Raw genomic sequence first — 56,125 nt, 5'->3', positions numbered from 1 at the left:
GCGAATCCGACAATTCGTCGGAAGCTGGTTCCGACCCCGCACTTTCGCATGGAGGTCGACCAGATACCTGGTCTGAATGCGGCGCTCTCGACCGCTTTTTGCTTGCTCGATCATGGCTGCGATAATACACATTCGACCGGCGGATACCAGCATCCACCCTTAGCGTAAATAGACACCGTCCTCGCCGATCTTGCCGGGTCCATCAAGGACATAGATCCCGGCGGAATTCGCCTTGACGCGAAAGCTCAGCCGACCTTCGGCGGCGATCTCATGCCCGGTCACGGCATCGCGATAAACCCCTGGCCGCACGCCCTCGACGCTGACCTCCTGGTCCTGCCCGATCGCCAGGCCCGCCACGGCATAGCTGCCGCTCTCGGGATGCGATCGCACGAAGGACATGCCACTCCCCCACTCGCTCACCTGCTCCAGCGGGGCCTTTTGCAGCGCGGGGATGGCGCGGCGGATCAGGTTCAGCCGTTGAATGTGACGGTAGAGCGGGTGCGACTGGGTCTGCGCGATGCGCTCGGGCTCGAGGTGATCGCCGAAGTAGGCGCGCCCCGTTTGACTCAGGGTGTCGCGCTCGCCCTCGACGTCCTGTGGGGCACCCTTCATGAACGCGATCTCCTCGCCATAGTAGAGGCAAGGGATGCCACGCAACGTCCACAGTAGATTGTAGGCCGCGGCCGCCATCCACTGCTCACCCTGAAAACGATATTTGAAGTCGTTGTCCGGCCCGACATCGTGGTTCTGCAGAAAGGTGACCAGCTGCGTCACGTCGCCATAGATCCAATCCATGCTGAGGATCTGCGCCGTGCCCGCGTAGGTCCCGCGACTGAGGGTGTCGCGAAAGGTCGAGAAGAGCCCGAAGTCGAGCTGGGGAAAGCCCGAGTCACCGCCGGCGAGCGGATCGCGCGGGTCGTGTCCCAGGCGCGTGTACCACCAGGGACGGATCTCTGAGGGGCCGTTGTCGCCGCCGCCGAGGTCGCCCCAGCCGTAGCCCTTCACGAGATTCTCCCCGAAGACGAAGAGCCCGGGCTTATGGGCCTTCCAGGCATTGACATATTCGAGCAGGTTGTCTCGCTCGATGTGCTTGACGGTATCGATGCGTAGCGCATCCACGCCCATGTCCAGATAGCGGTTGATGGCGCCGATGATGTAATCCTTGACGTTCTGGCGCTCGGTCGCGAGGTCGATGCAGTCGCCCGCCAGGTGCTTCTGCTGCAGCGGATAGGCGCTCTCCCAATCGCCGCCGCAGATGAAGCCGTCCTGGTGATACCACTCGGGATCCAAGTCTGCCGGATCGATGCCGAAGAAACGCCCGGGGTCGTAGCCCGGCCTGGGCACCGTCTCGCCGGTCTTGGGATCGATCAGCGGCTCGCGGCCATCGGGATCGCGCGCGTGGCGCTCGCGGTACCAGTCCGGGGCGACCGGATTGTCGATGTCATCGCGCCCCGGCCAGGCGTAGTTGCCGAGAGTCCCCTGATAGGGTCCGTGGTCGACCCGCCCCTGCTCGGAGCCGTGCGGCACATAGTATTTCGTGGGCAGATGGTCGATATGGACCTTGCCGCGGATGCCGTACTGGCAGGAGTGATTGACGACGACATCCTGGATGATCTTGATGCCCTTGGCGTGGGCGGCGTCGATGAGATCCAGGTAGGTCGCGCCCGGAGACTCCAGCCGCGGGTCGATGCGGGTCCAGTCGTAGGGGTGGTAGCCGTGGTAATCCAGGCCGGAGCGATTCTCCACCGGCGGGGTGATCCAGATCGCGGTGAAGCCGAGGTCGCGAATGTAGTCCAGCTGCTGGATCAGCCCCTTGAAATCCCCGCGCCAATGCGGATCCACGGGCTTTCCCTGGGCGTCGAACTGGATGCGATCGCGGCAGAAGAAGTTGTTGGAGGGATCGCCGTCGTAGAAGCGGGCCGTCAGGACGAAATAGATGGTCTCCTCGCGGAAATCCCGGCGCTCTTCGATCGGGCGCGGCGCCGTGTCCAACGCCACAGGCGCGGCGGCGACCTGCTCCGGCGCACTCCGGGGCGCCGCCTGCGGCTGGGTATCGTGCCAGATGCCTGCTGCGGTCAGCCAGCCGTCCGAGGCGCGGAAGAGGTCCTGCGTCTGACGCCCCTGCCCATCGTGGACCACCAGGCGCACGACCTGGACGCCGCGCAGCCGGATACGAAACCAGTCGTCTTCCACTGGCTCCATCGGGAGCCCTGGCCAGTCCGTCGCGAGGCCTTTGGGATGGCCGTCCCAGAAATGGATGGATATCGTCTCGGCCCAATGGTCCGGGCGCTGGAAGTGGATCACCAGCTCCGTCACTACCCTGCTCCTCGTCGCCAATTGGCCGGAAACATCCGTCCGGCCGCCGGAAAGGATCGCGGCGTCAGCGATGCCAGCTCGTCAGCGCCTGATCGAGGGCGCCCCGCACACTGGAGATTAGACGCTCGATCGGCTTCTTGTGGGCGCGGTACTTGAGCTTCAGGAGCTCCATGTCCTGGCTCGCGCTCAGCAGGAAGTCGTCGCTGGTCTGGATCTCGTCGACCAGTCCCAGCTCGACCGCCCGCTGGCCGTGCCAGTATTCGCCCGTGGCGACAAGCTCCAGATCCAGGCTCGGCCGGTTCTCGGCGACGAAGGACTTGAAGAGCCGATGCGTCTCCTCGAGCTGCTCGCGCAGCTTCTCCCGCCCCTCGTCCGTGTTCTCGCCAAAGACCGTCAGGGTCCGCTTGTACTCCCCGGCGGTGTGCAGCTCGAAGTCGACGCCGTAGCGATCGAGCAGCCGGTGGAAGTTCGGCAGCTCCGCCAAGACCCCGATGGAGCCGACCACGGCGAAGGGAGCGGCGATGATCCTGTTGGCAACGCAGGCCATGAGATAGCCCCCGCTCGCCGCGACCTTGTCGACCGCCACCGTCAAGGGAATGCCCTTGGCGCGAATGCGCGCCAGCTGCGACGCGGCGAGACCATGCTCGCTGACCATGCCGCCGGCATTGTCCAGCCGCACCAGCACCTGATCGCCCTCGCGCGCCTCCATGAGCAGCGCCGTGACCAAGACCCGCAGGGCGCCCACCTCGCTCGCGCGAATGTCCCCATTGAACTCGATGACGAAGAGGCGCTTGGTCGCATCCTCGCTTGCCTTTTCGCGCTCCTTCTCGCGCTTGCGCTCCGCCTTGACGAGCGCCTTGAGCTCCTTCTTGGGCAGGGAGAATTCCTTGATGGCGAAGGTGAGGCTGCGATAGCGATCCTTGAGGTCCGTGATCTCGAGATGCTCCCGCTGCTCGCCGGTCTGCCGTGAGCGGAAGACGAGCAGGATCAGCACGGCCACACCGGCCAGCACCGTCAGCGCCTTGGCCAGGAAGAGTCCGTAGTCGAAGAGCGATTCCAACAGCAAAGTCATCATGAATTTAGGTTTCCTTGAGCCGAGCTTGGTCGGGACTTGGAGCCGCAGAGCGGCGCAAGACATCTGGAGCTGCCCCGGCGACACACCGAAATCCTTTGCGCGCCCTCTGGTCTTTGCGACTCAACCCGTCCCTGCTCGGATCGAGCAAGGAACCTTCGGGCAACCGTCAAACCGCGATCGGCGCACGAATGGCCGGATGTGGGTCGTACCCCTGGATCTCGATGTCCTCGTATCGATAGTCGAGCAGGCTCGCCGGTCGACGCACTAGCCGCAGGCTCGGCAAGGGGCGCGGCGCGCGCGCGAGCTGCGCATAGACGATGTCGTCCGTCAGATGGTTGCGATAGAGATGGAGGTCTCCGAAGGTATGGACGAAATCGCCAACCTCGAGCCCGCATTGATCCGCGATCAGGTGCGTGAGCAGGGCGTAGCTCGCGATGTTGAAGGGCACCCCGAGAAAGAGATCTGCACTGCGCTGGTAGAGCTGGCAGGACAGCCGGCCCTCGGCCACGTAGAACTGAAAGAGGCAATGACAGGGCGCGAGCGACATGCGCCCTGCCCGCACATTGTCCTGCGGCCTCATGGTCTCGTCCGGCAGGTCCGCGGGATTCCAGGCAGAGACGACCAGGCGCCGGGAGTCCGGCCGGGCGCGAATGGTCTCGACGACCTCCGTTATCTGATCGATGACGCGCCCGTCCGGACAGGCCCAGCTGCGCCATTGCGCCCCATAGATGGGGCCGAGGTCGCCCTCCTCGGTCGCCCACTCGTCCCAGATGCTGACGCCCTGCGCCTTGAGATCGCGATTGTCGGTCGAGCCCGACAAGAACCAAAGCAGCTCGTGGATGACACTCTTGGTGTGGATCCGCTTGGTGGTGAGCAGCGGAAAACCTTGGCTGAGGTCGAACCGAATCTGCCGTCCGAAGACGGAGCGCGTGCCAACGCCCGTGCGATCGCCCTTGTCGACACCCTTCTCGATGACTTCGCGCAGCAGATCCAGATAGCTCCGCATGCGTCAGACCGTCGCCGGACCCAGCAGGAGCGAGCGGCCATCCATCACATCCGGCACCGGAATCCCCATGAGATTCAAGACCGTGGGCGCGATGTCCTTGATGCCGCCCCCCACGGACAGACGCCAGGGCACCTCGTCGACGATGAGGCAGGGCACCGGGTAGACGCTGTGCTGGGTGTGCGGCTCGCCAGTGACGGGATCGACCATCTCGTCGCAGTTGCCGTGGTCGGCGGTCAGGATGACCGAGTAGCCGGCCTCCACCGCCGCGTCGATCACGCGCCCGGCCTCGCGGTCCAGGGTCTCGACGGCCGAGATAACGGCCTCGCGCACCGCCGTGTGGCCGACCATGTCCCCATTGGCAAAGTTCACCACGATGAAGGGATAGACCTGCTGCTCGATCGCCTCCAGCACGGCGTCAGCGACCTCGGGCGCACTCATCTCGGGCTGCAGGTCATAGGTGGCGACCTTCGGCGAAGGGATCAGCTTGCGGTCTTCGCCCGGAAAGGGATCGTCCCGGCCGCCATTGAAGAAGAAGGTCACATGGGCGTACTTCTCCGTCTCGGCGCAATGGAACTGCGGCAGGCCGTCGTCGCTCAGGATCTGTCCCAGGGTGATCTTGGGCATGTCGTGGTCGAAGGCGAAGGGCAGACCGAACCACTGGTCGTACTCCATCATGCAGGTCACCTTCACCCCGGTGATCCCGCGCCGGTCGAAGGCGTCGAAGTCCGGCTTGAAGAAGGCCGAGACCATCTGACGCGGCCGATCCTTGCGAAAGTTGAAGTGGATGACCTGATCCCCGTCCTGGATGAGGTCGGCGCCCTCGATGATGGTCGGGCGAATGAACTCGTCGTCCTCGCCCTCGGCATAGGCCATCTCGATGGCGGCTCTGGCACTCTCGGCGCGGCGCCCCTCGCCGTCCACCAGGGCCCGCCAGGCAAGCTCCGTGCGCTCCCAGCGGTTGTCGCGGTCCATGGCGTAGTAACGCCCCGAGACGGTCGCGATCCGACCGCCCGCGACCTCGAGCGCGCTCTCCACGCTCTTCAGATAGTTGGTCGCCGATCGCGGCGCCGTGTCGCGCCCATCCGTGAGCATGTGGACCATGGGCCGCGCGCCCTGGTACTTGCAGAGCTTGATGAGCGCATTCAGATGCCGGACGTGGCTGTGCACGCCACCGTCCGAAACCAGTCCCATGAGGTGGATCGGCCGCCCCGCGGAGGCGGCGGCATTGGCTGCGGCCACCAGGGCGCGATTCTCGAAAAAGCTGTGGTTGGAGATCGCCTCATCGATCAGGACCAAGTCCTGACGCACCACACAGCCCGAGCCGATGGTCATGTGTCCCACTTCGGAGTTGCCCATCTGGCCGTCCGGCAATCCGACGGACAGCCCGGAGGCTTGAATCGCCGTATGGGGGTACTTGGAGAAGTAGCGATCGAAGTTGGGCGTACTGGCGATCGCAACCGCGTTGTTGGCCTTGGACGGGTTCAAACCGAAGCCGTCGAGGATGACAAGCATCACCGGCCGGCGGGGGACTTTCTTCATTGGGTCGCTCATCGCTCAATTCCTCGGAAGGCTGCTATTCTAGCCGGACCGCGAGGGGCGCCGCGAATCTCGCACGCCTTCCCAACCTAGCCCGGGACTCTCGCAGACCGCCCAGGCCTCCGAATGGCGGGAAACCTGTAGACGACAGGTTTATCATTGAGGGCCGCTGAAACCCGAAACAACAGAGAGAGCCTGGCCGCTAGGCTCGCGGAGGACGACATGCATAACGACCGTATCATTGCTTTCGTCATGGCCGGTGGCCAGGGATCCAGACTCCAACCGCTCACGACGGGCCGCTCCAAACCGTCGGTCCCCTTCGGCGCACGCTATCGGATCGTCGATTTCGTCCTGAGCAACTTCGTCAACTCGCAGATCCAGACCATCTATCTGCTGGTGCAGTACAAGTCGCAGTCGCTCATCGAGCACGTCCGCAAGGCCTGGACCATCTCGCCCCTGCTGCAGAGCCAGTTCGTCACCGTGGTGCCGCCGCAGATGATGTCCGGCCAGCACTGGTTCCAAGGCACCGCGGACGCGGTCAACCAGAACATCAATCTCATCGAGGAGCACAGGCCCAGCCTGGTCGCGGTCTTCGGCGCGGATCACATCTACCGGATGGACATCCGCCAGATGGTCGACTTCCACAAGGAGCGCGATGCGGACGTCACCATCGCCGCCCTGCCGGTACCGCTCAAGGATGCCTCGGGATTCGGCATCATCGCCGCGGACGAAGACGGCCGTATCCGAGGATTCGAGGAAAAGCCGGCGAACCCCTCCCCCATGCCGACAGATCCGGAAAAGGCGTTCGCCTCCATGGGGAACTACATCTTCTCGACCGACGTCTTGGTGAAAGCGCTCATGGAAGCCAAGGAGGCCGGAGAGACCGACTTCGGTCAGCATGTCCTGCCCAGGCTGCTGCGCACCCACCGCCTCTTCGCCTACGACTTCTCGACCAACCAGATCCCCGGCATCCAGCCCTATGAGGACGATGTCTATTGGCGCGACGTCGGCACCATCGACGCCTACTTCGAGGCCCATCACGACGTGCTTGGGGCCGAGCCGCCCTTCGACATGTTCAATCCGGAGTGGCCGATCTACTCGAGCAGCTATCAAGGTCCGGTTGCTCGCATCCTGGGTGGGCAGCTGGAGAACACACTGCTCGGCGCCGCGACCATGATCCATTCCGGGACGCAGATCAAGAACTCCATCATCCGTCGCGAGACCGTGATCGAGGAGGACGTGGTGCTCGAGGACTGCGTCATCATGGACTATGTGCGGATCGGTCGCGGGGCGCGCCTCAAGCGGGTCATCGTCGACCGCCACAATCACATCGAGCCCGGAGAGGTCATCGGGTTCGACCGGGAAAAGGACGCACAGCGCTTCCAAGTCAGCGAAGGCGGGGTCACGGTGGTGCCTCAGGGCCGCCTGAGCTACTTCGCCCGCGACGTGCGCGACTCTGGGCGCGGCGGCTATTCGGAATAATCCTGGGCGCGCCGCCCCTGGGAAGGTCGGCCTCCAGGCCCGCTGGGCCCGGCCAAGCCGACCTCGCCGGAAGCTCACCTGTCGGACACCGACCGCCCATGATGCGTGTCGCCCTAGAGGGCGACACTCCCAGGCTGCTCGCGAGCGACGACGCAGCCCCCCTCTACCCGACTACTTACCCAGCCTGACGCGCGGGTCGACCGCGACGTAGAGCAGATCCGTCGCCGTATTGACCGCCAGATAGGTCAGGCTGATGAGCAGCACGGCCGCCTGGACCACCGGGTAGTCACGCGTCTGGATGGCCTCGATCAGGAGACTCCCCAGCCCCGGCCAGGCGAAGACGGTCTCCGTCACCACCGCCCCGCCCAGCAGGGCGCCGAACTGGATCCCGATCAGCGTCAGCACCGGCAGCCAGGCATTTCTCAAGGCATGCCGCCAGAGCACGGCCGCCGGAGACAGCCCCTTGGCGCGCGCCGTGCGCACATAGTCCTCGCCCAGCACCTCCAGCACGCTGCTGCGGACCATGCGGGCCAGAATGGCCGCGAGGCCGGTGCCTAGGGTCACAGCCGGCAGAACCAGGCTCGCCAGGCCTTCGCGTCCGCTCACCGGGGTCCAGCCGAGCCAGAGGGAAAAGACCAGGATCAGCATGGGGCCAAGCCAAAAATTGGGAATGGCGGCCCCGAGCATCGAAAAGCCCATAGCGCCGCGGTCGATCCCACCGCCGCGGTGCTGCGCCGCGAGCACACCCATCGGAAGGGCCAAGACGATTCCCAGCGTCAGCGCGGCGACGGCCAGCTGCAGGGTCGGCCCGATGCGCTCCGCCAGCACCGCCACCACCGGCCGCTGGCTATGCAAGGATGTCCCGAGATCCAGTTGCACGAGACGCCCCAGGTAGTCCAGGTACTGGACAGCGAGCGGCCGATCGAGCCCGAGCGCCGCGCGCAAGGCGGCCTGGTCGGCGGGCCGTGCGCCCTCCCCCAGCATCACGGCGACCGGATCCCCGGGGACCAGGTGGATCAGCAGAAAGACCAGGGTGCAGACACCCCAGACGACGATGAGGGACGAGCCGACCCTGGCGAGCAAGCGCTCAAACACGGCGGCGGCCCGATGCCGAGGTCGCCCCTGGGCCTCCCGGATTCAGGGCCCGCTTCTGAGCAAGGCTCAATCCAGGATCTCCACCGGCGTCCCCCTCGGCGTCCGCTCGAAGAGATCGACCAGCTCGCGGCTGTGCATGCGGATACAGCCGTGCGAGCGCGGCACTCCCATGGGCTCGCTGTCCGGGCAGCCGTGGATATAGATGTAGCGCCTCAGGGTATCGAAACGGCCGCCGCGATTGCGCCCGGGCTCGCAGCCCGTCAGCCAGAGAATGCGCGTCAGGATCCAATCACGCCCTGGATAGGCGGCGCCGAGCCTGGCGTCATAGACCTCACCGGTCGGGCGTCGCCCGCGAAAGACCGCGCCCATCGGACACCCATCACCGATGCGGAGCCTCACCAGATGCAGGCCGCGCGGCGTGCAGCCGCTGCCATTGGCTTCACCCACCCCGTTCAGCCCGGTCGACACCGGATAGCGCGCAAGCACTCGGGAGCCCTGGAACAAGGTCAGCACCTGATCGGGCACATCGATGCGGATTCTTCTCTCCATTGCTCTCTCTTCAGCTCGTCAAGAGCGGCCAGCTGCCAGCGGGCGCCTTGCCGGGCTAGGCGTCGATCATCGATTGGCCCGGTATCCCGCAGGGTGGACAAGCGCAGCGCAGTCCACCGACGCTGGCACGGGATCCGGTGGACTGCGCTCTCGAGACTGTGAAGAAATTCTGCGTAGGTTGGGCTGAGGTACGAAGCCCAACATGGCGACTAGCCTAACGCTTTGATTGTTGGCCCCCCTGCGTCGGCCCAACCTACACCAATCTGCGATCTTCGCGGTGCGCTTGGATTACTCTCACAGTCTCTCTCGCTCGTCCACCGGTCCAACTGACGATCAAGGCCCCACGCTAGTCTGGGAGCTGACCCCGCCGTTCACCCCAATTTTGATGAATCGAACCGCCAAGGCGCAAAGGACACCGAGAAAGACAGAGGCTTGATGGAAGTCCAGCTGTCGCCCGCGGGTTGAGCGACATCACCTTTTCAACGCACTGAAATCCTTCGCGCCCTTCGCCCCCTTCGCGCCCTTGGCGCCTTTGCGGTTCGACTTCCTCTCTGCTCAATGTCGCTCCAAAGTCAGCCGCACGGACTCCAAGCCGTCGTAGTTGCCGTCCGCCGCAAGCTGGTAGCCTCGCAGCTCCGGGCGCCGCGCCAGTACCTGCGACTCGTACCACAGTGGCAGATAGGGCAGCTCATGATGCAGGAGACCCTGCAGCTCGCGATAGAGCCCTGATTGCTCCTGCAAGTCCCGCGCACTACCCGCCGCCTCGATCAAGGCGTCCGCGCGCGCGCTCTTGTAGCGCCCTCGATTCGCTCCCGCGGGCGGGATTGAGGCGCTGTGGAAGGCGTACCTGAAGATATCCGGGGTATTGATCCCGACCCAGGTGAGTCCGTAGAGCTGGAACCGTCCAGCCTTGACGTCCCCGAAGAAGGTCCCCCAATCATAGCTGCGAATGGTGAGCGCAATCCCGATGCGCGCCAGCTGCGCCTGCATGGCGGTCGCGAGCCGGATGCGAAAGGGATCGTTCGAGGTCTTCATGCTGAGCACGAGCGGGCGCTCGGGCCCATAGCCTAGCTCGGACAAGAGGGCACGTGCGCGATCGGGGTCGAAGGCATAGGGCAGGAGCATGGGGCTCCCGGCCCAGTGATCTGGCGGCAAGATCGCCTCCGCCGGTCTGGCGCGGTCGCGGAAGAGGTAGTGGATGAGGGCCTTGCGGTCGATCGCATGCGCCAGCGCCAGCCGAGCCCGTCGATCGCCGGTGACAGGATCCTCCAGATTGAAGCCCAGATAGGAGAAGTTGCGACCAGGTCGCGTCTCGACGTCGATCTGCGGCTGCGCGGCAAGATAATCGACCAGCTCGGGCGAGAGGTCGTTCTGCAGCAGCTGGATCTCCCCACGCAGGAGCTTCATCACCCGTACGCTGGGATCCTTGACGCTGAGCAGCTCCATCACCTGGCCGTCCGCCCGACGCTCCAGCACCAGCCGCCCCGGCTCCGGCCAATCCAGCAACCGAAAGGGGCCGCTGCCAACCGGGGCATCCGTCAGCTTGCGCCCGGATCCCACCAGGTCTGCCGGTAGGATCCCCTCTGCGAGGTAGGCGGGAAACAAGGGGTCTGGCACGGCGAGATGAAAATCGATGGTGTCTGAATCGAGCGCCTCGACAGACGCGATCGCGGCGAGCTGGGCGCGATGCGGGGAGGCATTCGCCGCATCCAGCACGTAGGCATAGGTCGCCACCACGTCGTCCGCGTCGAGTCGCGTCCCGTCGGTGAAGTCGCGACCCTCGGCCCCCAGCCGAAATCGATAGTGGCTGGGGGAGAGACGCTGCCAGGTCGCCAAGCCAGGTACCGGCAGCCGCTGGTCGTCGAATTCGACCAGGCGCCGATAGAGCAGCCGATTGATCCGCTCCGAGGTCGCGTCCGTGGCGAAACGGGGATCGAGGTTGCGTGCCGGCCCGGAGAGGCCGATCCGAATCACGCCGTCGTCCGGCACTCCGCGATCGCACCCCAGCAGCAGCGCGCTCAGGAGCAGCCCCGCAAGCGCCGCTGCCGTCCAGCTACCAGCCTGAGTAAGGATGCTTCGCAAGCGCGGCATTGAAATAGCGCGGGTCGTCCGAGACCTCCTCGCCGGCCCAATCCGGGCGCTGGAAGTCCGCATCCTCGGCATCCAGCTCGATCTCGGCCATCACCAGCCCCTGGTTCTCACCCGCGAAGACGTCCAGGTCCCAGAGGTGGCTCCCGACGCGGACATGGTAGCGGACTTTCTCGATGACCGAGGAGATCGCCATCTCGCGGAGCATGGCCTCCGCATCTTCCACCGGAATGCGGTATTCGTACTCCGAGCGGCTGATCCCGCTGGTCGCCCCCTTGATGGTGAGATAGGCCAGATCGCCCTTGATGCGGGCACGCACCGTCGCCCGCGGACCATCGGCCAGGTAGCCTTGCAGGATGCGCGTCTCTTCCTCGACGTCGGCTCGCCAGCCGTCGCCGCGGACCAGGAACTTGCGCTCGATCTCGACAGGCATGCGGACCTCCTTGGGTCAATTCAGCCCAGACAGGCGGCGCCCCCAGCTAGGACCGGCGCTCGAACAGGGCCATGGACTCGACGTGCGCCGTGTGCGGGAACATGTCCATCACGCCCGCGGCGCGCAGCTCATAGCCCAGGGCATTCACCAGACGGTCGGCATCGCGCGCCAGGGTTGCGGGATAGCAGGAGACATAGAGGATGCGGTCGATGCCGAGCCGCGGCAGCCAGTCCAGCACCTGCAGCGCGCCACTGCGCGGCGGATCCAAGAGGACCTTGGAGAAGCTCTGGCGCATCCAGGGCTGATGGTCGAGCTCGCCATAGAGGTCGGCGGTGTGAAAGCTGGCGTTGCCGATTCCATTGCGCTCCGCATTGGCCAGCGCCCGCGCCACCAGGCCGGCATCGCCCTCGACGCCCACCACCTCGGCCGCCTGACGTGCGAGCGGCAGGGTGAAGTTTCCGAGTCCGCAGAAGAGATCCAGCACGCGATCCCCCTGCTCGACCTGGAGCAGCCCCAGCGCCTGGTCGACCATGCGGCGATTCAGCTCGAGGTTCACCTGGGTGAAATCAGTCGGCAGAAAGTCCAGCTCGACGTCGTGATTCGGCAGACTGAAGCTGAGCGCCGTCTCCTGGCCCGGCAGGGGGCGCACGGTATCGATGCCGCCCTCCTGCAGATAGATGCGAAAGCCCTTGCGCTCGCCCAGCTCGAGGAGCAGGGCCTCGTCCTCGGGTGTGGGCGTCTGCATGACGCGAAAGACCAGGACGCAGGCCGCGTCGCCCATGGCGACCTCGATCTGCGGCAGCTGATCGCGGATGGACATCTGATCGATGGTGTCACCAATGACCTGGAGCCGGTCGCCAACCATGGGGTGCAGCACCTCGCAGCGCGTCAGGTCCGCGAGAAAGGAATTGCCCCGCTCGCGAAAGCCGACCAGAGTCCGTCCCTTCTTGGCGACGCGGCGCACGCCAAGCCGCGCCTTGCGGCGATAGCCCCAATGCTCCGCCGTGAGCGGCGCCAGCCAGCGCTCCGGCTCGACCTTCCCCATGCGGGTGAAGACGTCTTGCAGACTCTCCTGCTTGATGCGGATCTGCGCCTGGGCGTCCAGGTGCTGGAGGCTGCAGCCGCCGCAGACGCCGAAATGCGGGCACTTCGGGTCGACGCGGTCTGGCGAGGCGCTCAGGACCTCCTCGACGACCGCCTCATCGAAACGGCGCTGGACGCGGCGGTAGCGGAAGCGCACCCGCTCGCCCGCGAGCGCGCCGTCGACGAACACCGTCTTACCGTCGACATGGGTCAGACCGCGTCCTTCGTGGGTCAGGGATTCGATCTCGGCCTCGACGGGCGCTTGCGGAATGGGCTTCTTGGATCTTCTCGACACGATTGGCTAATGGCAGTTGGCAGTTGGCAGTTGGCAGTTGGCAGTCATTGGACGCTGACGCCAGCGGCTGGCGGCTGGTCGATTCCAGCCGACAGGGTAGCCGAGACCTGTCGCTCAGGCAGGAAAAACACCGGTCGACAGGTAGCGGTCGCCCCGGTCGCAGATGATGGCGACGATGACGGCCTCTTGCACCTCGGCGGAAAGGCGCAGCGCGGCTGCCACGGCGCCGCCGGAGGATACCCCGCCGAAGATGCCCTCGCGCGCCGCAAGCTCGCGCGCCGTCTGCTCGGCGACGGCCTGGGTGATGTCGATGATACGGTCGACGCCCGCCGGATCGTAGATGCGCGGCAGATAGGCCTCCGGCCAGCGCCGGATCCCGGGGATGCTGGATCCCTCCTCGGGCTGCACGCCGACGATCTGAATCTCCGGATTCCGCTCCTTGAGGTAGCGGCCGGTGCCCATGATGGTGCCGGTCGTGCCCATGGCGCTGACGAAGTGGGTGATCCGCCCCTGGGTGTCCTCCCAGATCTCGGGTCCCGTGGTCTCGTAGTGGGCCGCGGGATTGTCCGGGTTGGAGAACTGATCCAGCCGAATCCCCTCCCCCCTTTGCTCCATCTCGCTCGCCAGGTCGATCGCGGCCTCCATGCCGCCGGCCTTGGGCGTCAACAGGATCTCCGCGCCGAAGCTCTTCATGACGCCGCGGCGCTCCTCGCTCATGTGCTCCGGCATGATCAGACGCATGCGGTAGCCGCGCATGGCCGCCGCCATCGCCAAGGCAATGCCGGTATTCCCGCTAGTGGCCTCGATGAGCAGGTCGCCGGGCTTGATGCTGCCGCGCTCCTCGGCGCGCCGGATCATGTTGAGGGCGGGCCTGTCCTTGACCGAGCCGGCGGGGTTGTTCCCCTCGAGCTTAGCGAGCACTAAATTGCTGGTCTCGCCCGGCAGGCGCCGCAAGCGCACGAGCGGCGTCCGGCCCACGCAGTCTTCGATGGTTGGATGTGGCATTGACTCCTCCGGGGCCGCGCTCAGGACCACGCGACGGCCTGGCAGCAAAGGCACGCAGCTTAAAGCGTCGGGGCCGAGGACGGCAACGGATACGCGGCTAGACCCGGGGCCGGCGATGCCGGTAGAGTTTCGCTTGCACAGCGTCTCGTCCGCATCGAATCTCGCTTGTACGCAAGCGATATCGGACGGCTTCCGCGTCCTAGGCAACAGCATGGAGAGCGCGAAGATGAGCACGAACGAAACAGCGCCCGCTGCCGTCCCCACGGCAATCTACGACGAAGCCGCAGCGCTGGAGAGCGCCGGCGGCGATCGCGCACTGGCCGCCGAGCTCATGTCGGCCTTGCTCGATGGACTCCCCGAGGAGCTGGACGCCCTCAAGGCATGCCTGGCCGAGCACGATTGGCCTGGGCTTGCCGAATACGCGCACCAGCTGCGCAGCGCCACGGGCTACTGTGGTGTCCCGGCGCTGGACGCGGCGATCTCGGCACTCGAGCGCGCCGCCCGCATCGAGGATGCCCAGCGTTGCGACGACGCCTTCGAAGAGGTCCTGCGCAAATCGCAGCTGCTGCTGGCCCGCGACAAGGCATCGGACGAGGCGATGGACCGGGCCGGCCCTTCCCCGCCCACCTTCTAGCTGCCCGAGTCCCTTAGTCGCCCGAGTCCGTGGCCGCTTGGCGCGCATCCACGAGTCCGTTACGCGCAAGAACGCGATAGACCTTCTTACTGATGCGAATGAGCCGCGACAGATCATCGAGGCCAGGCGTCTCGCCTTCACCCAATCGCAGCTCCCAGGCATCCAGCTCGGACTCGAGGTAGTCCAGCAGCTTCCTTGAGCAGCCGTTGCAGTCGCCAGAGCAGATCTGCGCCTCGGCGGACGCGAAGGGCATGCGCGCGCGGATCTCCGCGATGAGACCACGCATCGCCGTCACGCTATCCGGTTTTCGCGACCGAGGGCGCTGATCGGCCAGTCCCTGAAATGACATCATTCCTCCGCGCAGCCTGTGCCGCAGGCGCAACGCCGAGCCGCGCAAGCTGGTTTCAGGCTTCCCGCAAGCCAGCCGGCACGCGCCTGGCGCTCCGGCAGCCCCGCGAGCACGCACACCAAGCTCGGCTTCGCGGCCAGAGCGCTTCTGATTGCCGCCCTCCCATGATCGCCGCTCTCCCATTCCTGCCCCTCATCGGCATGACTGGGCTCGAAACGACACCATTGCGCGCCGGGCGCGATGCCGTCAAGCAGAGGCCGCAAGCCTCCTGGCTCTTACCCGCTAGAGTCGACGCACTCACCCTAGGGCCAGCGCATGCGTCCATCGGGCGCTCGACCTCGCCCATGCCCGCCAGGCCCAGTGGCGATCTTTCGGGTTGTTGACGCGCTTAACAGTCGGGATGCCCCTGATTGCCTTAGGCTGTGAGGGCATGTTGGCCCATTGCCAACCCTTTCGAACCGGCGCCGATGAGAGACAGCCGTCAAGGCAGGGAGCTGAAGGCTCTCCTCAGGATCCATACCAGCGCAAACGCGAGGTAGAGTATGAAATCGATATGCAGTGAGAAATCGATCAAGCGCGCGGCAGCCATGGTCCTCGCCGCCTGTCTGTCATTTCCTGCCATGGGCACCCTGGCCAGTAGTGGCAGTGACCCCATGGGTGCCGGCTTTCCCGGCTACATGGAGCTCGACCCACCCATCGTGGTCAACCTCGAGCGCACGCGTGGCTCCAAGTATCTGCGTGTCGACATCCAGCTCTACATCGAGAGCAACGAGGAGGCGGATCTCGTCACGCACCACATGCCGCGCATTCGCGACCGCCTCATCAGCCTGCTGGCCGGACGCGATGGCAGCACGCTCATGACCACGGACGCGCGCGAGACCCTGCGCAGCGAGCTGCTGACCGACCTGCGCGAGGCCATGACCACCCAAGCCGGACAGCCCGCCATCAGCGGACTCTATTTCACCGGGTTCATCGTGCAGTAGCGCGTCGGGAGGCACGCGCCTCGCCGGGGCTCGCCCTCTGCAAAGAGATCCGAGTCAGATCCACGCGCGAGGGTGCGAGGCCAGTCGAATCAGGGGCTCACCAGAGGTAGTGAGCCTCGATCATGCCCTTGTCGGCGTCATAGCGCACGGAGTGGCAGAACGCCTCCAGCCCGCCCGCGAGACCATTCGCGGGGCCTGAGCAGGAGCGGCCGGACCGCCAGGCATCGGCTGATAGGCGGCCGCTCGCCTGGATGACGAAACGCCCGCCATGGGGCAGCGGGTCGAATTGGATCAGGACCTTGAGCGAGCCGCCATGGCGAGCGGAAACGGCTGGATTTCCAGATCGGCGCATGGATCCGCCGTGCTGCTCGCAGAGCTGGCTCAGAATCTCCTCCAGCACCTCGGCTTGCCGGTCCAATCCGTCGAGCAGGCCGAGCGGAGCGAGTGCGGTCTTGAGGGGGAAGAGGCCCTCCGCCTGGTCGGACCCGAGCTCGACCGACCAGCGCCAGCCGCCGCGCCACGCCCGACCGACCTCCAGCGCGGCGGAATCGAGCGGAGACGGACCGATAGCCAGCTCGAGCAGCGCCGCGTCGTCCACGAGCGCGGCGCTGCCGCAGTGACGCTCCCAAGCCGCGCGCAAGTCGCCGAAGACAGGCCCTCCGTGCGGCCATACCTGGAGGTGCTGACTCAGCCGCCCATCGCCGAAGGCCACGCCATCGGCGTCGACGGCCTCGATCACGCCATCCGAGAGCAAGAGCAGACCGTCGTCGTCCTGAACGCTCAAGACACGGGGCGCATCGCTCGGCATCAGCTGCGGCAGGACACCCAGCGGCGATGCATGCGAGGCCAGCTCGGTCAGCCCGCCGCGGGAGCGCAGCCAGCCGCTCGGCATCCCGCCGTTCCACCAGGTCAAGCGCCGCCCGTTTCCACAGATGCTTACCATGGAGGCGGCCATGAAGCGATCGGACGGCAGAATGGCGTAGAGCTTGCAGTTGACCTCTTCGAGGACCTGAAGATCCTCCACGCCCTTGAGCGTCATGGCATGGAAGGCCTCGGCCACCGGCAGCGCACCGATGGCGGCACCCAGCCCGTGCCCCGTGATATCCGCCATGAGAATGCGCAAACCACCGTCCGGCAGGCCCTGCGTCAGCACGAGGTCGCCGTTGAAGGTCGCCGCCGAGCATTGCATGAGCGCAATGGCCTGGGTCTCGACATTACGGCTGTTGATGGCTCGGCTGAAGACACGCTCCGCCAGGCGCTGCTCGGACTGCTCGCGCTCCAGTAGCTCGGCGAGCGGCTCGCTGCTCGCCGCCATGGTCCGCTGCAGATCCCTGAAACGCTCCGTGATCATCACGCGCGCCTGTAGCAGCTTGAAGCTCAAGGGCTTGGTGAGGAAATCGTCGCCCCCCGCCCGAATGCAGTCCATCATGGACGCCTCGTCGGCCAGGGAGGTGAGAAAGATGATGGGCACGAAGTCGCCCTCGGACATGGATCTGATGCGCCGGCCGGCCTCCATCCCATCGATGCCCGGTATGACGACGTCCAGGACCACCAGGTCGGGCCGCAGGGCCGCGAATTGCGCGAGCGCCTCCAGGCCATTGCCGGCCGTCCCGACCGCGAATCCCATGCGCTCGAGCATGCGCTGCAACAGCAGGAGATTGCCGGGGTCGCCGTCGACCGCCAGCGCCTTGCCGCGCCAGCCCGCCACCTGTACCGAGGGTGGGTCGGGCCGAGCCTCCTCGGCTGAGCAGCAGTGGGCGATTGAGGACTGCATCTGATGAGCTCGAAACCCAGGGTCGAGGAGCGCTGTTCGGAGCGTCCATCGGGCCTGGACGCGGGCGCAGCGAAACGGTCGGGATCCTTGCTAGGCTACCACCGATAGGTCGCCTCGACCTGTGAGCCATTTCCCTGAAACTCCAAGGTGTCGCACAGCTCCCGAGCCAACGGGATGCCCCGCCCCCAAGGGCGGGCGGGGTCGCTCCAGAGCGCGCGGACCGACTCCTCGCTGAAGCCCTCGCCCGAATCCCAGATGCGCAGCCAGACGCAGCCGCCCTCGCCGCTCGGCTCGAATCGGATCTCGACAGACACCCGAGCGCCCCGCAGGTCGTCAAGCCGCCGCGCACGCTCGCGGTAGAAGGTCGCGAAGCCCTCGCTCGTCGCCTTCAGCGATGAATCCAGCTTCAGCACGCCATGCTCCAAGGCATTGGAGTAGAGCTCGGTGAAGATGGTCTCGAGCGTGACCATTTCCTTGCGCAGACCCTCGGCAAGGCCCAACGGATCCAGCAGCGTCTCGAGCGTTGGCTGGCTCTTGAGCCGCTCGTCCTCGAGCACGATGGCGACGTCCCAGCCCACGCGCGGACGCTGACCGGATAGGCGCACACGCCGCGCAAAGATGCTCGGCTCGATCGGCAGATCGACGATCGCAATGTCGTCCGCCTGCTCGGTGCCCGCGAGATGCGCGTCCAAGGCCTCCCGCAGGGTCGGCAGAAGAGGCATCCCGGGCGCCCAAGACGCCAGCGACTGGCGAAGGCCGGCGTGCACGAACATCTCGTCCTGGGTGTCATGCGCCTCCAGCAGCCCGTCCGTCATCAGCAGCAGACGATCGCCGCGACGCACGTGGACGCGGCGCGCGACCTCGTCACAGGGCAGATCGGGCAGGATTCCCAGCGGCAGGGCATGGGCCGTCAGCTCCCGCAGCCCGTTCGCGGTCCGCAGCCAGCCGCTCGGCATGCCGCCGTTCCACCAGCGCAGCTCGGTGCAGCTCGCCGGCACAGTGACCAGGATCGCGGCCATGAAGCGGTCGGTCGGGAGCAGCTGGAAGAGCTTGCGATTGAGCTCGGTCAGCAGGGAGATATCGCTCACGCCCTTGACGGTCATGGCGTGAAAGGCATCGGCGATCGGCAATGCGGCCACGGCTGCAGCCAGACCATGTCCGGTGAAGTCGCCGACCAGGAGCCGTAGACCGCCGTCCGGGAGATGCTGCGTCAGGACGATGTCGCCGCTGAAGATGGCCGCCGAGCGCTGCAGAAGGTCGAGCCGATCCATGACGACATTGCGCTCCTCGACCGCGCGGCTGAGCACGCGCTCCGCGAGCGCCTGCTCGACCCGCTCGTTCTCGAGCATGGCGGCGATGGTCCGCTTGCGCTCGCTCACGCGGTGCTGGAGCTCGCACACGCGCTCCATGACCATGATGCGGGCCTTGATCAGGCCCGGCTCAAGCGGCTTGAGCAGGAAATCGTCCGCGCCGGACTCGACGCTGCTGAGCAGCAAGGCCTCGTCCCGCTTGTGCGCCAGCAGCATGATGGGGAGGAAGCGCCCAGCGGCGAGCCGCTTGATCTCGCGCGTCGCCGCCAGCCCGTCCATGCCCGGCAGGTCGGCGGCGATGAAGAGGATGTCGGGCCTGCGCCGGTCGAAGTCGGCGATGGCCGCTTCGGCGGTGGCCACCTGCGCGGAGAGACAGCCCTGCTCGCGCAGCACTGCCGCGATCAATTCGGCCTGCGCGGGATCCGGCTCGACCACCAGGGCGGATCTCGGCCTGTGCCCGAGGGATTCGCCGCGACATCCCGCAGCGTCAGGCGCTAGCGGCTCGGGTGGCATCGGCGATGCCTGCATCGGGCCGCCTATCCCACCGTGAAGAGCTTGTCGAAATTGGCGATCTTGAGGACGCGGGCGACATCTTCGTTCGCACCCGTGATGCGCACGCGCTTCGGATCCGCCCCCACGAACTCACGAAGCAAGAGCAGCATGCCGAGTGCGGAGCTGTCGAGATAGGAGGCATCGCTCAGATCGACGACGAACTTGGTCGACTTGCCGCTAGCGTCCTTGTAGGCCTCCCGGAAGGCCTTGTGCTGCGAAAAGTCGAAACGGCCGTCGACCGAGATGATGACCTGCGACTTCTCGGCATCCGAGCGCGCTGTGACACCCATGGCTTACTCCTCGTGCGGTTGATGGATGAATCCGAAAGAGTGGCCAGCCGCCGGCGGCCGGCTTCCGGCCTTTGACTTGAGGCGCTTTTCGCCTCGGCAAGAAGCCTCACCCCTGAGCCTTGGCGCCCCTCAGCAGCGCCTGTGCGATCTTCCGCAGCGGCAGCACCTCGCTCGCCCCGCCGCGTTTGACGGCCTCGCCCGGCATCCCCCAGACAATGCTCGTCGCCTCGTCCTGGGCGATGGTGTGGACGCCGATCTCGCGAAGCTCCAGCAAGCCCGCGGCCCCGTCGGCGCACATGCAGGTCAGCAGCGCGGCGGCCGCATTGATGCCCGCCGCCTTCGCAACCGAGCGAAAGAGCACGTCTAGGCTCGGCCGATGGCGATTGACCTGCTCGGCCTGACTGAGTCTGCAAACAGATCTGGCGCCGACGCGCGCGAGCTGCTCCGCGCCCCGCCTCGCCGGCGCGCGCCGCTTCGATGGGGGCATTGAGGGCGAGCAGATTGGTCTGACGCGCGATGCGCTTGGCACCGTCGAGACGCGGCAAGATGCCGTTCATCTGGTTGGAGAGGTCGTCGATCCGGTGGTGGAGACATAGTATTCGCACGGCAGAATCTTGACCGCTTCCATTTCGAAATGTCGGTCGTAGTAGAGGTTCGGTGCCAGGACTTCTTCGAATGTATGGTCCACCGCGGTCTCGATCTCACTTCGCGGCAACGGGGGCGTAGACGGTCTTGCCCCGCAGGCTGAACAGATCGGCCGCATGGATCAGACTCTCAGAATGACCGACGAACAGCAGCCCCTCCTCATGCAAGAGCGGATGGAAACGCGCGAGCAGCTTGTATTGCGTGGGCTTGCCGAAATAGATGAGCACATTGCGGCAGAAGATGGCATCGAAGCGGCCACGCATCGGCCACTGGCCATCGAGCAGGTTCAGGGGGTGGAAGCTCACCAGCGCCCTGAGCTCCGGGCGCACCCGCACCATGCCGGCCTTGTCACCCTTGCCGCGCTGAAAGAAACGCTTGCGCGTCTCCGCCGACAGCGTCTCGGCGCGCTCGATGGGATAGATCCCCTTGTAGGCCTGCTTGAGGACAGTGGTGTCCAGATCCGTCGCCAGGATCTTGACCGGCGGCGTCCAGGTGCCGAAGGCGTCGATCATGGTCATGGCCATGGAATAGGCCTCCTCGCCGGTCGAGCAGGCCGGGGACCAGAGCGCGACCTGGTCTCGACCGCGGCCCTTCGCCTCCAGCGCCATCTCTGCCAAGATGGGGAAGTGATGCTCCTCACGGAAGAAGGAGGTCAGATTGGGGGTCAGCGAGTTGGTGAAGTGCTGCCACTCCTCCGGGTTGGCGTCGAGGAAGTCGAGGTATCCCTGGAAGGTCGCCAGACCCTTGGCGCGCAAGCGGCGCGCGATCCGGCTGTAGACCATATCCGCCTTGCCGTCGCTCAGGGAAATCCCGGCATGCTGGTAGATGAGGCCGCGGATCAGCTCGAAATCCCGCGCCGTGAAGGCGAGCTCGCGCTCGCGCATGGCTGTTTCAGACGACAACTGAGAAGATCCTCTTCTGACGGTCATTCCGATCGGCGCATAAACACTCGAAATGAGACCGGGCTGCGATCAGGCCGGGTGCCATCGGCCATCCTGAACGGAAACTTGGAAATCCCTCCGAATCGTCCTCCGTGCCGGGCAGCCGTCGAGGCATGTCCCAGGCCGCTTCCACCTCGGCGCGTGCGTGATGGCGAGCGAGGCGTCCCCGCCACATCAGGCCGCGGCGGTCTGCACCTGCTCGACCAGGCCCATCTCGCCACTGGTCATGAGCTTCTCGATGTCGACCATGATGATCATGCGCTCGTCCAAGTTCGCCAGCCCGTCGATATCGTCCGTATCCAGCACGGCGCCGAGCCCGGGTGCCGGGCTGATTTGGCTGTCGCTCAAGGCGATGACATCGGAGACGCCATCCACCACAATGCCGGCGACACGGCCGGCGATGTTGAGGATGATGACCCCGCGCATGTTGTTCACGCCCCTGATGAGCTCCGGCGAGTTGGCGATCTTGGTCACGGCGTCGTAGCCGCGGATCTCCTGCACCTCGAGGATGTCGATCGCGCACTCTTGCTCACCCAGATCGAAGGTCAGGGGCTCGCGCCTGCTATAGCTTGCGATTGCGGTCCCTTCCAGGCTGATCTCGCTCATTTGCGCCACTCCCGTGAATTGATTGCGTCCGGCGGTCCGCTCAGAAGGAGGCCATCTGGCGAATGGACGGAGAGTCATCCACTGTGAGAATCGTCTTAGCCATGGCATGCGCCCTGAAGATTGCTGCGGTTCTGAATTTGGAGAAGCGACCCCGCAAGGCCCCACCCCATCCCTGTCGATCGCACCGCCGCGCCCCCACCCCGCCGAAGGCAGGCCGAGACGCAAACACCGAAATGGACCGCACATCGCCGCCAGGTCGACGATGAATCCCTCTGCACTTATAGTTTTTGGGTTAACCTGCTACAACGCGCGCCAGGGACCATTTCCCGTTTCATTGAACCGCGTCACAACTGTGCAACGCGCTGCACGTCATCTCGGATGGACGTCACCGCTTGCGAGCCCAAGGCCCCGGAGCGGCGCGCATCCGGCTCGATCCGAGCCCGGCCCATCACTCCAGCACAGCCAGTGTCCCCGATGCGACGTCGGCGATGCGTGAACTGCGTCGCCCCATGCATCCTCGATCTCTAGCCGGTCCGTCCAATCAAAGGAATCTGCGGCCTAGCGCGGGCTGGCCCCGAAATTCGCCGGCTGGCGCCCGAGATCCAAAGGACTCCGCCTCGGACGGCCTGCATCCGTGATGCTGCTATGCGAAAATCCCGTCCTGTTTCGCTGACCTGAGGCCCGACCCAGACGATGCATTCGGAGGCACAGACCCGGCTCCATACCCCGCTCGACCCACCCTTGCCGCAACGCCCTGGCGAGCGTCTGCTCTGGGGTCGCCTCTATGGCTCCGGCGCCGCGCTCGCGATCGCCAGCGCCGCGAGGAAGCACTCGGGGCTGATCCTGGCCTTGACCCAGGACGTGCAGGCCGCCGCCAGCCTGAGGGCCGAGCTGGCCTTCTTCCTGGCGGGGACGGATCTCCAGATCCTCGGCTTTCCAGACTGGGAGACCCTGCCCTACGACGTCTTCTCACCGCTGCCCGAGCTGGTCTCGGAGCGACTGCTGACGCTCCAGCGGCTGCCAGGGGTGCAGCGCGGGGTCTTGGTCGTGCCCGTTCCGACGCTCATGCAGCGTCTGCCGCCACGCGCCTACGTCGACCGGCACTCGCTCGTGCTCAAGGTCGGCGATCGGCTGGATCTGGACCAGACGCGGCAACGCCTGGAGCGCGCCGGCTATTCCTTCGTCTCTCAAGTTATCGGACACGGCGAGCTCGCGGTCCGCGGCTCCCTGCTGGACGTCTTTCCCATGGGCAGCCAGGTCCCGCTGCGCATCGACCTCTTCGACGACGAGGTCGATACCATCCGCACCTTCGATCCGGACACCCAGAGGTCCAGCGACAAGATCGATCAGGTCCGGGTACTGCCGGCGCGCGAGTTTCCGCTCGACGAAGACGGCATCGCCGCCTTTCGGCAGCGCTACCGCGCCGCGATCGAAGGCGATCCCAAGGGGAGCCTCATCTACCGCGAGGTGTCGAGCGGAAATGCGCCCGGCGGCGTCGAATACTATCTGCCGCTGTTCTTCGAGGAGACGGCCACCCTGTTCGACTATCTGCCGGACGGGGCCTTAGTGCTCGAGCCGGCGGACTGCCGCGAGACCGGAGAATCCTTCTATCAGAGCGTGGAGCAGCGCTACGAGCAGCGCCGCCACGACCTAGAGCGTCCGCTCCTGCCCCCGCAACGCCTCTATCTGATGCCCGATCAGCTCGCGGGTGCCCTGAACCGGCACGCCGGCGTCCTCTACCAATCGCCCGAGATCCCCGAGCGCCGACGCGGCTACGCGGGTATCGCCAACTTCGCGACCACCGCACTGCCGCCCCTTGCCGTGCAGGCGCGCGCCGCCGAGCCAGCGCAGGCGCTCAAGGGCTTTCTGGACAGACCGAGCTTTCGGGTGCTCTTCGGCGCCGAGAGCACCGGCCGCCGCGAGATGCTAGCCGAGCACCTGCAGGGCTTCGGAATCCAGGCACGCCAGGTATCCGGCTGGCACGCTTTCCTCGACGGCGACCAGCGCCTTGGGCTGACGGTGGCCCCGATCGAGCAGGGGCTGCTGCTCGAGCAGGCGAACATCGCCATCGTCACCGAGACCCAGCTCTACGGAGAGCGGGTTCGCCAGGAGCGCCGCCAGCGTGCCCGCGAGCGCGACAGCGACGCCGTGGTGCGCAACCTCACGGAGCTGACCGAGGGTGCTCCCGTGGTGCACGAAAATCACGGCGTCGGGCGCTATCTCGGCTTGCAGACGCTGGACGTCGGCGGCATGACGACGGAGTTTCTCGCCCTGGAGTACGCCAAGGGCGACAAGCTCTACGTGCCCGTGAGCTCGCTGCACCTGATCTCGCGCTACACCGGCGCCTCGCCGGAAAGCGCCCCCTTGCATCGCCTCGGCGGCGACCAGTGGGACAGGCTCAAGCGCAAGGCCGCCCAGAAGGCGCATGACGTCGCCGCCGAGCTGCTGGACATCTACGCACGCCGCGCGGCACGCCAGGGCGTGGCCTTCCCCAAGCACGGCGAGGAGTATGCCGCCTTCGCGGCCGCCTTCGAGTTCGAGGAGACGCCGGATCAGCTGCGCGCCATCGAATCCGTGCTGGACGACATGGCCGCGCCCAAGCCCATGGATCGCGTGGTCTGCGGCGACGTCGGCTTCGGCAAGACCGAGGTCGCAATGCGCGCCGCCTTCATGGCGGTCAACGGCGGCCGTCAAGTCGTGGTGCTGGTGCCCACGACCCTGCTCGCCGAGCAGCATTTCGAGAACTTCTCCGATCGCTTCGCGGACTGGCCCGTCCGGGTCGAGAGCCTGTCGCGCTTTCGCACCGCCAAGGAGCAGAAGAAGATCCTGGAAGGCCTCGAGGCCGGCACCGTCGACATCGTCGTGGGCACGCACAAGCTGCTGCAGCCCAGCATTAAGTTCAAAAACCTGGGGCTGGCCATCATCGACGAGGAGCACCGCTTCGGTGTCCGCCACAAGGAGCAGCTCAAGAACCTGCGCAGCGAGGTCGACATCCTGACCCTGACCGCGACGCCGATCCCGCGCACCCTCAACATGGCCATGTCCGGCCTACGCGACCTCTCCATCATCGCCACGCCGCCGGTCGAGCGGCACCCCATCAAGACCTTCGTCAGCGCCTGGAACGACGGACTGCTCCAAGAGGCCGTGCTGCGCGAGCTCAAGCGCGGCGGCCAGGTCTACTTCCTCCATAACGAGGTCGAGACCATCGAGAATCAGGCGCAAAAGCTGGAGGCCCTGGTCCCGGAGGCCCGCGTGCAGGTCGCCCACGGCCAGATGCGCGAGCGCGACCTGGAGCGCATCATGCGCGACTTCTACCACCAGCGCTTCAACCTGCTGGTCTGCACCACCATCGTCGAGAGCGGCATCGACGTCCCCAGCGCCAACACCATCATCATCAATCGCGCCGATAGGCTCGGCCTGGCTCAGCTCCACCAGCTGCGCGGACGCGTCGGGCGCTCCCACCACCGCGCCTACGCCTACCTCATCACGCCGCCGGCCAAGACGATGACAGAGGACGCCAAGAAGCGCCTGGAGGCCATCGAGTCGATGGAAGACCTAGGCGCGGGCTTCACCCTGGCGACGCACGATCTGGAGATCCGCGGCGCCGGCGAGCTGCTCGGTGACGAGCAGTCCGGACAGATCGCCGAGGTCGGCTTCACCCTCTACATGGAGCTGCTGGAGCGCGCGGTCGACGCCCTCAAGGCCGGCCGCACGCCGGAGCTGGACCGCCCGCTCGACCACGGCGCCGAGATCGACCTCGGCGTGCCCGCGCTGCTGCCGAGCGATTATCTACCCGACGTCCACGCCCGCCTGGTCATGTACAAGCGCATCGCCAGCGCCGCGGACAAGGACGCCCTGCGCGAGATCCAGGTGGAGATGATCGACCGCTTCGGCCTGCCGCCCGACCCGGCCAAGAACCTGATCGACATCACCGAGCTCAAGCTCAAGGTCCAGCCCTGGGGCATCCGCAAGATCGAAGCCGGCCCCGCCAGCGGACGCATCCACTTCACCGAGACTCCCAAGATCGACCCCGCCAACCTCATCCGGCTGGTCCAGACCAAGCCCAAGGAATTCAAGCTGGATGGCGCGGACAAGCTGAAGTTCTTCAGGGAGATGGCCGAGCCGGAGCAGCGGCTGCGGCAAATCACGGCGGTCGTGGAGCAGTTGGTGGGATAGCTACACGGGGCGCGGCATCGGAGCGAGCGCCCCAGCCGGGGCCGGACTGCAATCGACCCATCGCCACGCTGACCCCAAAGGCCATCTCATGCCAACCATCGTCATTGACATTCCAAGCGATGCCTTGCCGATACCCGCCGACTCCCCCGAGCAGTTCGCCGCCGAGGCCCGTTTCCTGCTCGCCCTAAAGCTATTCGAGCTGGGGCGGATCTCCTCTCGACCCGGCCGATTCCAGCGATCAGTGCCGCTTCAGCATAGAAAGCGCTGCCAGCCACCAGCGGCCAGCTTAAAGCTTTGTTTCGGAGCTGCTTTCAAGTCTTCGCTGAGTCACCCAACGGGTGAGCGGCTGATCGGCCAGAAAATCCGGCAACTGCATGATCTTCCTCCGCTGGCGGCTGGGAGCTGGAAGCTGACTGCTCCAATTGGGTTCAGCGGTCTCTCAGATCCTTCTTCGCCGATTTGATGAATCGGCCGAAATCCCGATCCTTCTTGCGCCGCTCGGCGTGGGTCATCTGGTTGAAGTCCGACTCTTCTCTAAGCTTCAGATAGCTCTCGAAGTGCTCGCGAGCGATCTCGTTGGCATCGACCGCCGCACGCACGGCGCAGCCAGACTCACCGCCGTGGGTGCAGTCGCGATAGCGACAGCCTAAGGCGAGCGCGGTGATCTCGGCATAGTTGCTCTCGATGCCGTACCCGGCCCCGAGGATGCCGAATTCACGCATGCCGGGCGTATCGATGACCAGCGCGCCGCCGTCGAGCCGGATCAGCTCGCGACGCACGGTCGTATGGCGTCCCTCGCCCGTCGCGCTGACGCGGCCTGTCTCCAAGGCGTCCCGGTCGATCAGGTGATTGATCAGGGTGCTTTTGCCGACGCCAGAGGATCCGACGAAGCAATAGGTCTTTCCCGGCACCAGCGTGCGCTCGAGGTCGTCGAGCCCCTCTCGTGTCAGGTTGCTCAGCGTCAGGACAGGTGCCATGAGACCGATGCCGTGGATCTCGGCCAGCTGCTCGGCCAGGACGTCCGGATCCACCAGATCCGTCTTGGTGAGCAGGATATAGGGATCCGCCCCACCGTCCATCACCATGACCAGATAGCGCTCCAGCCGTTTGAGGTTGAAGTCGAAATGGCAGGACTGGACGACCATGACGCTGTCCAGGTTTGCCGCGATCGTCTGATGCTCGACGGCGTTTCCGGCCGACTTTCGGCTCAGCGAGGTCCGGCGCTCGATGACCCCGTGGACGATGCCGAAATCATCGCCCGGCCGCCGTTCCAGGCACACCCAGTCGCCCACACAGGGGAGCTCGTGGGAGAGGCGGTGGCGGTGCAGAAAGCTGCCGGCCAGCTTGGCGCGGAAAGAGCCATCCTGATCCACGAGCAACAGCTGATCGCGATCCACGGCCGCGACACGCGCGATGGATTGCGACGGATCACATGCGGCGTGCTGTTCGAGCCACGGGGTCCAGCCCAAGGCGGTCAGCTCGGGGTGCTGCGTCATCATCTTCGTCCACTTAGCTCGCTTAGGGCGTGTGAGTCGGCATGGTAAGCGAAGTACCGTCGCGTCCGTCCTGTGATTGGATGCGAAATCGGCAAGGACTGTTGCGCCAGAGCATCAATCATCCTTGGAGGATTTCATGTAGGCACCAGAGAAATGGGCCGTTTCGTTGTCGGGAAAGAGCATGTCCACCTGGACCTCACCGGTGAAACAGGTCTCCAACCCCTTGAGCCTAGATTCGGCAATTGGAACCGCAAGGCGCGAAGGACAAGAAGAAAGACAGAGGCTTGCATCGCCGCGTCGCTTCACCCTCTGAGTGAGCATCGCTTCGCAGACAAGGTGTTGAAATCCTTTGCGCTCTTTGTGCTTTTGCGGTTCGACTGCTCCTCTTAGGTTGAAGGATTGCCGCGATTCGGCCGAATAGAGCGTCTGGCCGGCTGACGCGATCTCAAGCCGCGCGCAATTCGCGCGTCATCTCGGCGGGGCTCTGCCCGAAAAAGCGCTTGAGCTCGCGGCTGAACTGAGAGGGGCTCTCGTAGCCGACTCGATCGGCCGCCATGTAGGCCTTCATGCTCTCGCGCACCATCAGGTCCCTCGCCTTCGTCAGCCGTATCTTCTTCAGGTACTGCATGGGAGATTCCGAGGTCACCTCCTTGAAGGCCCGATGGAAGGCCGAGGCGCTCATGTGGACCCTTTCGGCCAAGTGCTCCACGTCGAGCTTCTCGGCATAGTGGCTCTGCATGATCTTCAAGACCTGGGCGACCTTGGAGAAGGTGCCGCTGTACATCGCCAGCGCATAGAGCACCGGCGCCTGGGTGCCCCCCAGGGCGCGAAACAGGACCTCGCGCATGAGCCCCGGCCCCAGTAGCCTAGCCTCGGTCTCCGAGCGCAGCGCCTTGAGCAGGCGAGCGACTGCGTCCGTCATCTCCGCGTCCAGGGCGGCCGGACCGATCCCGCGCGGCAGGGTCTCCTCGGCGGCCTTGCTCATCTCGGCCTGCAGGCCCATCCCGCTGATCAGCTCGTTGAGCTGTCCCAACTCAATATCAATGTAGAGACCCAGCAACGGCTCCTCGGGGCATCCGAACGTCTCGCACTTGAACGGCATGGTGACCGAGGTGACCAGGTAATTGTTGGCGTGGTAGCGAAACGGCTTCCCGCCCAGATAGCCGGTCTTGTGGCCCTGGGCGACGACGCAGATGCCCGGATCGTAGACCATGGGGCGACGCGGAACCGGCTGTGTCGAACTGAAGAACCGCACCCCTTGGAGGTACGATTCCATCACCCCGGTCTCCATCTTCGGAAGGTGCTTCAGCAAGGTCGAAGTCTCTGGCATATCAGGCGTGCTCCGATTTGGAATGCCGTCTCTAGGCAAGATTCGAACGGGTAGAGCAATTTGAAAGCACGCCTCCAGCAGAAATAGGCAAGAGATCGAGAGGATCGGGTATCTGCTTCCGGGGTGTCGGGCCCTATTCTCAGGATCTCAGATACGCGAGCCATCGCTGCCGGCCCCGGGGATCGACGGGGGCTGGCAGTCCATATCCAATTCTCTGACGAGACCAGGTTAAACAGCATGAAGACAATCGGTTACGCGGCCCATTCGGCCGACGCGAAGCTCGTCCCCTATCATTTCGAACGCCGCGAGCTACGCCCGAACGATGTCGCCATCGACATCCAGTTCTGCGGCGTCTGTCACTCCGATCTGCATACCGTGAACGGCGATTGGGGTCCGCAGCCCTATCCGCTGGTGCCGGGCCATGAAATCGTGGGTGTCGTCAGCGCTGCGGGTCCCGAGGTCACAGCGTACAAGGAAGGCGATCGAGTGGCGGTCGGCTGCATGGTCGACAGCTGTCAGGAATGCGATCAATGCCATCAACACGAAGAGCAGTACTGCCGCAACGGCATGACGCCGACCTATGGCGCGCCGGATCGCATCAGCGGCGAGATCACCCAGGGCGGTTACTCCAGGCACATCGTCGTGCGAGAAGAGCTCGTCCTGCGCATCCCAGACAACCTCGATCTCTCGAGATCCGCGCCGATTCTGTGCGCCGGCATCACCACCTTCTCACCGCTGCGCACCTGGGACGTCGGCGAGGGGACGCGCGTCGGCGTCATCGGTCTTGGCGGACTCGGCCACATGGCCGTCAAGCTCGCTACAGCGATGGGCGCGGAGGTCACCGTGATCAGCCGCTCGACAAAGAAGGAGGCGGAAGCGAAGGCAAGCGGCGCCCGGGGCATTCTCGCCTCTACCGATCGGCAGGCCATGCAGGCCGCCGCCAACGCCTTCGACCTCATCATCGATACCGTCCCCGTGAAACATGACTTGACCTCTACACGCCGCTACTGGATGTCGATGGCTCGCTGGTGATCGTCGGCCAGCTCGGTCCGATGGAAGAGCTCATGACGATGCCGCTGGTGTTCGGTCGTCGCCGCGTGGCGGGGTCCCTGATCGGCGGGATCGCCGAGACCCAGGAGGTGCTGGATTTCTGTGCCGAGCATCAGATCTACCCGGAATGCGAGATGATCAAAATGGACCAGATCAACGACGCATTCGCGCATCTGGCGAAGGGTGACTTCGCGCATCGCATCGTCATCGACATCGACATCGACATGGCCTCGCTCAGTGTCGATTAGCGCGTCCCGAGCCTTTCTGCCCGGAAGGAGATTTGAACCGCAAAGCAAGGCGCAAAGGGCGCGAGGAAAGACAATGGGTTGATTCTCGTGTGTGTCAGTTGACGGATAGCCATCTGAGATTCATCGCGGACTTTGCGGTTCAACGCCGGCACTGTTGGAGCCGGATGAGAAACACCTGAGGTATTCGGAGCACTTGTCATGAAGATCCTGCCGACCTTGGTCAAGCCTCAACACGGCTTAGTACATGCCTGAGATCGACTATCTGCTGATCACGCGTGATCACTGAGATCATCTGGACTACGCCAACATCCGCGCAGTGCGCTCCAAGCTCGGAGCGGTCGTGTGTGGGCTTGGCGTCGACCAGTGGCAGATCACGATCCTTCCTACAAGCTCCTGTTCCCGCATCGCGATCTGGTCGCGGACCTGATCCACGGCTTCGTGCAGGAGGACTGGGTTGAGCGGCTGGACTTCACCAGCCTGCAGCGCGTCAGCGGGATCGGTATCAGCCACGACCTGCGTGAGCGCGCGGACGACATGATCTGGCGTCTGCGCTAGGGCTGCGTCTGTTTGCTGCTGGAGTCTCAGTCGAGCGTTGATCGCCTCATGACCGTCAGGCTGTTGACCTATGTTGGATTACTCCATCGGGATCTTGCCGCCGCTGGCGAGATCCCGGCCGGCAGCCCGCTGCCGCCGGTCCTGCCCATCGTCCTCTTCGATAGTGAGAAGCCCCGGTGGGCCAAGACCAGTCTCGATGAGCTGATCGAGCCGGACCTGCCCGAGCGGCTGCGCCGCTAACAGCCGCAGTTCAGATACCTGTTACTGAACGAGCAGCGGCTCGCGGACACGGCGATGGCCGGACAGCGCAATATCGCCGCTGCCCTGCTCCGACTCGAAAACAGTCGCCGCCCGGAGGATATCGAGCGGATGCTGGCAAGTCTGGTCGACTGGCTAGCCGCTTCCGAGCTGCTGGACCCCAAGGTCGACGAGGCCGAAAGCCGCCGCCAGTGGAAGCGCCGCGCCTTCGATCACCTGCTGACCCTGGCCTTGACCGGCAATGCGGCGGCACGCGTGGAGCGCGCCGATCCGAAGCGCCAGCGCGACCTCTTGCGGCGCAAGCTGACCGCGCTGGAGCATGGTGGCTGGAGCTTCGCGCCAGCGGATGCCGGACACCCGGACCCTGCGGCGCTGCAGGCCGATCTGGACAAGCTCACGGCGCAATTGAACGCCTTGGGCGCGGATCAGGATGTCCTGCGCCTCCACCTTCAGCGCGCCGCCGATCTGCTTGGCGCGGCACCCCGCCAGCTCTGGGCCGAGCCCGTCAGGCTGTGGCTCGATGACATGAACATTCAGCGCGAGGCGGACGACCCCACCGCCCGCGCCGTCCAGCTCTGGGAGCTGCGCAACGCCCGCGATCGACGGGGCGTCATGCTGGCGCTGAGCATCACACCCGATGACCTGCCGGTGCGCGAAGATCTGGTGACCGCGGCCCAGCGTTATCTCCAGTGAGACTCGGCTACGCGCGACGCAGGGAGCCGCCGCGGTTTCCGGCATCCTCTTCTCCATCCTGCTGACGACCAGCCTGGCGCTGCCGCCTCAGGCCGTGCCGGCCGATTCATTGGAGAGCGGGGCCTGGCTGCAGCCTGTTCGTTTTGGTCGATACTTGGACAGGTAAGACCGCCGCCGACGGTCGCTCACCAGCGGGAGGCAGGGCAATGAGCAAGCACGCCAAGAAACGCACAGCGGCCGATGACGAGAAAGCGGGTCGAGCACCCAGCAAGATGAAGGCGAAAACCTATGAGCGCGAGCTGGCGAAGCTGCATGTCGAGCTAGTCAAGCTCCAAGAATGGGTCCGTCACCAAGGACTCAAGGTCTGTATCGTCTTCGAGGGTCGCGACGGCGCGGGCAAGGGCGGGACCATCAAGGCGATGACGGAGCGGGTGAGCCCGCGCATCTTCCGGGTCGTCGCCCTGCCGGCACCGACCGAGCGCGAGAAGAGCCAGATGTACGTGCAGCGCTACATGCGCCATTTCCCGGCGGCGGGGGAAATCGTCATCTTCGATCGCAGCTGGTACAACCGCGCCGGGGTCGAGCGGGTGATGGGCTTCTGCACCGAGGCGCAGACCGAGCGCTTCCTCCAGATGGCCCCGATGGTCGAGAAGGCCATGATCGACTCTGGCATCATCCTCATCAAATACTGGCTGGAGGTCAGCCAGGAAGAGCAGGCGCGGCGCTTGGAGGCGCGCATCGAAGACGGTCGCAAGCTCTGGAAGCTTTCACCGATGGATCTCAAGTCCTACAGCCGCTGGTACGACTATTCACGGGCGCGCGACGCCATGCTCGCGGCCACGGACACGGATTTTGCGCCCTGGCATGTCGCGCATTCCGACGACAAGAAGCGCGCCCGGCTCAATATCATCCGCCATCTGCTGAGCCAGATCCCCTATGAAGAGCTGCCGCGCGAGCGGATCACCCTGCCCAAACGCCAGAAGCCAGCCGGCTATCGGGAGCCGGACCGGCCCTTGACGCGGATCCCGGAGGTGTTTTGAGCCGTATGGGCACCCTCAGCGAAAACACCGCTGCGTGCTCGCTGGCCGGTCGTCTCGCCTCGGAGGGGGCGTAGAAACTCTGAGATATCGTGGTTGCTGGTGACCGTGACGGATCTCCGGCGATCGAAAGATGCCGCGCAAGCCGCTGATTTTTAATAATTCTTAGCGCCGCAAAGGGCTTCGCGCGCGGCTGGCGGATGATTTGCTTATTCCAGGTATCTCCCGCGCTTGCGCTCTGTGAGCGCCCGCGGCGCTCGTTTCGCGAACCGACCAATGACTCACCGAAAGTTGCCAGATGAACACACGACAGACTCTTGGACTCGCCTTCATCCTCGCCAGCGTCGGCACTGTCTTCAGCCAGGCGACGCTGGCGGTGGAGTATGCGGTGGCCCATCAGGCGTGCCATGCCTGCCTTCAGGCAACCGCGCAACATCACGACGAGATCAGCGACGATCGCGAGCTGAAACGGCTCGTCTGCTATCCCAAGGGCGCGACCATCGAGGACGGCGCTCAGCCTTGCTCTCCTGGGGCGACGCGCAGGCCAGGGATGCGCGGCTGATGGCCGAGCCGCCCGTCGTTGGCGTGGTGCGCGCCCTTGCGGCCAAGTACCCCTGCCAGAAATAACCGTGTGGCGAAGGCGCTTTCGTCGCCTATCGCGAGATCCAGGAGTTGATGACATGAAGAAGAAGCTTGCCATGCTTGCGACTGTGTCGCTGATGCTCTGCCTGTCCGGCTGCGGGACCACGACGGGAAGCCGCAGCGGCAGCGGCGCCTTGATGGGTGCCGTGGGTGGCGCCGCGATCGGCTCCCTGAGCGGCAGCGCCGGGACGGGCGCGCTCATCGGCGCGGGCGCCGGTGCTGTCGGCGGCTACCTCTATGACCAGCACCAGAAGGGCCATATCGACTGACCGGTGCAGTCGTCGGGGCCGTCCAGCGCCCGCGGCGCCCGCCAGCCCCGAGGCGTCGCAGGACAAGCGGCTCATGAGGACAGGGTCGATGACAGAACCGCGCACGCCAACCACTGTTAGCCTGACCGATGAAGAGGGTGTCAAGCGCATCCTGGTGGATACCATCTTCGGCCTCTGGACCCTGGTCAACAATCTGACTCGGCTGCGCCCCTCGAAGCGGGAGCGCTATCGGGTGACCATCTTCGGCTCGGCGCGCACCCGGCCCGGGCATTGGGTCTATGAGGAGGTCAAACGGCTCGCCGCCAAGCTGGCCGCGATGGATTGCGACATCGTTACCGGCGGCGGTCCCGGTCTCATGCAGGCGGCCAACGAGGGCGCTCAGTCGAGCGCCGCCCCCGACCGGGCGCAGAGCATCGGCATCCGAGTTGGATCTGCCCTTCGAGCAGGAGGTCAACCCCTTCGTGCAGGAGTCCTTCGAGCACCAGACCTTCTTCACCCGGCTGCATCACTTCGTGCTGCTCTCGGACGCCTATATCGTCGTCCCCGGCGGGATTGGCACCGTCCTGGAATCCATGCTGGTCTGGCAGCTCCTACAGGTGCGCCATCTACACGACACGCCGCTCATCTTCGTCGGCGATACGTGGGGCGAATTGCTCGACTGGGCGCGCCGCTGGATGCGCCGCCCCGGCTTCGAGCTGGCCAATGCGGAGGACATGGACATCCCCCAGTGCGTCAAGGGCGCCGATGACGCCCTCGCGATTCTGCGCGAGCGGCATGCCCGCTGGCGGCCGCATCAGACGAGCGAGGGTTGAGCGCGATGCGGCGCCAGCAGCGCGCAACGATGGATGCTTCCACCAGCCAGGCCCAGACCGAGCTGCGGCTCCTCGCGGCCGGGCATCTGGGCATCCCACGCACTCAGAAGGGACTGGAGGTCCTCGCCGAGGCCATCAGCGCGATCCGAGTGATCAACTTGTTGCGGAGAACACCATGACCGAGATCTCACACGAAGAAGGCGTGATCGTCACCATTCTCGAGCGCTTCGAGAAGTTTCGGCTCCCGCCCGCGCTCGACATCAAGGTTAAGGTCGACCGCGGCGAGCCGCTCGACGACTCCGACATCGAGCACCTCAAGCGGGTGATGGAGGATGCCGAGCACATCAAGCGGCTGGTGGACAAGCGGCCGGAATTCGAGAGCCTCTATACCCGCGCCGTGCATCTGTACAAGGAGATCACGGATAAGGCGTTAGAGAACGAGCAGAGGGCGTCCTCAGTGCCTTGAGCCCAGAAAGAGCAGTCAGCCGCCGGCGATCAGCCTCCAGCGGTTGCTTTGTCGAGGTTTTCCCTTCTTGCGGGCTTCACCTGATGGGTGAGCCCTGGCAGCGCGTTCTCAATATCCAAGTGGCCGATCTTCAATAGCTGGCTGCTGGAGGCTGGAAGCTGACAGCTCTTTTTGGCTTGAGTGCCTTGTGAATCCGCGCTCTGGCGTGATGAGGCCAAGTCGGCGCGCAGTCCGTTGACAGCCAGGGGCTGCAGCGCCATGTTGTCCGCCAGGGCGGACCGACGACATCGAGCCACGACCGCCATCACCTTCGACACCCACACATTCATCCGCACGCTCAAGGATTCAGGCATCCCTGAAAGTCAGGCCGAGGCGATTGCCGAAGCCTTTCGTGCCGCCCATCCGGGGTGTCGTCGCCGCTCAGGATGCGTTGCGGGACTCCCAGTCGCCCCAACGCCCTCGCGACAAGACAGCCTTTTAGCCCGGGCTCGTCCCGCTCCGGGGGCTGGCTACGGCTCTGCGCGCCTGCGCCACTCCCCTGCGACGAATGACTCAACGGTGTGCGGGATGCGCTCTGCATATCGCCTCCGCGCCTCGGGCACAGCCCTCGGCACTGCGGCGCTACGCCCGCGCCCACACCTACCCGGGGCCGCTCGGCTGCGCTGCGCTCTCCATGCCTCGCGGGGTGGAGGCGGAGCTGGCGACCAAGACCGACCTGCGGGCGCTGGAGCTGGCGCTCAAGTCGGACATTCGCGAGCTCGAGTACCGCCTGATCATCAAGCTCGGGGCCATGATGGCGGTGGCCATCGCGGCGGTCGCAACCTTGGCGAAGGTGTTGTGAGCCCGACATCTAGTATCCATTGTTCCCGTCGACCGGAAACTCCCAGGTCACCCGCCCGGTCTTGACCAGCTCCCGCCCAGGCTCTCCCAACTGCTTGTCGTAGCGGAGCAATTCGATCAGATCGGAGCTCACCTGTGGATTGGTGGTGAAGTAGGAGTGGCCGAACAGGTCCGTGCGCTTGCCCTCGTAGGAAATCAGATCGATGCGCCCGACCGTCTCGAAGTAGCGCTGAGCCTTGTCCGGAATGTCCTCGGGACGGAGCTGTCCGACCCGGTTGCGACTACGGAACAGGATGCGGGAGACCAGTAGGGCACGGTCCTCCGGCGAAGCATAGATGGTCAAACGGCCCTGCAGCACGCGCGGCAGCCGCCCCTCCGGCCAGACCGTCATCAGCTCGGGATCGGAGAGGAAGTCGGTGATCTGCTGACCGGCGATGTCCACGTCGATGTCCGGCGAGAGCAGCACCAGGTTGTCGATCTTGTACAGGTCCATCGGCTCCTTGCTGGCGGCGATGGCCTCGCGCGCCAACTCACTCACGGCCCGCAAGGTCAGAGCCGTGCCGCGACTGTGGGCAAGGAGCTGCAGCCGCTCGACCCCCGGGGTGCTCGCGAGCGTGCGGATGGTCTTCTTGAGATGCGCGACCGCGTAGTCGGCGGACTCCGTGGTGGTGGTGTAGGAGATCAGGAAATTGCCGGTGGTCGAGGCCGGCCAGGTGAAGAAGGCGCAGACCTCCTCGCGACCGAGGAAGTGGCACAACTCCGCGGCGGTATAGGCGGCGGTGGCGAAGGTCTCGTTGAAGCCATGGACGTAGAGCATGACCTCCTTCTTGGGTGCCTGCGCGAGCCTGCGCTCGACCTCGCCCTGCAGCTCGGCCTTGGCCGCGAAGTGGCGTGCAAGCTCTGCACGGTCGCGCAGGGTCTTCCCGTCCGGACCCTTGGAGATTTGGTAGGGCTCATCGGGAAAGGCGCCCAATGTGCGGACCTGGCCCAGCTCCAGGTTGACCTCCTGGGTGCGCTTGGCGAGCTGGCTTTGCGCGCGCAGCACGCTCCAGTCCAACGTCGGCACCATCCGCACCTGGGCGGAGCCGAAGGCGATGTGCCGGGCGCGCCCTTGGCCGTAGGGCAACGACGACTCGCCCTTGGCATGCACCTCAAGCTCCGCGGGTGTGGGCGGGGCGCGGTCGGTGATGAACAGCAGATCCAGGTTCGGATCTTGCGCCGGATTCTGGAGGGCCTCCACGGCCGGATCGAACACCGGCCGGCCGTCCGGCAGCTGGTACAGGGTCGGGGTCGGCATCAGTTGACGCGCGCCGGTGGCGCAGCCACCGATCAGCAGGGCGGCCAGGATTGCGGCACCGGCCTTGATGCAACGCTGTTGGATGGCGTCGGCGCAGCAGCCGGCGGGCCGGTCAAACATCGAAATGGCGTTCATGCGGATTCACTCCCGGATCATCGGAATCAATGCCCGCCCAGGACCAGGGCCTGGATACGCAGGATCATGGCATGCACCAGACCGACGGTCTCTATCGGCCAACTGAGTGATCCTATAAGGCTGGCGGCTAGTGGTCCCGTATGGCAGTCCTGATGCCGTTTGTCATTCAGGTCTGAGGTCGCGAACATCGGTTACAAAACAGCAGGATGCGGTTGCAAAGCGTCTTGCGACACATCGCGAGAAAACGGTCTCAGGACTTTCACTCTGCTGCACTAGAAGCTGGTAGCTCTTTTCGGGTTGAAGCGCCCCTTCGGATTGCGGCGCCCGCACCGCTGGCAGGACAGCTAGCCCACTGGGGGGTATGTGCCCGGAATGTTGCCTGGCTGATGACCCAGTCAAACGAGCCCGGCGGCGCAGGCCGCTGGGGTTCTCAGCCCTTCGCCTGGCAGTCGCTGCAGATGCCGTAGACGACGAGTGAGTGGTCTTCGATCTTGAAGTGATTTTCGGCCGCGATCTTGGCCTGACGTTTCTCGATGGTGGGATCGACGAACTCGACGATCCGGCCGCACTTGAGGCACACCAAGTGGTCGTGGTGCTCGCCGCTGTTGAGCTCGAAGACCGACTGACCGCCCTCGAAGTGGCGTCGGCAGACGAGTCCGGCACCCTCGAACTGAGTCAGGACGCGATAGACCGTGGCGAGGCCGATCTCCTCATCCTGGCTGAGGAGCTCTTTGTAGACGTCTTCCGCGCTCATGTGGCGCTTGCCACAGCTTTCCAGAATCCCCAGGATCTTGACTCGAGGTGCTGTGACCTTGAGTCCGGCATCTTTGATCTGCTGGTTCTCCAACTGGCTCTCCCCGTCTTGCTGCGTTTCGGCCATGCATGGCCGAAATCGGCGTGAATCATCGGCTTGCCCCTACAATCAGGAGGCAGCGCTGCTGTATGATGCGGCGGTTTATCGCAAAGTACTTGTCAGATCAAGATGCGAAAGATTTTCAGTTTTACCATCATCGCTTGCCTGGTCGCCATGACGATTGGCTGTGCGCGCGATAAGAAGCCGGACGAGTACAAGGGCTCGGTGCTCGAGGATCTGCCCTTCGTCTACAAGATGACGGTACAACAGGGCAATATTATCACCGAGGAGATGGTGGACAGCCTGGAGCTGGGCATGACCAAGCGTCAGGTCGAGTTCGTGCTGGGCACCCCCCTGCTCACGGACTTCTTCCATCGCAACCGCTGGGACTACGTCTACACCATCAGGCGCGGCCACCAGAAGATGGAGCAGCGCGACCTGACGCTCCATTTCCAGGATGAGGCACTAGCGCGAATCGTCGGCGACATCCGCCCCGATGCGAATCGCGCCGCAGGGCGAGAGGAGAAGGAGATACTCGTCACCGTGCCCGATTACGAGCATCGCGAGGGGGTTGTGAGCAAGGGCCTGAAGGCGGTCGGACTTGAGCCGAAGGAATAGTGCCCGGCGCGATGACTGAGCAAGCTTAGGCAAGCTAGGCGCCGACTTGACGCCAGTGGGTCGGCAAAGCGAGAGACGTCCGGGTCCTGTCTTGCCTTTCGATCCTACCGAGCCGCCGCCGCGGGCTTCGCCGCCCCTGCCGCGCGCCGTTTGCGCGCCTCCTTCGGGTCCGCGATCAAGGGGCGGTAGATCTCCACGCGGTCGCCGTCCTGCAGCACCTGATCGGGCTTCACCAGCCTGCCGAAGACCCCGATCTTGTTGATCGCGAGATCGATCTCGGGAAATTGCCCGAGGATCCCGGATTGCTCGATCGCCTCTTGGGCGCGCGTCCCTGTCAGGGCCTCCAGATTGCGCAGGACCTGTCCTTCCGGCCCGACGTAAGCCACGGAGACTTGGATGTAGTCAGTCACCGTGGACCTCGTCCGCGCGCTTGCAGAAGGCATCGACCAAGGTGTTGGCGATCTGATTGAAGACGCCGCCGAAGGCCTTGTCGATGAGGCGCCCGGAGAACTCGAACTCGAGCTCCAGCTCCACCTTGGAGGCGTCCTCGCGCAAGGGCGTAAAGCGCCAGGCCCCGACCAGCTTGCGGAAGGGGCCATCGAGCAGGTCGATACTCATCAACCGATCGCGCTCGAACGCGTTACAGGTGCTGAAGGTCTGGTGGATGCCCATCCGCTGCACTTCGATCTGACCGCAGATCTTGGTGTCCGTCTCCGAAATCACCCACGCATTGCTGCACCAGGGGAGAAACTTGGGATAGGAGGCCACGTCATAGACGAGGTTGAACATCTGCGATGCCGAATGCGGCACCAGTGCGCTTTTCTTAACAGTTGCCACAGTGAATCCGAACCTTCGCGATCATCCAGCAGCGACCGCACAGACGCGGCTCGGTTCGACGCGGCGAGCGCCACTGCTGCTCGATGATCTTCGCTTGGGGGTTTGCCGAGAAGCTAGCGAGACCAAGGCTTTCCTGGCGCCTCCGAGACTCCGGAAAGCGGCCTCTTCTAGCCGATGATCTGCTCGCGGACGACGTTGGCCAGACGCTCGGCGAGCCGTGTGACTTCGTCTTGGTCCCTTCCCTCGACCATGACCCTGACCAGGGGCTCGGTCCCCGACGGCCGGAGGAGAATCCGGCCGCGGTCGCCCAGCTCATGCTCCGCGCTTAGAACCGCGTCCCGCACCTCGGGTAGACCGACGATGTCGCGACGCTGATCGAGCCGCACATTGATGAGCACCTGAGGGTAGCGCTCCACTTCGGCGCTGAGGTCGTCGAGGCTGGTAGCCAGCCGCTTGATGGCGGCCAGGACCTGGAGCGCCGACACGATGCCATCGCCAGTGGTGGTGCGGTCGCGGCAGATGAGGTGCCCCGACGGCTCACCGCCGAGAATACCGTCCGCCCCCTTGAGGTGCTCCATGATGTAGCGGTCGCCGACCTTGGTGCGAACGAAGCCGACCTCGAGACGCCGGAGCGCGTGCTCGAAGCCGAGATTGCTCATCAGCGTGCCGACGACCTCGCCGCGCATGGCACCCGCGACCAATCTCGACTTGGCGATGATGTAGAGGAGCTGGTCGCCGTCCACCAGGTTGCCACGCGAATCCGACATGAGCACGCGATCGCCGTCCCCGTCGAAGGCGATACCCAGATCCGCCCCCTGCTCGACGACCGCACGACAAAGCGCCTCCGGCCTGGTCGATCCGACATCCAGATTGATGTTGAAGCCGTCCGGCTCCGTGCCGACCCGCACCACGGTCGCGCCAAGCTCTTCCAAGACGTGTGGCGCCGTGTTGTAGGTCGCGCCATTGGCGCAATCCACCACGATCTTGAGATCGCGGAAATCCATGCGGGCGGGGATGGTGCTCTTGCAGAACTCGATGTAGCGCCCGTTGGCATCGTCGACGCGCTTGGCCTTGCCGAGCTTGCTGGAGTCCACCGTCTGGATCGGACGCTCGAGCTCGGCCTCGATCGCAAGCTCCACCTCGTCTGGCAGCTTGTCGCCATCGGCGGAGAAGAACTTGATGCCGTTGTCCTGGTAGGGGTTGTGCGATGCCGTGATGACGATGCCCGCGCTCGCCCGGAAGGTGCGCGTCAGATAGGCCACGCCAGGCGTCGTCATGGGACCCAGCAAGCGGATGTCGACACCAGCGGCGACCAGCCCGGCCTCGAGCGCCGACTCGAACATATAGCCCGAGATCCGCGTGTCCTTGCCGATGAGGATCTTGCCGCTGCCGTTGCCGAGCACTCGGCCGGCCGCCCAGCCGAGCTTGAGGACGAAATCGGGCGTGATGCATCCCTGCCCGACGGTTCCGCGGATCCCGTCCGTTCCGAAGTAGTGCCGCATGGATCAGTGTCCCCCGGCCGGGCTTCCGACCTGGCCGCCATCGACGGCCCCCGAGGTGTCCTCGGCCCCACCGCTGGGCGTTGTTGGACGGCGTGGCTCCTCGTCGTCCCATCCCTTGGGCGGCCGCGGGGTACGTCCCTCCATGATGTCGTCGATCTGATGCGAGTCGATGGTCTCGTACTTGATGAGCGCCTCCGACATGGCATGCAGCTTGTCCATGTTCTCGACGAGCAGGGCCCGCGCGCGCTCGTAGTTGTGCTCGATAATGCTGCGGATCTCTTCGTCGATGACGTGGGTGGTCTCGTCCGAGACGCTCTTGTGCTGCGTCACCGAGTGGCCCAGGAAGACCTCCTGCTCGTCTTCGCTGTAAGTCAGCGGTCCGAGACGATCGGACAGTCCCCACTTGGTCACCATGTTGCGGGCGATCTCGGTCGCACGATGGATGTCGTTCTGAGCCCCCGTGGTGACGCTCTCCTCGCCGAAGATCAGCTCCTCGGCCGCGCGTCCGCCGAAGAGACTGGAGACCTGACTCTCGAGCCGCTGCTTGCTGTAGCTGAAGCGGTCGTCCTCGGGCAGGAAGAGTGTGACGCCCAGGGCGCGACCGCGCGGGATGATGCTGACCTTGTGCACCGGATCGTGATCCGGCACCAGACGGCCGACGATGGCGTGGCCGGACTCGTGATAGGCCGTGAGCTTCTTCTCGTCCTCGGACATCACCATGGAGCGCCGCTCGGCGCCCATCATGATCTTATCCTTGGCCTTCTCCATGTCGTCCATGTCGACCATCTTCTTGTTCGAGCGGGCCGCGAACAGGGCCGCCTCGTTCACAAGATTGGCGAGGTCGGCGCCGGAAAAGCCCGGTGTCCCGCGCGCCAGGACAGACGCCCTGACGTCCTCGCCGGCCGGGATCTTGCGCATATGCACCTTGAGGATCTGCTCGCGCCCGCGGACGTCCGGCAGCGGGACGACGACCTGGCGGTCGAAACGACCGGGTCGCAGCAGCGCCGGGTCGAGGACGTCCGGACGGTTGGTCGCGGCGATGACGATGACGCCCTCGTTGCCCTCGAATCCATCCATCTCGACCAACAGCTGATTGAGTGTCTGCTCGCGCTCGTCGTGGCCGCCACCCAGTCCCGCGCCACGGTGACGCCCGACGGCGTCGATCTCGTCGATGAAGATGATGCAGGGCGCATGCTTCTTGGCCTGCTCGAACATGTCGCGCACGCGGGACGCGCCCACGCCGACGAACATCTCGACGAAGTCCGAGCCGGAAATGGTGAAGAAGGGCACCTTGGCCTCGCCGGCGATCGCGCGCGCTAGGAGGGTCTTACCCGTGCCGGGCGGGCCGACCATGAGCACGCCCTTGGGAATCTTGCCTCCCAGCTTCTGGAACTTGTTCGGGTCACGCAGGAAATCCACCATCTCGGAGACCTCGTCCTTGGCCTCCTCGGCTCCCGCCACGTCCTGGAAGGTGACCTTGACCTGGTCCTCGGAGAGCATGCGCGCACGGCTCTTGCCGAAGGACATGGCCCCCCGCCCGCCGGCCCCGCCCTGCATCTGGCGCATGAAGAGAATCCACAGGCCGATGAGGATCAGCAAGGGGAACCAGTTGATGAGGATTTGCATCAGGACCGACTGCTTCTCGGGCGGCGCGGCCTTGATGACGACATTGCTGTTCAGCAGATCACCAACGAGACCGTCATCGCCAGGGCTGTAGGTCGAGAAGCGCTGCCCGGTCTCCGTGACCCCTTCGATCAGCCGCCCTTGGATGGTGACCTCTTTGACGCTGCCGGCCTTCACCTGCTCGATGAAATCCGAGTAGTTCAGGCTCCTCGTGCTGGATTGGGTGGTGGTGAAATTGTTGAAGACGGACATCAGCACGATGGCGATGACCACCCAGAGCAATAGATTCTTCGCCATGTCACTCACGGCTTGCTGCCTCTAGCGTTCTCTTGAGTAAAAGGCCCGGACAAACCGGGGAAACTAGCATCGAAGCCTTCATGATGAAAGGCTCAACGATGAAAAGCCTTGGCCACGAGGAACACCTCGCGACTTTCCGCCCTGGAGGATCTCGGCTTCCGCGTCGCGACTTGCTTGAAGCTGCTCCTCAGGTCGCGAACGTAGTCGTCGAAGCCAGCGCCTTGGAAGGCTTTGACGACCAGGGCGCCGCCAGGTTTCAAATGCTCGCGCGCCAGGTCCAAGGCCAGCTCGATCAGATACATGGCGCGCGCTTGATCGACCACCGTTGTCCCAGTGATATTGGGGGCCATGTCCGAAAGCACCAGATCCAGCCGCGCCTCCCCAAGGGTCTCACGCAGCTGGGCCAAGATCGCGTCCTCACGGAAATCTCCTTGGATGAAGCACACATCCGGGAGCGGCTCCATGGCGAGGATGTCCAGCGCGACAACCTGGCCCTGAGCCCCGACCAGCCGACTGGCGATCTGCGACCAGCTTCCGGGAGCGGCCCCCAAATCCACGACACGCATGCCCGGCTTGAGCAGGCGGTCCTTCTCCTGGATCTCGAGCAGCTTGTAGGCGGCACGCGAGCGGTAGCCGTCCTGCTGCGTCCGCTTGACGTAGGGGTCATTGACGTGGCGGTCGAGCCAGCGCCGACTGGATTTGGTTTTTGCCATGGATTTCGCCGATAGTCCGCCCGGATTGATCACACATCTCAATTGCTCGCAAGCTCCGACGCCCCGCAAGCGATGGCAAGACGAATGCGGGTCGAGCGCGGCGCAGATACGCTCGGGGCGAGCGAGAACTTCCAGAAACGCCGCCCGGATCAGCAGGATATCGAAAAACCTGCCGTCCGAGTAATGCAGAAACGGTCAGTCGACTGCCAGATCACAGACGAGCCGCTCGCGGAGACAGGGCGAGGACTCGACGCGCACTGCGAAATGACGCTCCACCATGGGGCAGAATCAAGAGTGGACAGGATGCAAGAGTGGGCAAGATCAACAGGCATTCTCGGGATTTACAGGATTCAGACCAGGCTTCCTGTATATCTAGAGAGATCCTCTCAGCCCTGCACAGTCTTGTTAATCCTAATCCGTTTCTTGAGACGCGCATCTAACGACGGCAGGACTGCATTCAGACGACCTATTCAGGCCGGTCGCCGTGCTGGACCTCGAGCCGCTGCCCAAGATCGCGGAATGTCTTTGCGATCTCAGAGCTCGTGCACCCAGGAGAATCGGAAGAGCTCGAGGAGAAAGCCCGCCAGCCCGCCGCCGAGCAGACCACCGACGACGGCCGCTTGAATCTCGTGATGCATGGTCAGGGCCGCGAGCTGCGACACGCCCCCCTCGGCACCGAGCAACGGGGAAACGACCATCCAAACGCTACCCGCAGCGACACCTGCAAGGATCGCCATCACCCCAGCTTCGATCAGATAGCAGGGCCGCGACTCCAGCTTGAGCCGACGCGAGACCTGAATCCACCAACGCACCGAGCCAACATAGAGCACGCCGTTGACGCTGACCAGAAAAACGAGGATGGCAAAGGTCGAAAAAGCCACCGGATGCAGCGGCTCGACGACGGCGAGCACCGCACCGCCGAAGGCTCCAGCGACCAGCCCAGCGAGGAGCTTCCCAGGGACGTGGCGCGAGCAGCGACGCGGGAAGGACACCGTCAGCCCCACGGTGGCGGCCAGCACGGATGCGACCACGATGACATTGGCGAGGGTCGCCCCGTCCGGTAGCAGAATCAGCACCGCGACGCCGGCCAGTGCGCCGATGCCTGTGCTGATCAAGGCGAGCTCGCGCGCGCCATAGAGCACGGCCCCCGCCCCGCCAGCCAGCCCGGAGGCGATCGGGTAGGCCGCCACCCCCACCCCGGCACTACTCATGAGCCCCATGAGACCGGTGAAGAGCGGAGCGTAGATCATGCCGATCAGACTCCAGACGATCGCGCGAACGAAGGCTAGTCTGAGGCGCGACGGCGACGAAATGGGTCGAGAAGAGATGCCCTCGTAGGGGCGCGCATTGGGAAAATCGGAGGTGGTTTCTGAAGGGGTGGCCATGGCCAAGGTACCGCGAAGATAGCGACTGCAGACGAATCACTAGGATGCCCGAGCATCAGCTCGCACCCCTATGATCCAGCTCAAGGATGCCCTGGAAAGTCGACCGCATTCCCGCGACATCCCACCGGACGCCCATCGAGCAGCGACAGGCGCCTGACTTGGTGCGCGAGGACAGGGCGCCGATCGGTGCGACATGCCTTGAGAGGTTGGCCGTCTCCTCGCGATCTCAAGACTAGACCTCGACGCGCGGAACGGCAGAGACACCCTTCACAGCCAACGAAAAACGGGGCCGAAGCCCCGCTTTCGATTCCGAGAATCGCGACGGCGTGCTCAGCCTGCCTTCAGGGTCCAGGAAGCGCACCAGCCGTTGACGTTGATCAGCTTGCCAGGGAAGAGCTGGCAGCCCTGGTAATCACCCTCACCGACATCTGCCAACAGGAAGTTGCAGTTCGCGCAGTGCTGCTCTTCCGGCGGAAGACCTGGGCGTGCTGCAGAGACACGCTCGGACGCAGCCGCGTCTGGGTGGTACTTGAGCGCCTGTGCGGTGGGATCGTCCATGGTGACGGCGTTGTCAGGCTGCGCGTGCGCGGTACCGAGACCGACCATGTTGATCACCGGGATGGCTGCTGCGGTACCCAGCATGACTTTGACGGCGTCGCGACGGCTCTTGCTCATTGGCTTATCGGACATGAATGTCACTCCTAATTAAGGCACAGTGTGGTGATTCCGACACTCCCGGACTAGCACCTAGCACCGGGAGCCGCACGACATTGTGCAACACCGAACCGAAAAAGGCGAGCCTTTTACCCCGGTATAAATGGGGTCAAATCACCGGATGAAGGTACCTGCCCCGATGAAGTGCGACCGCCAATAAGGCGTGTCGAGCTTGGAGACGAGCACCTGCTTGCGCGATGTCGAGGCATGAACGAAACGGCCGTCGTCGACCATCAGCCCGACGTGGTAGGAGCTGGGCCCCGTCTTGAAAAAGACCAGGTCGCCCGGTCGCAAACGGCTTCGCCTAACGCGCTTCGCGGCCTTGTGCTGGGCCGCCGCGGTGCGGGGGATGGCGAGCCCAGCGCGGCTGTGGGCGTAATAGGTCAGGCCGCTGCAATCGAAGCCCTCCCCAGGCGCCTCGGCGCCGTAGACGTATGGCCGGCCGATCTGCGCCAGGCTGCTCAGCACCAGGTCCGACCGCTGCCCGCCCCCCTCTTCGAGTCCGGCGCAGCCGGCGAGCAGCAGCGCCGAGCCGATGACGACGAGCAAGCGCTGATGGAGCACGCGACATCTCCTCATAACCAACACTCGATTTACACGCTAATGATTTGTAATCGTAGATGGTGTTCCTGGATTTTTCATCTTGCCCCCAAGATCCGCGCCCGCACCTGGGGCGAGCGCTCGCCTCGCGCCCGTTACGCCACGGCCAAGGGGCTCGAGCGGACTTTACCTGCGACCAGCCAGCACTTACATTTATGCGGATACTTTAACATCTCGTCACTTACATCCACGGATCCTCACTGACCGAAGGTGCCAGCCTTCGCGGATTCGGGCCCCCTCAAGCGCTTTGGAGTAGAACGCATGAGCGAAACCAAGCACTGCCGGCTACTGATCCTGGGATCCGGTCCCGCCGGCTACACGGCTGCCGTCTATGCGGCCCGCGCCAATCTCGACCCCGTGCTGGTCACCGGCCTCGAGCAGGGTGGACAGCTGATGACCACGACAGATGTCGACAACTGGGCCGGCGACCCCGACGGCGTGCAAGGCCCCGAGCTCATGGATCGGATGCGCCGCCATGCCGAGCGTTTCGAAACTAAGATCATCTTCGACCACATCAACTCGGTCGATCTCGGCACCCGGCCCTTCAAGCTGGTCGGCGATTCGGCCGTCTACACCTGCGATGCCCTGATCATCGCCACGGGGGCGAGCGCCATGTATCTCGGCCTGCCCTCGGAGCAGGAATTCCGCGGCAAGGGGGTCTCCGCATGCGCAACCTGCGATGGCTTTTTCTACCGCAATCAAAAGGTTGCGGTGATCGGTGGCGGCAATACCGCGGTTGAGGAGGCGCTCTATCTGTCGAACATCGCCTCCGAGGTCACCTTGGTTCACCGGCGCGACGCCCTGCGCGCCGAGAAGATCCTGCAGAAGCATCTCTTCGAGAAGGTGGAAAAGGGCAACATCAAGATCGCCTGGAGCCACGTCCTGGACGAGATCCTCGGCGACGCGACCGGCGTAACCGGGATGCGCATCAAGAGCGTCAAGGACGCGTCCACGCAGGAGACCGACCTGCAAGGCGTCTTCATCGCCATCGGACACAAGCCCAACACCCAGATGTTCGAGGGTCAGGTCGAGATGATCAATGGCTACATCCAGGTCAAGAGCGGCACCCAAGGCAACGCGACGGCCACCTCCGTGCCGGGCGTCTTCGCCGCCGGCGATGTCATGGACCAGGTCTATCGCCAGGCGATCACCTCCGCCGGCAGCGGCTGTATGGCCGCACTCGACGCCGAGAAGTATCTGGACGCCCTCGCGCCCTCCGGGGACTAGTACCGCGTTTCACTCTAACGAAGTATCCGTCAACTGCTTCCCGCGCTCTGGTCACGAAGCTCCTGCTTCCTGACCTCGGCGACGAAGCCTGCTTCACGACGCCGCCCGCTTCCGGCCCCTGCGCCAGGCCGAAAGCAGCGCTTACCCTCAGACTCGCGAAGCGGAGCTTCGTCTCGCGGGTGACGCAGCTGGAGCTGCGTCACCAGAGACCCGGATCGGGAAACAAGACATGGACAGCTCCTAGACTGAGATCCCGCCATTGATGTGGGCGCCATCAGCGCGCGCGAGCCCTCCCGATTGGCTGGCCGTCAGGAGCCCCTATGTGAAGATCATGACCCCATGACCTTCAGGGCCTGGATGTACAAGCTGACGACGCATCCCGCCATCGCCGAGATCCCCGCCGCCGAGTGGAACGCACTCGCCGATCCAGATACCCCCTTCATGCACCACGAGTTCCTGAGCGCCATGGAGGCACATGGCTGCGTCGGCGAGCGGCTCGGCTGGATTCCAACGCATCTCGCGCTGCGCGGCGAGCGCGACCAAGTGGTCGCGGCGGCGCCCTGCTATCTCAAACTGAACTCCTATGGCGAATTCGTCTTCGACTGGAGCTGGGCGGATGCCTATGAGCGCAGCGGCCGGCGCTACTATCCGAAGCTCGTCATCGCCTCGCCCTACACGCCAGCGACAGGCCCGCGCATCCTGACCGGACAGGCGCAGGGAGGCGACGAGCGCGCACGGGCGATCGCCCAAGGCTCGATCCAGATCGCGGAGCGGCTAGGCGTCTCCTCCTTGCACTGGCTATTCACCGCGCATGAGGAAACGCGCCAGCTCGAGCAGACCGGACTCATGAGGCGCGTCGGCTGTCAGTTCCACTGGCAGTCTCGCGGCTACACGACCTTCGAGGACTTTCTCGCCAGCCTCAGTGCCTCCAAGCGCAAGATGATCAAGCGTGAGCGGCGGCGCGTCGCCGAGAGCGGCCTGCGCATCAGGCGCCTGCGCGGTGACGAGGTGACGGAGGCCGAGTGGGCCACCTTTCATCGGCTCTATTGCGACACCTTCGACAAACGCGGCGGCCTGCCGACCTTGACACTGCCGTTCTTCCTGCAGATCGCGGAGTCCATGGGCGAGCGATTGCTGCTCGTCCTAGCCCAGGACGGCGCGGAGATCGTCGCCGCCGCCTTCAATCTCTGCGGGTCGCGCTCGCTCTACGGCCGCCATTGGGGCTGTTTTCGCGACTATCACAGTCTGCACTTCGAGGCCTGCTATTATCAGGGGCTCGAGCATTGCATCGAGAACGGCCTGCAGCGCTTCGAGCCAGGCGCTCAAGGCGAGCACAAGATCAGCCGAGGCTTCTTGCCGACGCCCACCTGGTCTGCCCACTGGATCGCAGACCCCAACTTCCGATCCGCCGTTTCTCGATTTCTCCTGGCGGAGACCGACTCGATGGACGACTATATCGCGGAGATGCACAGCCGCAGCCCCTATCGGTCCGACGGCACCCATTCCGACAGCAGCATAGAGCCGACCTGACAGATGCAGCAACGCTGAGAGGCAGATCGATCGCGCCACGCCGACACCCCGCCATGATTGCCCTACTCGACCCCAATGACCGTACGAGCTTCCCGGATGCGCGGCAGGCGCTGCGGGAGCCCAACGGCCTGCTCGCCGTCGGCGGGGACCTCTCGCCGACGCGCCTGGAGCACGCCTATCGGCACGGCATCTTTCCCTGGTTCAGCGCCGACGACCCCATCCTCTGGTGGTCCCCAGATCCCAGAACCGTCCTCTTTCCGGAGCGCATCCGTGTCTCACGCAGCCTGCGTAAGCGCCTGCGTAAGGACGCCTTTCTCGTGACTCTGGATCGCGACTTCGCGGGCGTCATCCACGGCTGCTCGCAGCCGCGCGAAGAGGACGGCGGCACCTGGCTGGTACCCAAGATGATCGCCGCCTACAAGGCATTGCACGCGAAGGGAATCGCCCATTCGGTCGAGGTCTGGGCGGAAGGCAGGCTCGTCGGCGGCCTCTACGGCGTGGCGATCGGCGGAGCCTTCTTCGGCGAGTCCATGTTCAGCCGTGCCACGGACGCCTCCAAGGTCGCCTTGGTCTATCTCTGCAAGACGCTGGAGGACTGGGGCTTCGGCGTCATCGATTGCCAGATGCGCACAGACCACCTGATTCGCATGGGCGCGATGGAGATCCCGCGTCTGGAATTCATCGCATTGCTCAATCGCTTCTGCGAAGCGCCAAGCCGGCTCGGAAGCTGGGACGACTGCGCCCCAGCCAAGCCATCCAGCCTTATCTTGACCGCGCCGGACCCCGAGGGCGCCGAAGCCTCATGACCCAGGCCGTCGACCACGACCGAGGCCGCTACCTCTCTCTCTACATGACGGCCGACCACAGCTGCTCCTATCTCGACGGCAAGCGCGCGCGCACGCTCTTCGTCGACCCGAGCGCGACCATCGACAATGCGACCTACCAGATCCTGATCGACCAGGGATTCCGCCGCAGCGGCGCCCATGTCTATCGTCCGGCATGCCGAGGCTGCTCCGGATGCGTGCCCGTGCGCATCCCTGTCGACGCCTTCCGGCTGGACCGCTCGCAGCGCCGGAATTGGAAGCGCAACCACAGCGACATCCAGCTCCTCGATCGCCCCGCCGCCTTCGTGGAGGAGCACTTCGCCCTCTACCAGCGCTATCTGCTCGACCGACACCCGGACGGCTCGATGGCCGAGGACGCCAGCGAGGAAAGCTACAGACGCTTCCTAGTCGACCCTTGGGGAGGCGCAACCCGATTCCTCGAGCTGCGCCTGGAGGATCGACTCATCGGCGTCGCCGTCACCGATATCCTCAACCAGGGCCTTTCGGCCGTCTATACCTTCTTCGACCCGAGCGAGCAAGCACGCGCACCAGGCACATTCGCCGTGCTCGCGCAGATCGAAACCGCGCAGCGCCTGGGGCTACCCTACCTCTATCTCGGCTACTGGATCGACGCCTGCCGCAAGATGTCCTACAAGGAGCGATTTCGCCCGATCGAGGCCTGGGACGGCCATCGTTGGCAGCGCTTCGAGCGCGCGGAGAAACTCGTTTTGCGCGGACACTGACCGACGATCGATCACCGCGATTCCCCTGCTGCCAGCCGCTGGCTCTATGCTATACTTTTGCGGCTTTGAAGCCCGAGTTGTAACCCAAACAAGCCCACGCCTATGTCAAAAGACGACGTTATCCAAATGGAAGGCACGGTCATGGAGACCCTGCCCAATACGGTCTTTCGTGTCGAGCTCGAGAACGGCCACACGGTAACGGCCCACATCTCGGGGAAGATGCGCAAGCACTACATCCGCATCCTCACCGGGGACAAGGTCACCGTCGAGCTCACGCCCTACGATCTGACCAAGGGTCGTATCGTCTACCGCGCGCGCTGACCCGAGCCTCTCCGCCCCAAGCGCAACAACTCCTCTCCAGGCAAAAGAAAACCCCGAAGCTGGCAGGCTCCGGGGCCGGTTTCGCTGTGCCGAGACCGACGGCTCGAGCGTCCGTGAAGACCTCGAGCGCCAGCCGGCGGGCTAGAGCGCTCGCTCTACGTCGTTGATCTCGAACGCGAAGGCGCCGTCCTTCATGAAGACGCGAACCGAGCCGCCATTGACCAAGTCACCGAATAGCAGCTCATTGGCCAGCGGCTTCTTGATGCTCTGCTGGATGACACGCGCCATGGGACGGGCGCCCATCTTGGGGTCGTAGCCGGTCTCGGCAAGCCAATGCCGGGCGTCTTCCTCGACCGTGAGATGCACTTTCTTCTCCTCGAGCTGCTGCTCCAGCTCGAAGATGAACTTATCGACCACGCTGCGGATGGTGTCTTCACCGAGCGAGCCGAACTGAACGATCGCATCCAGGCGATTGCGGAACTCGGGTGAGAAATGCCGCTTGAGCGCCTCCATCCCATCGGTGGAGTGATCCTGCTCGGTAAAGCCGATCGAGCGCCGCGACGTCTCCTCCGCACCCGCATTGGTGGTCATGACCAAGACCACGTTGCGAAAATCCGCCTTGCGCCCGTTGTTGTCCGTCAGGGTGCCGTGATCCATCACCTGCAGCAGCAGGTTGAAGACGTCCGGATGCGCCTTCTCGATCTCATCGAGCAGCAGCACCGCATGCGGATGCTTGTTGATCTCCTCGGTCAGCAGCCCGCCCTGGTCGAAGCCGACATATCCGGGCGGAGCACCGATCAGCCGTGACACCGTGTGCCGCTCCATGTACTCGGACATGTCGAAGCGCAGCAGCTCCATCCCCAAGATCCGCGCGAGCTGCCGCGTGACCTCGGTCTTGCCGACGCCCGTGGGGCCGGTGAAGAGGAAGGACCCGATCGGCTTCTCTTCCACGCCGAGCCCGGAGCGATTCATGCGAATTGCCGAGCTCAGGGCATCGATGGCCGGATCCTGCCCGTAGACCACCATCTTCAGGTCGCGATCGAGATTCTTGAGCGATTCTGTATCCGAGGCCGACACACGCCTGGGCGGGATGCGCGCCATCTTGGCGACGATGGCCTCGACGTCCGAGACATCGATCCGCTTCTTGCGCTTCGCCGGGCTCCTGAGCTGTACGTTGGCGCCAGCCTCGTCGATGACGTCGATCGCCTTATCCGGCAGGTGCCGGTCATTGATATGCCGGCTCGACAGCTCCGCGGCCGCGCGCAGTGCCGGGTTGGTGTAATTGACCTGGTGGTGGTCTTCGAAGCGCGACTTGAGCCCCTTGAGGATCTCGAAGGTCTCCTCGACCGACGGCTCTTCCACGTCGATCTTCTGGAAGCGGCGGGCCAAGGCGCGATCCTTCTCGAAGATGCCCCGATATTCCTGATAGGTCGTCGAGCCGATGCAGCGCAGGTCCCCAGAGGCCAGCACCGGCTTGATGAGGTTCGACGCGTCCATGACACCGCCGGAGGCGGAGCCGGCACCGATGATGGTGTGGATCTCGTCGATGAAGAGAATCGCATGGGGCTGACGCTTGAGCTGCGCGAGCACCGACTTGAGGCGTTTCTCGAAGTCGCCGCGATACTTAGTACCGGCGACCAGGCCACCCAAGTCGAGCGCATAGATGACGGCGTCGCTCAGGACCTCTGGGACCTCTTCGTCGACGATCTTCTTGGCGAGCCCTTCCGCGATGGCGGTCTTGCCAACCCCAGCCTCGCCGACGAACAGAGGATTGTTCTTGCGCCGCCGACAGAGGATCTGGACGGTCCGCTCGACCTCCGGCGCACGCCCGATTAAGGGGTCGATTCGCCCCTGCCGAGCCATCTCGTTGAGATTCGTCGCGAAGCTCTCCAGCGGGCTCGATCCCTCCTTCTCCTCACCGCGCACCTCTTCGGCATCGCCTGGGGAATCGTCCTCCTGGCTCTCGCCCGGCACCTTGGAGATCCCGTGTGAGATGAAGTTGACGACGTCCAAGCGGGTCACGTCCTGCTGATTCAGCAGATAGACGGCCTGAGAATCCTGCTCGCTGAAGAGCGCGACCAGCACGTTGGCTCCGGTCACTTCCTTCTTGCCCGCGGACTGCACGTGGAAGACGGCGCGCTGCAGGACACGCTGAAAACCGAGCGTCGGCTGGGTGTCACGCTCTTCACTCTCCGGAATGATCGGCGTGGTCTCGTCGATGAAGGCGGTGATTTCGTTGCGCAGCCGCTCGCCGTCCGCTCCACATGCGCGGAGCACCTTGGCGGCCGTCGGGTTGTCCAACAGTGAAAGCAGCATGTGCTCCACTGTCATGTACTCATGATGCTTGGCGCGCGCCTCTTTGAAGGCCCGGTTAAGCGTGAATTCAAGTTCTTTGCTCAGCATCGGCCTGTTCCAAGGGTGGGGTTACAAAACCGTTATCACTCTCGCGCCTTAGGGTCAACTGCCGTCACCTACGCCTCTTCCATGGTGCACATAAGCGGATGCTGATTGCTACGCGCATAGTCGTTGACCTGCGCGACCTTCGTCTCCGCGATGTCCTTCGTGAAGACGCCGCAGACACCGACGCCTCGTGTGTGGACGTGAAGCATGACTTGCGTCGCCTTCTCGCGATTCATGCCGAAGAAGACTTCGAGCACCAGAACCACGAACTCCATCGGCGTGTAATCGTCATTCAGCAGCAATACCTTATATAACGGCGGTCGTTTCAGCTTGGGACGCGCCTCTTGGACTGTCAGTCCAGATTCCCGTTCCTCACCAGGTATATCGTTACTCATGATCTCGGATTCTAGTCAAATTTCGTCAGCTGGCGACACGCGGCCGACGAGTTGTGTGGGGGACCTAAAGTCACCGCCATGAGCGCCACCATCGCTCGACCCTAGACCCTACACCCAAATGCCCTACGCAAAACCACGGCGAGATTCAGAGAGGGGCAGTTTGACCAGCGAAATCAACTCACTATACTACGGAGTTGTGGTACCGCCGGCCGGATTCAAGGCGGGCTGCCAGGCAACGATAACGACCACCAACAAAAGCCCCGTGTAGCAGGAGGAGTGCGACAATGATCACCGGTGTCGTGAAATGGTTCAACAACGCCAAGGGGTACGGGTTCGTGCAGCCCGACGGTAGAGACGAGGACGTTTTCGTCCACTTTTCGTCGATCGACATGGAAGGCTATAAGACACTTCGAGAAGGACAAAAGGTCGAGTTCGAGCTGAGCGAGGGTCCGAAAGGCTTGCATGCCGCCAACGTACACCGCGTGAGCTGAGACATCGACGGCCAAGAGGGCCGGCACGACAGCCTCGAGAATCGATCCTAACGATCGCCGCGGCAGAGCCACCTAGGCTCTGCCGCTTTCCTTTGCGCTACATCTTGCCGACGACGGCCTCGCCGAAGCCCGAGCAGCTCAGCTTGGTCGCGCCTTCCATCAGACGATGCAGGTCATAGGTCACCGTCTTGGCCGCGATGGCACCCTCGACCCCTTTGATGACCAGATCTGCGGCCTCGGTCCAGCCCATGTGGCGAAGCATCATCTCCGCCGAAAGGATCAGCGAGCTGGGATTGACCTGATCCTTGCCGGCGTACTTCGGCGCCGTGCCATGCGTTGCCTCGAACATGGCGACGCTGTCGGAAAGGTTGGCGCCGGGCGCCATCCCGATACCGCCGACCTGCGCGGCCAGCGCATCCGAGATGTAATCGCCGTTCAGGTTCAGAGTCGCAATCACCGCGTATTCCTTCGGACGCAGCAGGATCTGCTGCAGGAAGGCATCCGCGATCACGTCCTTCACGATGATGTCGCGACCTGTCTTGGGGCTCTTGAAAGTGCACCAGGGCCCGCCGTCCAGCTCGGTCGCGCCGAGCTCGGACTTCGCCAGCTCGTAGCCCCACTCCTTGAAGGCACCCTCGGTGAACTTCATGATGTTGCCCTTGTGAACCAGGGTCACCGAAGGCCGATCATTGTCGATCGCGTACTGGATGGCCTTGCGGACCAGGCGATGCGTCCCCTCCTCCGAGACCGGCTTGATGCCGATGCCCGAGGTCTCCGGGAAGCGGATCTTGGTGACGCCCATCTCCTTCTGCAGGAAGTCGATGACCTTCTTCGCCTCCGGGGTGCCTTCCTGCCACTCGATACCCGCATAGATATCCTCCGAGTTCTCACGGAAGATCACCATGTCGGTGTGCTCGGGCTCCTTGAGCGGGCTCGGCGTGCCGCTGAAGTAGCGCACCGGACGCAGGCAGACGTAGAGATCCAGCTCCTGGCGTAGCTTGACATTGAGCGAGCGGATACCGCCGCCGACCGGCGTCGTCAGCGGCCCCTTGATCGAGACGACGAAATCCTTGACCGCCTCGAGGGTCTCGTCGGGCAGCCAGACGTCCTCGCCATAGGTCCGGGTCGACTTCTCGCCCGCGTAGATCTCCATCCACTGGATCTCACGCTTGCCGCCGTAGGCCTTGGCCACCGCAGCATCGGTAACGGCGCGCATCACCGGGGTGATGTCGACCCCGATACCGTCGCCCTCGATATAGGGGATGATCGGCTTTTCGGGGACATTCAGCGAGAAATCATCATTGACGGTGATCTTTTCACCAGAGGCAGGGACATGGATCTTGTCGTACGGCATGGGCAGCACTCTCTTCGGTCATCGAATGCGCCTATGCTATCATTTTCGATTCGCATTGCGCAGGCGCCCGTGCATCCGATCCGCTCGCGTCAGGCCGCCGTCACCCCGCCCTCCGGCCTTGATCGTGAGTTGGACCTGTGGGGTGGACGAGCGAAAGCGAAGTCCACCGAATCCCGCGCCGACGTTCGTGGACTGCGCTGCGCTTGCCCACCCTGCGCGACGCCGGGCCAATCGATGATCGACGCCCGTTCTGGCCTTGATCATCGATTGGTTGCGCCAGGCAAAGCCTGGAAGGAGAGGAAGATAGCGGACGGATAAGCGAATCGGAAACTCCTTGTTGCGGCCCA

At 64.5% G+C, this 56,125-nt stretch carries 59 protein-coding genes and 3 pseudogenes (1 of these 62 cut by a window edge); 25 read left to right on the top strand and 37 right to left on the bottom strand.

What is annotated here, in order from left to right:
* The 5 genes from G3446_RS05465 to gpmI form a co-directional block, all read right to left on the bottom strand.
* Positions 1-114, bottom strand: partial view of a DUF1631 family protein gene (locus G3446_RS05465; RefSeq protein WP_245232327.1) — the 5' end (the start) only. Its footprint begins 3,765 nt before the window's first position; 114 of the gene's 3,879 nt are visible here — the first part of the coding sequence; it begins with the start codon at positions 112-114; its stop codon lies off the left edge, out of view.
* A 45-nt stretch (positions 115-159) separates the two neighbouring features.
* Positions 160-2,316, bottom strand: a complete 2,157-nt coding sequence (locus tag G3446_RS05460) for an alpha-amylase family glycosyl hydrolase (RefSeq protein ID WP_164451485.1) — start codon at positions 2,314-2,316, stop codon at positions 160-162.
* A gap of 64 nt (positions 2,317-2,380) precedes the next feature.
* Positions 2,381-3,391: a protease SohB gene (gene sohB / locus G3446_RS05455; protein WP_164451483.1), complete on the bottom strand. Its 1,011-nt coding sequence runs from the start codon at positions 3,389-3,391 to the stop codon at positions 2,381-2,383.
* 166 nt (positions 3,392-3,557) lie between these two features.
* Positions 3,558-4,397 (bottom strand): thymidylate synthase, encoded by an 840-nt coding sequence (locus G3446_RS05450; RefSeq protein ID WP_164451482.1) that lies wholly within the window; start codon positions 4,395-4,397, stop codon positions 3,558-3,560.
* Between the two features lie 3 nt (positions 4,398-4,400).
* On the bottom strand, positions 4,401-5,948 hold the full coding sequence (gene gpmI, locus G3446_RS05445; protein ID WP_164451480.1) for a 2,3-bisphosphoglycerate-independent phosphoglycerate mutase: 1,548 nt from the start codon (positions 5,946-5,948) through the stop codon (positions 4,401-4,403).
* Positions 5,949-6,155: 207 nt separating this feature from the next.
* On the opposite strand from gpmI, the gene glgC reads away from it, so the two are divergent.
* Positions 6,156-7,415, top strand: coding sequence for a glucose-1-phosphate adenylyltransferase (gene glgC, locus G3446_RS05440; protein ID WP_164451478.1), 1,260 nt, complete (start codon positions 6,156-6,158; stop codon positions 7,413-7,415).
* 171 nt (positions 7,416-7,586) lie between these two features.
* Here the strand turns inward: glgC and nikB are convergent, their stop codons facing one another.
* From nikB to cysM, 6 genes are all read right to left on the bottom strand, one after another.
* The gene (nikB, locus tag G3446_RS05435) at positions 7,587-8,510 is read right to left on the bottom strand and encodes a nickel ABC transporter permease (protein WP_164451476.1); all 924 of its coding nucleotides are present in this window, start codon (positions 8,508-8,510) and stop codon (positions 7,587-7,589) included.
* A 66-nt stretch (positions 8,511-8,576) separates the two neighbouring features.
* Positions 8,577-9,059 (bottom strand): L,D-transpeptidase, encoded by a 483-nt coding sequence (locus G3446_RS05430; RefSeq protein ID WP_164451474.1) that lies wholly within the window; start codon positions 9,057-9,059, stop codon positions 8,577-8,579.
* 555 nt (positions 9,060-9,614) lie between these two features.
* Positions 9,615-11,150, bottom strand: a complete 1,536-nt coding sequence (locus tag G3446_RS05425) for an ABC transporter substrate-binding protein (RefSeq protein WP_164451471.1) — start codon at positions 11,148-11,150, stop codon at positions 9,615-9,617.
* Positions 11,113-11,580, bottom strand: a complete 468-nt coding sequence (locus G3446_RS05420; RefSeq protein ID WP_164451469.1) for a CYTH domain-containing protein — start codon at positions 11,578-11,580, stop codon at positions 11,113-11,115. Before G3446_RS05420 ends, G3446_RS05425 begins: the two co-directional genes overlap by 38 nt.
* Before the next feature lie 46 nt (positions 11,581-11,626).
* Entirely contained in the window at positions 11,627-12,958 is a 1,332-nt protein-coding gene (gene rlmD / locus G3446_RS05415) for a 23S rRNA (uracil(1939)-C(5))-methyltransferase RlmD (RefSeq protein ID WP_164451467.1), read from the bottom strand.
* A gap of 114 nt (positions 12,959-13,072) precedes the next feature.
* Complete coding sequence (gene cysM / locus G3446_RS05410) at positions 13,073-13,963, bottom strand: cysteine synthase CysM (protein ID WP_164451464.1); 891 nt, start codon at positions 13,961-13,963, stop codon at positions 13,073-13,075.
* 226 nt (positions 13,964-14,189) lie between these two features.
* Between cysM and G3446_RS05405 the strand changes: the two genes are divergently transcribed.
* A complete protein-coding gene (locus tag G3446_RS05405; RefSeq protein WP_164451462.1) occupies positions 14,190-14,597 on the top strand; it encodes an Hpt domain-containing protein in 408 nt (135 codons plus the stop codon).
* A 13-nt stretch (positions 14,598-14,610) separates the two neighbouring features.
* Here the strand turns inward: G3446_RS05405 and G3446_RS05400 are convergent, their stop codons facing one another.
* Positions 14,611-14,883, bottom strand: coding sequence for a hypothetical protein (locus G3446_RS05400; protein WP_209262279.1), 273 nt, complete (start codon positions 14,881-14,883; stop codon positions 14,611-14,613).
* A gap of 605 nt (positions 14,884-15,488) precedes the next feature.
* Between G3446_RS05400 and G3446_RS05395 the strand changes: the two genes are divergently transcribed.
* A complete protein-coding gene (locus tag G3446_RS05395) occupies positions 15,489-15,929 on the top strand; it encodes a flagellar basal body-associated FliL family protein (RefSeq protein ID WP_164451458.1) in 441 nt (146 codons plus the stop codon).
* 97 nt (positions 15,930-16,026) lie between these two features.
* On the opposite strand, the gene G3446_RS05390 is transcribed toward G3446_RS05395, so the two are convergent.
* The 8 genes and pseudogenes from G3446_RS05390 to G3446_RS05355 form a co-directional block, all read right to left on the bottom strand.
* Positions 16,027-17,703 carry a fused response regulator/phosphatase gene (locus G3446_RS05390; protein WP_164451456.1) on the bottom strand — a complete coding sequence of 559 codons (1,677 nt, stop codon included), beginning with the start codon at positions 17,701-17,703 and terminating at the stop codon, positions 16,027-16,029.
* 95 nt (positions 17,704-17,798) lie between these two features.
* Positions 17,799-19,448, bottom strand: coding sequence for a SpoIIE family protein phosphatase (locus tag G3446_RS05385; protein ID WP_164451453.1), 1,650 nt, complete (start codon positions 19,446-19,448; stop codon positions 17,799-17,801).
* Positions 19,449-19,549: 101 nt separating this feature from the next.
* Complete coding sequence (locus G3446_RS05380; RefSeq protein WP_164451451.1) at positions 19,550-19,855, bottom strand: STAS domain-containing protein; 306 nt, start codon at positions 19,853-19,855, stop codon at positions 19,550-19,552.
* 106 nt (positions 19,856-19,961) lie between these two features.
* Positions 19,962-20,297 (bottom strand): annotated as a pseudogene (locus G3446_RS05375) (CheB methylesterase domain-containing protein); the annotation flags it as partial.
* Positions 20,293-20,373: pseudogene (locus G3446_RS05370) on the bottom strand (methyl-accepting chemotaxis protein); the annotation flags it as partial. The pseudogenes G3446_RS05370 and G3446_RS05375, both read right to left, overlap by 5 nt.
* A 35-nt stretch (positions 20,374-20,408) precedes the next feature.
* Complete coding sequence (locus tag G3446_RS28615; RefSeq protein ID WP_280818778.1) at positions 20,409-20,543, bottom strand: hypothetical protein; 135 nt, start codon at positions 20,541-20,543, stop codon at positions 20,409-20,411.
* Between the two features lie 13 nt (positions 20,544-20,556).
* The gene (locus G3446_RS05360) at positions 20,557-21,402 is read right to left on the bottom strand and encodes a CheR family methyltransferase (RefSeq protein ID WP_342450043.1); all 846 of its coding nucleotides are present in this window, start codon (positions 21,400-21,402) and stop codon (positions 20,557-20,559) included.
* Positions 21,403-21,615: 213 nt separating this feature from the next.
* A complete protein-coding gene (locus G3446_RS05355) occupies positions 21,616-22,047 on the bottom strand; it encodes a chemotaxis protein CheW (protein ID WP_164451449.1) in 432 nt (143 codons plus the stop codon).
* 693 nt (positions 22,048-22,740) lie between these two features.
* Here G3446_RS05355 and mfd point away from each other — a divergent pair.
* Entirely contained in the window at positions 22,741-26,223 is a 3,483-nt protein-coding gene (mfd, locus tag G3446_RS05350; RefSeq protein ID WP_164451446.1) for a transcription-repair coupling factor, read from the top strand.
* A gap of 88 nt (positions 26,224-26,311) precedes the next feature.
* The gene (locus tag G3446_RS05345) at positions 26,312-26,686 is read left to right on the top strand and encodes a UPF0175 family protein (RefSeq protein ID WP_164451398.1); all 375 of its coding nucleotides are present in this window, start codon (positions 26,312-26,314) and stop codon (positions 26,684-26,686) included.
* Here the strand turns inward: G3446_RS05345 and rsgA are convergent.
* The gene (gene rsgA, locus G3446_RS05340) at positions 26,652-27,722 is read right to left on the bottom strand and encodes a ribosome small subunit-dependent GTPase A (RefSeq protein ID WP_164451444.1); all 1,071 of its coding nucleotides are present in this window, start codon (positions 27,720-27,722) and stop codon (positions 26,652-26,654) included. The genes G3446_RS05345 and rsgA overlap by 35 nt on opposite strands.
* A 442-nt stretch (positions 27,723-28,164) precedes the next feature.
* On the bottom strand, positions 28,165-29,049 hold the full coding sequence (locus G3446_RS05335; protein ID WP_164451442.1) for an AraC family transcriptional regulator: 885 nt from the start codon (positions 29,047-29,049) through the stop codon (positions 28,165-28,167).
* A gap of 237 nt (positions 29,050-29,286) precedes the next feature.
* Between G3446_RS05335 and G3446_RS05330 the strand changes: the two genes are divergently transcribed.
* The 12 genes and pseudogenes from G3446_RS05330 (at position 29,287) to G3446_RS05295 (ending at position 35,079) form a co-directional block, all read left to right on the top strand.
* Positions 29,287-30,081 carry an NAD(P)-dependent alcohol dehydrogenase gene (locus G3446_RS05330; RefSeq protein ID WP_280818777.1) on the top strand — a complete coding sequence of 265 codons (795 nt, stop codon included), beginning with the start codon at positions 29,287-29,289 and terminating at the stop codon, positions 30,079-30,081.
* Positions 30,078-30,347: an MDR/zinc-dependent alcohol dehydrogenase-like family protein gene (locus G3446_RS28610; protein ID WP_280818776.1), complete on the top strand. Its 270-nt coding sequence runs from the start codon at positions 30,078-30,080 to the stop codon at positions 30,345-30,347. The genes G3446_RS05330 and G3446_RS28610 overlap by 4 nt, the downstream gene beginning before the upstream one ends.
* Before the next feature lie 363 nt (positions 30,348-30,710).
* The gene (locus G3446_RS27945) at positions 30,711-30,902 is read left to right on the top strand and encodes an Rpn family recombination-promoting nuclease/putative transposase (RefSeq protein ID WP_245232326.1); all 192 of its coding nucleotides are present in this window, start codon (positions 30,711-30,713) and stop codon (positions 30,900-30,902) included.
* A 12-nt stretch (positions 30,903-30,914) separates the two neighbouring features.
* A complete protein-coding gene (locus G3446_RS27940; RefSeq protein WP_280818775.1) occupies positions 30,915-31,142 on the top strand; it encodes an Rpn family recombination-promoting nuclease/putative transposase in 228 nt (75 codons plus the stop codon).
* Between the two features lie 54 nt (positions 31,143-31,196).
* Positions 31,197-31,853: a hypothetical protein gene (locus G3446_RS27935; RefSeq protein ID WP_245232324.1), complete on the top strand. Its 657-nt coding sequence runs from the start codon at positions 31,197-31,199 to the stop codon at positions 31,851-31,853.
* 206 nt (positions 31,854-32,059) lie between these two features.
* A complete protein-coding gene (gene ppk2 / locus G3446_RS05320; RefSeq protein ID WP_164451440.1) occupies positions 32,060-32,893 on the top strand; it encodes a polyphosphate kinase 2 in 834 nt (277 codons plus the stop codon).
* A 295-nt stretch (positions 32,894-33,188) separates the two neighbouring features.
* Positions 33,189-33,452: a hypothetical protein gene (locus tag G3446_RS05315; protein WP_164451439.1), complete on the top strand. Its 264-nt coding sequence runs from the start codon at positions 33,189-33,191 to the stop codon at positions 33,450-33,452.
* 118 nt (positions 33,453-33,570) lie between these two features.
* Entirely contained in the window at positions 33,571-33,801 is a 231-nt protein-coding gene (locus G3446_RS05310) for a YMGG-like glycine zipper-containing protein (RefSeq protein ID WP_164451437.1), read from the top strand.
* Positions 33,770-34,177, top strand: a pseudogene (locus G3446_RS29430) (hypothetical protein); the annotation flags it as partial. The gene G3446_RS05310 and the pseudogene G3446_RS29430, both read left to right, overlap by 32 nt.
* A 49-nt stretch (positions 34,178-34,226) precedes the next feature.
* On the top strand, positions 34,227-34,613 hold the full coding sequence (locus tag G3446_RS27555) for an LOG family protein (protein ID WP_209262278.1): 387 nt from the start codon (positions 34,227-34,229) through the stop codon (positions 34,611-34,613).
* Positions 34,614-34,642: 29 nt separating this feature from the next.
* Positions 34,643-34,792, top strand: a complete 150-nt coding sequence (locus G3446_RS05300; RefSeq protein WP_164451436.1) for a DUF1704 domain-containing protein — start codon at positions 34,643-34,645, stop codon at positions 34,790-34,792.
* Positions 34,789-35,079: a hypothetical protein gene (locus tag G3446_RS05295; protein ID WP_164451434.1), complete on the top strand. Its 291-nt coding sequence runs from the start codon at positions 34,789-34,791 to the stop codon at positions 35,077-35,079. The genes G3446_RS05300 and G3446_RS05295 overlap by 4 nt, the downstream gene beginning before the upstream one ends.
* 29 nt (positions 35,080-35,108) lie before the next feature.
* Here G3446_RS05295 and G3446_RS05290 read toward each other — a convergent pair whose 3' ends face one another.
* On the bottom strand, positions 35,109-35,432 hold the full coding sequence (locus G3446_RS05290) for a hypothetical protein (protein ID WP_164451432.1): 324 nt from the start codon (positions 35,430-35,432) through the stop codon (positions 35,109-35,111).
* 194 nt (positions 35,433-35,626) lie between these two features.
* Here G3446_RS05290 and G3446_RS27550 point away from each other — a divergent pair, with 194 nt between their 5' ends.
* Entirely contained in the window at positions 35,627-35,920 is a 294-nt protein-coding gene (locus G3446_RS27550; protein WP_209262277.1) for a hypothetical protein, read from the top strand.
* A gap of 9 nt (positions 35,921-35,929) precedes the next feature.
* Here G3446_RS27550 and G3446_RS05280 read toward each other — a convergent pair whose 3' ends face one another.
* Together G3446_RS05280 and fur are read right to left on the bottom strand one after the other, a co-directional pair.
* Entirely contained in the window at positions 35,930-37,351 is a 1,422-nt protein-coding gene (locus tag G3446_RS05280; protein ID WP_245232323.1) for an alpha/beta hydrolase, read from the bottom strand.
* Between the two features lie 430 nt (positions 37,352-37,781).
* Complete coding sequence (gene fur / locus G3446_RS05275) at positions 37,782-38,198, bottom strand: ferric iron uptake transcriptional regulator (RefSeq protein WP_164451541.1); 417 nt, start codon at positions 38,196-38,198, stop codon at positions 37,782-37,784.
* Positions 38,199-38,333: 135 nt separating this feature from the next.
* Here fur and G3446_RS05270 point away from each other — a divergent pair, with 135 nt between their 5' ends.
* The gene (locus tag G3446_RS05270; protein WP_164451430.1) at positions 38,334-38,822 is read left to right on the top strand and encodes an outer membrane protein assembly factor BamE; all 489 of its coding nucleotides are present in this window, start codon (positions 38,334-38,336) and stop codon (positions 38,820-38,822) included.
* Between the two features lie 104 nt (positions 38,823-38,926).
* Here the strand turns inward: G3446_RS05270 and G3446_RS05265 are convergent, their stop codons facing one another.
* The 8 genes from G3446_RS05265 to G3446_RS05230 form a co-directional block, all read right to left on the bottom strand.
* Positions 38,927-39,232: an RnfH family protein gene (locus G3446_RS05265; RefSeq protein WP_164451428.1), complete on the bottom strand. Its 306-nt coding sequence runs from the start codon at positions 39,230-39,232 to the stop codon at positions 38,927-38,929.
* Positions 39,225-39,659, bottom strand: coding sequence for an SRPBCC family protein (locus tag G3446_RS05260; protein ID WP_164451426.1), 435 nt, complete (start codon positions 39,657-39,659; stop codon positions 39,225-39,227). Before G3446_RS05260 ends, G3446_RS05265 begins: the two co-directional genes overlap by 8 nt.
* Positions 39,660-39,826: 167 nt before the next feature.
* Positions 39,827-41,161 carry a phosphoglucosamine mutase gene (glmM, locus tag G3446_RS05255; protein ID WP_164451425.1) on the bottom strand — a complete coding sequence of 445 codons (1,335 nt, stop codon included), beginning with the start codon at positions 41,159-41,161 and terminating at the stop codon, positions 39,827-39,829.
* 3 nt (positions 41,162-41,164) lie between these two features.
* Positions 41,165-43,081 (bottom strand): ATP-dependent zinc metalloprotease FtsH, encoded by a 1,917-nt coding sequence (gene ftsH, locus G3446_RS05250; protein WP_209262284.1) that lies wholly within the window; start codon positions 43,079-43,081, stop codon positions 41,165-41,167.
* Positions 43,082-43,173: 92 nt separating this feature from the next.
* Positions 43,174-43,794: a 23S rRNA (uridine(2552)-2'-O)-methyltransferase RlmE gene (gene rlmE, locus G3446_RS05245; protein ID WP_164451421.1), complete on the bottom strand. Its 621-nt coding sequence runs from the start codon at positions 43,792-43,794 to the stop codon at positions 43,174-43,176.
* A gap of 533 nt (positions 43,795-44,327) precedes the next feature.
* Positions 44,328-45,044, bottom strand: a complete 717-nt coding sequence (locus G3446_RS05240) for a hypothetical protein (RefSeq protein WP_245232321.1) — start codon at positions 45,042-45,044, stop codon at positions 44,328-44,330.
* Between the two features lie 465 nt (positions 45,045-45,509).
* Positions 45,510-45,869, bottom strand: a complete 360-nt coding sequence (locus G3446_RS05235) for a high-potential iron-sulfur protein (RefSeq protein ID WP_164451417.1) — start codon at positions 45,867-45,869, stop codon at positions 45,510-45,512.
* Positions 45,870-46,007: 138 nt separating this feature from the next.
* Entirely contained in the window at positions 46,008-46,457 is a 450-nt protein-coding gene (locus G3446_RS05230; protein ID WP_342450042.1) for a C40 family peptidase, read from the bottom strand.
* A gap of 297 nt (positions 46,458-46,754) precedes the next feature.
* Here G3446_RS05230 and trxB point away from each other — a divergent pair, with 297 nt between their 5' ends.
* The 5 genes from trxB (at position 46,755) to infA (ending at position 51,138) form a co-directional block, all read left to right on the top strand.
* Entirely contained in the window at positions 46,755-47,720 is a 966-nt protein-coding gene (gene trxB / locus G3446_RS05225) for a thioredoxin-disulfide reductase (RefSeq protein WP_164451413.1), read from the top strand.
* 339 nt (positions 47,721-48,059) lie between these two features.
* A complete protein-coding gene (locus G3446_RS05220; protein WP_245232320.1) occupies positions 48,060-49,250 on the top strand; it encodes a GNAT family N-acetyltransferase in 1,191 nt (396 codons plus the stop codon).
* A 53-nt stretch (positions 49,251-49,303) separates the two neighbouring features.
* The gene (gene aat, locus G3446_RS05215; RefSeq protein ID WP_164451411.1) at positions 49,304-50,056 is read left to right on the top strand and encodes a leucyl/phenylalanyl-tRNA--protein transferase; all 753 of its coding nucleotides are present in this window, start codon (positions 49,304-49,306) and stop codon (positions 50,054-50,056) included.
* Entirely contained in the window at positions 50,053-50,817 is a 765-nt protein-coding gene (locus tag G3446_RS05210; RefSeq protein ID WP_164451409.1) for an arginyltransferase, read from the top strand. Before aat ends, G3446_RS05210 begins: the two co-directional genes overlap by 4 nt.
* A gap of 102 nt (positions 50,818-50,919) precedes the next feature.
* A complete protein-coding gene (gene infA, locus G3446_RS05205; RefSeq protein ID WP_164451408.1) occupies positions 50,920-51,138 on the top strand; it encodes a translation initiation factor IF-1 in 219 nt (72 codons plus the stop codon).
* 141 nt (positions 51,139-51,279) lie between these two features.
* Here the strand turns inward: infA and clpA are convergent, their stop codons facing one another.
* Together clpA and clpS are read right to left on the bottom strand one after the other, a co-directional pair.
* Positions 51,280-53,541 carry an ATP-dependent Clp protease ATP-binding subunit ClpA gene (gene clpA, locus G3446_RS05200; protein WP_164451406.1) on the bottom strand — a complete coding sequence of 754 codons (2,262 nt, stop codon included), beginning with the start codon at positions 53,539-53,541 and terminating at the stop codon, positions 51,280-51,282.
* A gap of 68 nt (positions 53,542-53,609) precedes the next feature.
* Complete coding sequence (clpS, locus tag G3446_RS05195; protein ID WP_164451404.1) at positions 53,610-53,933, bottom strand: ATP-dependent Clp protease adapter ClpS; 324 nt, start codon at positions 53,931-53,933, stop codon at positions 53,610-53,612.
* 284 nt (positions 53,934-54,217) lie between these two features.
* On the opposite strand from clpS, the gene G3446_RS05190 reads away from it, so the two are divergent.
* Entirely contained in the window at positions 54,218-54,424 is a 207-nt protein-coding gene (locus tag G3446_RS05190; RefSeq protein WP_164451402.1) for a cold-shock protein, read from the top strand.
* Positions 54,425-54,521: 97 nt separating this feature from the next.
* Here G3446_RS05190 and icd read toward each other — a convergent pair whose 3' ends face one another.
* Together icd and G3446_RS27545 are read right to left on the bottom strand one after the other, a co-directional pair.
* Positions 54,522-55,778: an NADP-dependent isocitrate dehydrogenase gene (gene icd, locus G3446_RS05185; RefSeq protein ID WP_164451400.1), complete on the bottom strand. Its 1,257-nt coding sequence runs from the start codon at positions 55,776-55,778 to the stop codon at positions 54,522-54,524.
* Positions 55,779-55,817: 39 nt separating this feature from the next.
* On the bottom strand, positions 55,818-56,125 hold a 308-nt coding region (locus G3446_RS27545), incomplete at its 5' end, for a hypothetical protein (RefSeq protein WP_209262275.1).

It is taken from the genome of Thiorhodococcus minor (genome assembly GCF_010820565.1).
Lineage (GTDB): Bacteria > Pseudomonadota > Gammaproteobacteria > Chromatiales > Chromatiaceae > Thiorhodococcus > Thiorhodococcus minor.
This window is presented reverse-complemented; position numbering and strand designations above follow the sequence as displayed.

Bases quoted from the DNA above. Each gene is read 5' to 3' on its own strand.
- sohB (WP_164451483.1), bottom strand. From the start codon at position 3,391: ATGATGACTTTGCTGTTGGAATCGCTCTTCGACTACGGACTCTTCCTG.
- G3446_RS05450 (WP_164451482.1), bottom strand. From the start codon at position 4,397: ATGCGGAGCTATCTGGATCTGCTGCGCGAAGTCATCGAGAAGGGTGTC.
- gpmI (WP_164451480.1), bottom strand. From the start codon at position 5,948: ATGAGCGACCCAATGAAGAAAGTCCCCCGCCGGCCGGTGATGCTTGTC.
- glgC (WP_164451478.1), top strand. From the start codon at position 6,156: ATGCATAACGACCGTATCATTGCTTTCGTCATGGCCGGTGGCCAGGGA.
- G3446_RS05430 (WP_164451474.1), bottom strand. From the start codon at position 9,059: ATGGAGAGAAGAATCCGCATCGATGTGCCCGATCAGGTGCTGACCTTG.
- G3446_RS05425 (WP_164451471.1), bottom strand. From the start codon at position 11,150: ATGCCGCGCTTGCGAAGCATCCTTACTCAGGCTGGTAGCTGGACGGCA.
- G3446_RS05420 (WP_164451469.1), bottom strand. From the start codon at position 11,580: ATGCCTGTCGAGATCGAGCGCAAGTTCCTGGTCCGCGGCGACGGCTGG.
- cysM (WP_164451464.1), bottom strand. From the start codon at position 13,963: ATGCCACATCCAACCATCGAAGACTGCGTGGGCCGGACGCCGCTCGTG.
- G3446_RS05405 (WP_164451462.1), top strand. From the start codon at position 14,190: ATGAGCACGAACGAAACAGCGCCCGCTGCCGTCCCCACGGCAATCTAC.
- G3446_RS05400 (WP_209262279.1), bottom strand. From the start codon at position 14,883: ATGCGTGGTCTCATCGCGGAGATCCGCGCGCGCATGCCCTTCGCGTCC.
- G3446_RS05395 (WP_164451458.1), top strand. From the start codon at position 15,489: ATGAAATCGATATGCAGTGAGAAATCGATCAAGCGCGCGGCAGCCATG.
- G3446_RS05390 (WP_164451456.1), bottom strand. From the start codon at position 17,703: ATGCAGTCCTCAATCGCCCACTGCTGCTCAGCCGAGGAGGCTCGGCCC.
- G3446_RS05380 (WP_164451451.1), bottom strand. From the start codon at position 19,855: ATGGGTGTCACAGCGCGCTCGGATGCCGAGAAGTCGCAGGTCATCATC.
- G3446_RS05355 (WP_164451449.1), bottom strand. From the start codon at position 22,047: ATGAGCGAGATCAGCCTGGAAGGGACCGCAATCGCAAGCTATAGCAGG.
- mfd (WP_164451446.1), top strand. From the start codon at position 22,741: ATGCATTCGGAGGCACAGACCCGGCTCCATACCCCGCTCGACCCACCC.
- G3446_RS05345 (WP_164451398.1), top strand. From the start codon at position 26,312: ATGCCAACCATCGTCATTGACATTCCAAGCGATGCCTTGCCGATACCC.
- rsgA (WP_164451444.1), bottom strand. From the start codon at position 27,722: ATGATGACGCAGCACCCCGAGCTGACCGCCTTGGGCTGGACCCCGTGG.
- G3446_RS05335 (WP_164451442.1), bottom strand. From the start codon at position 29,049: ATGCCAGAGACTTCGACCTTGCTGAAGCACCTTCCGAAGATGGAGACC.
- G3446_RS05330 (WP_280818777.1), top strand. From the start codon at position 29,287: ATGAAGACAATCGGTTACGCGGCCCATTCGGCCGACGCGAAGCTCGTC.
- G3446_RS27935 (WP_245232324.1), top strand. From the start codon at position 31,197: ATGGCCGGACAGCGCAATATCGCCGCTGCCCTGCTCCGACTCGAAAAC.
- ppk2 (WP_164451440.1), top strand. From the start codon at position 32,060: ATGAGCAAGCACGCCAAGAAACGCACAGCGGCCGATGACGAGAAAGCG.
- G3446_RS05315 (WP_164451439.1), top strand. From the start codon at position 33,189: ATGAACACACGACAGACTCTTGGACTCGCCTTCATCCTCGCCAGCGTC.
- G3446_RS05310 (WP_164451437.1), top strand. From the start codon at position 33,571: ATGAAGAAGAAGCTTGCCATGCTTGCGACTGTGTCGCTGATGCTCTGC.
- G3446_RS05300 (WP_164451436.1), top strand. From the start codon at position 34,643: ATGGATGCTTCCACCAGCCAGGCCCAGACCGAGCTGCGGCTCCTCGCG.
- G3446_RS05295 (WP_164451434.1), top strand. From the start codon at position 34,789: ATGACCGAGATCTCACACGAAGAAGGCGTGATCGTCACCATTCTCGAG.
- G3446_RS05290 (WP_164451432.1), bottom strand. From the start codon at position 35,432: ATGCCTGAATCCTTGAGCGTGCGGATGAATGTGTGGGTGTCGAAGGTG.
- G3446_RS27550 (WP_209262277.1), top strand. From the start codon at position 35,627: ATGACTCAACGGTGTGCGGGATGCGCTCTGCATATCGCCTCCGCGCCT.
- G3446_RS05280 (WP_245232323.1), bottom strand. From the start codon at position 37,351: ATGAACGCCATTTCGATGTTTGACCGGCCCGCCGGCTGCTGCGCCGAC.
- G3446_RS05270 (WP_164451430.1), top strand. From the start codon at position 38,334: ATGCGAAAGATTTTCAGTTTTACCATCATCGCTTGCCTGGTCGCCATG.
- glmM (WP_164451425.1), bottom strand. From the start codon at position 41,161: ATGCGGCACTACTTCGGAACGGACGGGATCCGCGGAACCGTCGGGCAG.
- ftsH (WP_209262284.1), bottom strand. From the start codon at position 43,081: ATGGCGAAGAATCTATTGCTCTGGGTGGTCATCGCCATCGTGCTGATG.
- rlmE (WP_164451421.1), bottom strand. From the start codon at position 43,794: ATGGCAAAAACCAAATCCAGTCGGCGCTGGCTCGACCGCCACGTCAAT.
- G3446_RS05240 (WP_245232321.1), bottom strand. From the start codon at position 45,044: ATGATCTACGCTCCGCTCTTCACCGGTCTCATGGGGCTCATGAGTAGT.
- G3446_RS05235 (WP_164451417.1), bottom strand. From the start codon at position 45,869: ATGTCCGATAAGCCAATGAGCAAGAGCCGTCGCGACGCCGTCAAAGTC.
- trxB (WP_164451413.1), top strand. From the start codon at position 46,755: ATGAGCGAAACCAAGCACTGCCGGCTACTGATCCTGGGATCCGGTCCC.
- G3446_RS05220 (WP_245232320.1), top strand. From the start codon at position 48,060: ATGACCTTCAGGGCCTGGATGTACAAGCTGACGACGCATCCCGCCATC.
- aat (WP_164451411.1), top strand. From the start codon at position 49,304: ATGATTGCCCTACTCGACCCCAATGACCGTACGAGCTTCCCGGATGCG.
- G3446_RS05210 (WP_164451409.1), top strand. From the start codon at position 50,053: ATGACCCAGGCCGTCGACCACGACCGAGGCCGCTACCTCTCTCTCTAC.
- infA (WP_164451408.1), top strand. From the start codon at position 50,920: ATGTCAAAAGACGACGTTATCCAAATGGAAGGCACGGTCATGGAGACC.
- clpA (WP_164451406.1), bottom strand. From the start codon at position 53,541: ATGCTGAGCAAAGAACTTGAATTCACGCTTAACCGGGCCTTCAAAGAG.
- clpS (WP_164451404.1), bottom strand. From the start codon at position 53,933: ATGAGTAACGATATACCTGGTGAGGAACGGGAATCTGGACTGACAGTC.
- G3446_RS05190 (WP_164451402.1), top strand. From the start codon at position 54,218: ATGATCACCGGTGTCGTGAAATGGTTCAACAACGCCAAGGGGTACGGG.
- icd (WP_164451400.1), bottom strand. From the start codon at position 55,778: ATGCCGTACGACAAGATCCATGTCCCTGCCTCTGGTGAAAAGATCACC.